Annotated in this window: 49 protein-coding genes and 1 other RNA gene (1 of these 50 running past the window's edge); 8 read left to right on the forward strand and 42 right to left on the reverse strand. The window is 66.4% G+C overall.

The genetic code is table 11. The features are described from left to right. Positions 1-256: 256 nt before the first annotated feature. Positions 257-1522 carry a multifunctional CCA addition/repair protein gene (locus ABQZ09_RS18265; protein ID WP_184552961.1) on the forward strand — a complete coding sequence of 422 codons (1266 nt, stop codon included), beginning with the start codon at positions 257-259 and terminating at the stop codon, positions 1520-1522. Between the two features lie 229 nt (positions 1523-1751). On the opposite strand, the gene ABQZ09_RS18270 is transcribed toward ABQZ09_RS18265, so the two are convergent. The 21 genes from ABQZ09_RS18270 to ABQZ09_RS18370 form a co-directional block, all read right to left on the reverse strand. After that, positions 1752-4358 carry a TonB-dependent receptor gene (locus ABQZ09_RS18270; protein WP_456362139.1) on the reverse strand — a complete coding sequence of 869 codons (2607 nt, stop codon included), beginning with the start codon at positions 4356-4358 and terminating at the stop codon, positions 1752-1754. 862 nt (positions 4359-5220) lie between these two features. Continuing rightward, positions 5221-6537, reverse strand: coding sequence for a S41 family peptidase (locus tag ABQZ09_RS18275; RefSeq protein ID WP_349777576.1), 1317 nt, complete (start codon positions 6535-6537; stop codon positions 5221-5223). A 372-nt stretch (positions 6538-6909) separates the two neighbouring features. Then, positions 6910-8064, reverse strand: a complete 1155-nt coding sequence (gene nagA / locus ABQZ09_RS18280; protein WP_349777577.1) for an N-acetylglucosamine-6-phosphate deacetylase — start codon at positions 8062-8064, stop codon at positions 6910-6912. Positions 8065-8066: 2 nt separating this feature from the next. After that, entirely contained in the window at positions 8067-9095 is a 1029-nt protein-coding gene (locus ABQZ09_RS18285; protein ID WP_228315382.1) for an SIS domain-containing protein, read from the reverse strand. 6 nt (positions 9096-9101) lie between these two features. After that, the gene (locus ABQZ09_RS18290; protein ID WP_228315381.1) at positions 9102-10169 is read right to left on the reverse strand and encodes a LacI family DNA-binding transcriptional regulator; all 1068 of its coding nucleotides are present in this window, start codon (positions 10167-10169) and stop codon (positions 9102-9104) included. A gap of 40 nt (positions 10170-10209) precedes the next feature. Further along, positions 10210-11487, reverse strand: coding sequence for a sugar MFS transporter (locus ABQZ09_RS18295; RefSeq protein WP_349777578.1), 1278 nt, complete (start codon positions 11485-11487; stop codon positions 10210-10212). 43 nt (positions 11488-11530) lie between these two features. Beyond that, a complete protein-coding gene (locus ABQZ09_RS18300; protein ID WP_184390039.1) occupies positions 11531-12253 on the reverse strand; it encodes a GntR family transcriptional regulator in 723 nt (240 codons plus the stop codon). 388 nt (positions 12254-12641) lie between these two features. After that, the gene (gspN, locus tag ABQZ09_RS18305; RefSeq protein ID WP_349777617.1) at positions 12642-13349 is read right to left on the reverse strand and encodes a type II secretion system protein N; all 708 of its coding nucleotides are present in this window, start codon (positions 13347-13349) and stop codon (positions 12642-12644) included. Between the two features lie 5 nt (positions 13350-13354). After that, positions 13355-13813, reverse strand: coding sequence for a type II secretion system protein M (locus ABQZ09_RS18310; RefSeq protein WP_349777579.1), 459 nt, complete (start codon positions 13811-13813; stop codon positions 13355-13357). Continuing rightward, on the reverse strand, positions 13810-14901 hold the full coding sequence (gspL, locus tag ABQZ09_RS18315; RefSeq protein ID WP_349777580.1) for a type II secretion system protein GspL: 1092 nt from the start codon (positions 14899-14901) through the stop codon (positions 13810-13812). The genes ABQZ09_RS18310 and gspL overlap by 4 nt, the downstream gene beginning before the upstream one ends. Then, the gene (gene gspK / locus ABQZ09_RS18320) at positions 14898-15890 is read right to left on the reverse strand and encodes a type II secretion system minor pseudopilin GspK (protein WP_349777581.1); all 993 of its coding nucleotides are present in this window, start codon (positions 15888-15890) and stop codon (positions 14898-14900) included. The genes gspL and gspK overlap by 4 nt, the downstream gene beginning before the upstream one ends. Then, entirely contained in the window at positions 15887-16489 is a 603-nt protein-coding gene (gspJ, locus tag ABQZ09_RS18325; RefSeq protein ID WP_349777582.1) for a type II secretion system minor pseudopilin GspJ, read from the reverse strand. Before gspJ ends, gspK begins: the two co-directional genes overlap by 4 nt. Then, on the reverse strand, positions 16486-16866 hold the full coding sequence (gene gspI / locus ABQZ09_RS18330; RefSeq protein ID WP_039414056.1) for a type II secretion system minor pseudopilin GspI: 381 nt from the start codon (positions 16864-16866) through the stop codon (positions 16486-16488). The genes gspJ and gspI overlap by 4 nt, the downstream gene beginning before the upstream one ends. Further along, entirely contained in the window at positions 16850-17326 is a 477-nt protein-coding gene (locus ABQZ09_RS18335; protein WP_503019434.1) for a GspH/FimT family pseudopilin, read from the reverse strand. The genes gspI and ABQZ09_RS18335 overlap by 17 nt, the downstream gene beginning before the upstream one ends. A gap of 36 nt (positions 17327-17362) precedes the next feature. Continuing rightward, positions 17363-17827: a type II secretion system major pseudopilin GspG gene (gene gspG, locus ABQZ09_RS18340; protein WP_349777583.1), complete on the reverse strand. Its 465-nt coding sequence runs from the start codon at positions 17825-17827 to the stop codon at positions 17363-17365. 27 nt (positions 17828-17854) lie between these two features. After that, positions 17855-19057, reverse strand: coding sequence for a type II secretion system inner membrane protein GspF (gspF, locus tag ABQZ09_RS18345; protein WP_349777584.1), 1203 nt, complete (start codon positions 19055-19057; stop codon positions 17855-17857). Next, positions 19044-20531, reverse strand: coding sequence for a type II secretion system ATPase GspE (gspE, locus tag ABQZ09_RS18350; RefSeq protein WP_349777585.1), 1488 nt, complete (start codon positions 20529-20531; stop codon positions 19044-19046). Before gspE ends, gspF begins: the two co-directional genes overlap by 14 nt. A gap of 4 nt (positions 20532-20535) precedes the next feature. Next, positions 20536-22623, reverse strand: coding sequence for a type II secretion system secretin GspD (gene gspD / locus ABQZ09_RS18355; protein ID WP_349777586.1), 2088 nt, complete (start codon positions 22621-22623; stop codon positions 20536-20538). Further along, a complete protein-coding gene (locus ABQZ09_RS18360) occupies positions 22620-23435 on the reverse strand; it encodes a type II secretion system protein N (RefSeq protein ID WP_349777587.1) in 816 nt (271 codons plus the stop codon). Before ABQZ09_RS18360 ends, gspD begins: the two co-directional genes overlap by 4 nt. A 158-nt stretch (positions 23436-23593) precedes the next feature. Then, complete coding sequence (locus tag ABQZ09_RS18365; protein ID WP_349777588.1) at positions 23594-26242, reverse strand: TonB-dependent receptor domain-containing protein; 2649 nt, start codon at positions 26240-26242, stop codon at positions 23594-23596. Positions 26243-26319: 77 nt separating this feature from the next. After that, the gene (locus tag ABQZ09_RS18370) at positions 26320-27792 is read right to left on the reverse strand and encodes a beta-helix domain-containing protein (protein WP_166743848.1); all 1473 of its coding nucleotides are present in this window, start codon (positions 27790-27792) and stop codon (positions 26320-26322) included. Between the two features lie 187 nt (positions 27793-27979). On the opposite strand from ABQZ09_RS18370, the gene ABQZ09_RS18375 reads away from it, so the two are divergent. Further along, complete coding sequence (locus ABQZ09_RS18375) at positions 27980-28840, forward strand: 2OG-Fe(II) oxygenase (RefSeq protein ID WP_349777589.1); 861 nt, start codon at positions 27980-27982, stop codon at positions 28838-28840. 870 nt (positions 28841-29710) lie between these two features. Here the strand turns inward: ABQZ09_RS18375 and ABQZ09_RS18380 are convergent. Next, on the reverse strand, positions 29711-30124 hold the full coding sequence (locus ABQZ09_RS18380) for a VanZ family protein (protein WP_047697142.1): 414 nt from the start codon (positions 30122-30124) through the stop codon (positions 29711-29713). After that, positions 30112-31365, reverse strand: coding sequence for a class I SAM-dependent methyltransferase (locus ABQZ09_RS18385; protein WP_184389875.1), 1254 nt, complete (start codon positions 31363-31365; stop codon positions 30112-30114). The genes ABQZ09_RS18380 and ABQZ09_RS18385 overlap by 13 nt, the downstream gene beginning before the upstream one ends. On the opposite strand from ABQZ09_RS18385, the gene ABQZ09_RS18390 reads away from it, so the two are divergent. Further along, a complete protein-coding gene (locus tag ABQZ09_RS18390; protein WP_349777590.1) occupies positions 31364-32101 on the forward strand; it encodes a pteridine reductase in 738 nt (245 codons plus the stop codon). The two genes, ABQZ09_RS18385 and ABQZ09_RS18390, sit on opposite strands and share 2 nt — an antisense overlap. 60 nt (positions 32102-32161) lie before the next feature. Continuing rightward, a non-coding RNA gene (locus ABQZ09_RS18395) (sX9 sRNA) lies at positions 32162-32233 on the forward strand. 133 nt (positions 32234-32366) lie between these two features. Here ABQZ09_RS18395 and folK read toward each other — a convergent pair. The 5 genes from folK to ABQZ09_RS18420 all read right to left on the reverse strand — a co-directional run bounded on the left by folK (position 32367) and on the right by ABQZ09_RS18420 (position 37402). Beyond that, a complete protein-coding gene (folK, locus tag ABQZ09_RS18400) occupies positions 32367-32882 on the reverse strand; it encodes a 2-amino-4-hydroxy-6-hydroxymethyldihydropteridine diphosphokinase (protein WP_349777591.1) in 516 nt (171 codons plus the stop codon). 89 nt (positions 32883-32971) lie between these two features. Then, entirely contained in the window at positions 32972-34474 is a 1503-nt protein-coding gene (locus ABQZ09_RS18405; RefSeq protein WP_039404378.1) for an ATP-binding response regulator, read from the reverse strand. 3 nt (positions 34475-34477) lie between these two features. Further along, on the reverse strand, positions 34478-34918 hold the full coding sequence (locus ABQZ09_RS18410) for a response regulator (protein ID WP_039404375.1): 441 nt from the start codon (positions 34916-34918) through the stop codon (positions 34478-34480). Continuing rightward, complete coding sequence (locus ABQZ09_RS18415) at positions 34915-36726, reverse strand: sensor histidine kinase (protein ID WP_039404373.1); 1812 nt, start codon at positions 36724-36726, stop codon at positions 34915-34917. Before ABQZ09_RS18415 ends, ABQZ09_RS18410 begins: the two co-directional genes overlap by 4 nt. A 286-nt stretch (positions 36727-37012) precedes the next feature. Continuing rightward, positions 37013-37402 (reverse strand): BON domain-containing protein, encoded by a 390-nt coding sequence (locus tag ABQZ09_RS18420; RefSeq protein ID WP_047697150.1) that lies wholly within the window; start codon positions 37400-37402, stop codon positions 37013-37015. 149 nt (positions 37403-37551) lie between these two features. Here ABQZ09_RS18420 and ABQZ09_RS18425 point away from each other — a divergent pair, with 149 nt between their 5' ends. Continuing rightward, a complete protein-coding gene (locus ABQZ09_RS18425; protein WP_228315329.1) occupies positions 37552-38610 on the forward strand; it encodes an oxidoreductase in 1059 nt (352 codons plus the stop codon). A gap of 398 nt (positions 38611-39008) precedes the next feature. On the opposite strand, the gene gnd is transcribed toward ABQZ09_RS18425, so the two are convergent. From gnd to ABQZ09_RS18465, 8 genes are all read right to left on the reverse strand, one after another. Then, entirely contained in the window at positions 39009-39950 is a 942-nt protein-coding gene (gene gnd / locus ABQZ09_RS18430; protein ID WP_039404367.1) for a phosphogluconate dehydrogenase (NAD(+)-dependent, decarboxylating), read from the reverse strand. A 20-nt stretch (positions 39951-39970) separates the two neighbouring features. Continuing rightward, entirely contained in the window at positions 39971-41314 is a 1344-nt protein-coding gene (locus ABQZ09_RS18435; protein WP_349777619.1) for a hypothetical protein, read from the reverse strand. Positions 41315-41438: 124 nt separating this feature from the next. After that, positions 41439-41819, reverse strand: a complete 381-nt coding sequence (locus tag ABQZ09_RS18440) for a glycine zipper 2TM domain-containing protein (RefSeq protein ID WP_047697156.1) — start codon at positions 41817-41819, stop codon at positions 41439-41441. A gap of 125 nt (positions 41820-41944) precedes the next feature. Beyond that, positions 41945-42724: a DUF2242 domain-containing protein gene (locus tag ABQZ09_RS18445; protein WP_184553009.1), complete on the reverse strand. Its 780-nt coding sequence runs from the start codon at positions 42722-42724 to the stop codon at positions 41945-41947. Positions 42725-42797: 73 nt separating this feature from the next. Continuing rightward, positions 42798-43871, reverse strand: a complete 1074-nt coding sequence (locus ABQZ09_RS18450) for a DNA methyltransferase (protein ID WP_349777592.1) — start codon at positions 43869-43871, stop codon at positions 42798-42800. Beyond that, entirely contained in the window at positions 43864-44979 is a 1116-nt protein-coding gene (locus tag ABQZ09_RS18455; RefSeq protein ID WP_349777620.1) for a radical SAM family protein, read from the reverse strand. Before ABQZ09_RS18455 ends, ABQZ09_RS18450 begins: the two co-directional genes overlap by 8 nt. Positions 44980-45001: 22 nt before the next feature. Continuing rightward, the gene (locus ABQZ09_RS18460) at positions 45002-46405 is read right to left on the reverse strand and encodes a nicotinate phosphoribosyltransferase (protein WP_228315326.1); all 1404 of its coding nucleotides are present in this window, start codon (positions 46403-46405) and stop codon (positions 45002-45004) included. Between the two features lie 125 nt (positions 46406-46530). Then, the gene (locus ABQZ09_RS18465) at positions 46531-47586 is read right to left on the reverse strand and encodes a bifunctional nicotinamide-nucleotide adenylyltransferase/Nudix hydroxylase (protein WP_047697165.1); all 1056 of its coding nucleotides are present in this window, start codon (positions 47584-47586) and stop codon (positions 46531-46533) included. Positions 47587-47768: 182 nt separating this feature from the next. On the opposite strand from ABQZ09_RS18465, the gene ABQZ09_RS18470 reads away from it, so the two are divergent. Further along, positions 47769-48632, forward strand: coding sequence for an endonuclease/exonuclease/phosphatase family protein (locus tag ABQZ09_RS18470; protein WP_349777593.1), 864 nt, complete (start codon positions 47769-47771; stop codon positions 48630-48632). Between the two features lie 161 nt (positions 48633-48793). Here the strand turns inward: ABQZ09_RS18470 and ABQZ09_RS18475 are convergent, their stop codons facing one another. Further along, positions 48794-49699 (reverse strand): LysR family transcriptional regulator, encoded by a 906-nt coding sequence (locus tag ABQZ09_RS18475; RefSeq protein ID WP_349777594.1) that lies wholly within the window; start codon positions 49697-49699, stop codon positions 48794-48796. An 88-nt stretch (positions 49700-49787) separates the two neighbouring features. Between ABQZ09_RS18475 and ABQZ09_RS18480 the strand changes: the two genes are divergently transcribed. Then, complete coding sequence (locus ABQZ09_RS18480; protein ID WP_349777595.1) at positions 49788-50531, forward strand: sulfite exporter TauE/SafE family protein; 744 nt, start codon at positions 49788-49790, stop codon at positions 50529-50531. 104 nt (positions 50532-50635) lie between these two features. On the opposite strand, the gene ABQZ09_RS18485 is transcribed toward ABQZ09_RS18480, so the two are convergent. From ABQZ09_RS18485 to ABQZ09_RS18505, 5 genes are all read right to left on the reverse strand, one after another. Continuing rightward, the gene (locus ABQZ09_RS18485; protein WP_349777621.1) at positions 50636-52795 is read right to left on the reverse strand and encodes a carboxy terminal-processing peptidase; all 2160 of its coding nucleotides are present in this window, start codon (positions 52793-52795) and stop codon (positions 50636-50638) included. Between the two features lie 349 nt (positions 52796-53144). Continuing rightward, on the reverse strand, positions 53145-54158 hold the full coding sequence (gene lipA / locus ABQZ09_RS18490) for a lipoyl synthase (RefSeq protein WP_039564120.1): 1014 nt from the start codon (positions 54156-54158) through the stop codon (positions 53145-53147). Between the two features lie 14 nt (positions 54159-54172). Beyond that, on the reverse strand, positions 54173-54871 hold the full coding sequence (gene lipB / locus ABQZ09_RS18495; protein WP_039404346.1) for a lipoyl(octanoyl) transferase LipB: 699 nt from the start codon (positions 54869-54871) through the stop codon (positions 54173-54175). Further along, positions 54859-55137 (reverse strand): YbeD family protein, encoded by a 279-nt coding sequence (locus ABQZ09_RS18500; RefSeq protein ID WP_039404344.1) that lies wholly within the window; start codon positions 55135-55137, stop codon positions 54859-54861. The genes lipB and ABQZ09_RS18500 overlap by 13 nt, the downstream gene beginning before the upstream one ends. A 289-nt stretch (positions 55138-55426) precedes the next feature. Then, positions 55427-56410: a CsgG/HfaB family protein gene (locus ABQZ09_RS18505; RefSeq protein WP_184553024.1), complete on the reverse strand. Its 984-nt coding sequence runs from the start codon at positions 56408-56410 to the stop codon at positions 55427-55429. A 301-nt stretch (positions 56411-56711) separates the two neighbouring features. On the opposite strand from ABQZ09_RS18505, the gene ABQZ09_RS18510 reads away from it, so the two are divergent. Beyond that, positions 56712-57671: the 5' portion of a lipid A deacylase LpxR family protein gene (locus ABQZ09_RS18510; RefSeq protein WP_039404339.1), read on the forward strand. 102 nt of this gene lie beyond the right edge of the window; 960 of the gene's 1062 nt are visible here — the first part of the coding sequence; the start codon lies at positions 56712-56714; the stop codon falls past the right edge of the window.

Here is a 57671-nt window from a genome sequence, read left to right on the forward strand (position 1 = left end):
GAGCTCGCGGATCGAGATCCTGATCAACACAGTTGCTCCAGGGACGGATTCACGGCGTGTCCCGCGACGGTGGGCGGCCAAGGGCCCTGCAGCCAAGTCGCAGACCAGACGCCTGGCGCATCATCCATCCGCAGCAATCGCTTGCAGACACCGATATCTACGCGATGCTCCCGCCGGGCACCACACCCAAGCAAAACCCGACAGCGCTGGCCGCGCCTTGTTTCGACGCAAGCACCGCATCGGGCATCATGTGGCGATGAAGATCTATCTCGTTGGCGGCGCCGTCCGCGATGCATTGCTTGGCCAGCCGCCCGGCGACCGCGACTGGGTGGTGGTGGGCGCCGATCAGGCGCACATGCAGGCACAGGGCTTCAAGCCGGTGGGCAAGGACTTCCCGGTCTTCCTGCATCCGCGCAGCGGCGAGGAATATGCCCTTGCGCGCACCGAGCGCAAGTCCGGCCGCGGCTACCGCGGCTTCGTGGTGGATGCCGATCCATCGGTGACGCTGGAAGAAGATCTGCTGCGGCGCGACTTCACCATCAACGCCATCGCACGCGACGAAGATAGCGGCGAGCTGGTGGACCCGTACGGCGGTACGCGCGACCTGCAGGCACGGGTGCTGCGGCATGTGGGCCCGGCCTTTATCGAAGACCCGGTGCGGGTATTGCGTGCCGCGCGCTTCATGGCGCGACTGGCGCCGCTGGGTTTCAGCCTTGCCCCGGAAACCGCGGCGCTGATGCGCGAGATGGCGGCCAGCGGCGAGCTGGACGCCCTGGTGCCCGAGCGCGTATGGCAGGAACTGCGCCGTACACTGACCTGCGCCCGGCCCTCGGCGTTTCTGCGCACGCTGCATGAAACGCATGCGCTACGCGTGATCCTGCCGGAGATCGACGCACTGTACGGTGTGCCGCAACGCGCCGAGTTTCATCCGGAAGTGGACACCGGCGTGCATCAGGAAATGGTCAGCGACATGGCCGCGCTGCTGGTGCCAGGCGATGCGCTGATCGGCTTTGCCGCGTTGACGCACGACCTGGGCAAGGCGCTGACACCGCCGGACCAATGGCCGCGCCACATCATGCACGAACAGCGCGGGGTCGCGCCGCTGCAGGCGCTGTGCGAACGCCTCAAGGTGCCGCAGGACTATCGTCAGCTTGCGATCACCGCCTGCCGCGAGCATCTCAACGTGCATCGTCTGGCGGAATTGCGCGATCGCACGGTGCACGAGTTGCTGGTGCGCTGCGATGGATTCCGGCGGCCCGAACGCATCGCGCAGCTGGCGCTGGTGTGCGAGGCCGACAAGCGGGGCAGGCTGGGCAGCGCCGACATGCCGTACCCGCAAGGAGCCGAACTCACACGGCTGCACGCTGCTGCCCTGGCGGTCAATGCACGCGACCTGGCAGCCGAAGGCCTGCAAGGCCCGCAGATCGGCGAAGCACTGGCCAGAGCACGCATCGCCGCGATTGCTGCTGCGCGCGGCGGCGACAGACGCGGCGGCGGCACGGAGTCTGTTGCCGCACCTTGATCGGGCGGTGCGGTGCATCAGGGGTCTGACTGCACTCGGCGGCACGGGCCGTGCAGAGCCAGCCGACTGCGCAACGTGACTATGTGGTTGCAGTAGCGCAGCGGCCTTGCCGGGCTGCGTCATCGCTGGTGTGTCACTGGCTTTTCATCACGCGATGAGCCGGCCGTGACCTGCGCTCTGTGCGGCACCGACGCTGGAGCGACTGCTTCGTGCAGCCGCTCCGTCTCCATCACATCTTGAAATTCAGGCTCAGCATGAACGAGCGGCCGTTCTTGTAGATGTAGTACGGCTGGTTCTTGTTGCCGATATAGCTGTAGTAGGTTTCATCCAGCAGGTTGGTGGCCTCCAGCGCCACGCGCAGCCGCTCGGTGGCCTGGTAACCGAACGAGGCATCCACCTGGGTAAACGCATCGGTCATCTGCTGGCCGTTGAGCCGGCCAATCTGGGTGAAGTATTCCGAACGCCAGCCCAGGTTGACCCGCGCGCTCCATTTGCCCTGCTCGTAGTACGGGCTGATGTTGTAGGCGTTGCGCGAGTTGTACGGCAGGCTGTAATCGCCATCGGTGCTGGAATCGGAGTACGTGTAGTTGGCCACCACGCCGAAGCCGTTGCCGAAGTTGTGCTGCAGGTTGAGCGCCACGCCCTGCACCTTGGCATCGCCTGCATTGGTCGGCACCGAGGTCTGGTACGTGCTCGACCCACCGGTGGCGTTATTGAAGAACACCCGGTCCTGCACCGTGGTCAGGATGTAGTTGGAGATATCGCGCGAGAAGAATTCACCACTGAGCAGGCTGCTGTCGGAGAAGTACCACTCGACCGAAGCGCCCAGATTGGTCGATTCGTACGGGCTCAGGCCGGGATTGCCGGTGGACGCCGTCAGCGTGGTGTCGTCGGTGGCCACATACGGGGTCATGTTGGTGTAGCGCGGCCGTGCAATGACCTTGGAGGCGGCAAAGCGCAGCAGCAGATCGTCGCGCAGGTCATAGGCGATGTTGAAGGACGGCAACCATTTGCCATAGCTGCTGAGAAAGTTGACCGGTGTGTAGCTGCCGCCCGGTGCGTAGCTGAAACCATCGGTGGAGTCGCGCGTATGCACGTAGCGCACGCCGATATTGCCGCGATAGCGCGCGCCGGAGAAGTTGCCCTGCAGGAACCAGGCGCGGTTCTGTTCTTCGATGCTGTAGTTGCCGGCATAGCTGATCGGCAAGCCGTCATCGCCTTCCAGGCCGCTGATGTACTGGCTGATGGCGCCGCGATTGATGGTGGACCAGCGCTGCATGTCGGCGCTAGTGGACAGGCCGTCCAGGTAGCTCGATGGCGTGATGCCCGGCGAGAAATCGGCCAGCGTGCTGCCATCGTTCGGTGCCCAGGTGCGGCTGTAGGACGATTGCCCGGTGGCGTGGTTGGTGAGCTTGATGCCGGTGAGGATCTGGGTGAACGGACCCCACTCCACCGCATGGTCGAAGTCCAGCTGCAGGTAACGCTCCTTGTCGTACTGCGGGCTATGGCTGGCCGAGGCGTTGTTGAGCTGCATCGCCGCTGCATTGGTGGGGTCGATGCTGTAGTCCATCGCGGTGCGGCGCCCGTCGATGTTGTAGCTGTAGCCGGCCAGGTTACGGAACTGGATGCCGTAGATGCGCTCGGCACCGCCTTGTGAGCTGGTGTAACCGACCTGGCTCGATGCATTCCAGCCATCGCCATGCCAGTCTGCACGCAGGTGGATGCTGCCGGTGGTGACATCGCTGTTGCGCAGGTAGCCATCCAGGAATGTGGTGGATTGATCGCCGAACGCCCCGGAGGTGGCCACGCCATTTTCGAAGCCCAGTGCCTGCGCATCGCCAGGGTTGGAGCCCCAGTAGCCATAGCGACTCTGGTTGTAGTTGTCGAAGCTTTCCTTGACGTACAAACCGGTCAGATTGAGCTCGAAGTCGGCATCGGGCTTCCATTGCAGCGCCGCACTGACGCCGTCGCGCTTGCGGGTCTGCTGGAACAGCGCGGTATTGATCGAGGTGGGAAACACGCCGGTGTTGTTGCCGACCACACCCGGCGGAAAGCCGGCACCTGCGACGTCGTCATAGCCGAAGATCTCCACGCCGTCGCGGCGCAGGACACGCTGCGAATGCATCACCGAGGTGAGCACGCCAAGTGTCTCGTCCTGGTTCTTCCAGCTGTACAGCGCCGATGCGTTGGGTTTGCCCTCCTCGGAACGGTCGTTGTAGCCGTAGCTCACCGTGCCGGTCAGCGTATTGCGCTCCAGGTCCAGCGGCTTGCGCGTGTGTACGATCACCGTGCCGCCGATGGAGCCTTCGTCGATGCGCGCTTCCGGCGTCTTGTAGACCTCCATCAGCCCCACCACCTCCGGCGCCAGCGTGCTGTAGTTGAACGAGCGGCTATCCGGGTCGTTGGGGTCGCCGCCCCAGCTGGTCGATGCAATGGTCTGGCCATTGAGCAGCACACGGTTGAGCGCCGGATCGGTCCCCAGGATGCTGACTTTTTCGCCTTCGCCGAACTGGCGATCCACGGTGATGCCGGACAGGCGCGACAACGATTCGGCCACGTTGGTATCAGGGAACTTGCCGATGTCCTCGGCGCTGATCGCATCCACGATCGCATCGGCATTGCGCTTGACGTTGAGCGCCTTGCCCAGGCTGGCCTGGTAGCCCACCACCTTGATTTCGTCCAGGGTGGAGACCGAAGGATTGGCGGGCGGCTGTTGTTGTCCAGCAGCCGTTGCGGGCTGCGATGGTGCGGGCTGCTGCTGCGCAGATGCAGGGAGCGCCAGCGCGCCACTCAGTGCGGCGCCCCCGATCAACAGTGCGCGGACCGCAACGCCCAATGGCGCGCGTTGCGGCGATTGCCTGCGCACCGCAGTGCGCGCAGGCGTGCCTGCGCCCTGCATCGGGCCGGCGATCGCAGTGATTGTTGGTACACGATTAGCGGGGACAGTAGACAGCGCCGAAGCGCAACGAACATGCGCGGGGATCGGCTGCGCGGCAGTGGTGCAGATCGAATCGACAGACAACGACAACAAACGGGGAAACAGCATTGCATTGACCTCGTGGCGGAGACGTCAGGCCGCAACCGATGGGTTGCACTGGAGCGCGGCGCGCGCGGTGCTGCACTCCGTCCCCTGCGCCGGAATGCAAGCAATGACCCACACGCGCAATCCGCGTGCAGATCGGACTACCAGACCGCAGCATGGGCGGCTGGCAATGAAGTGACCGAATGAAACAGGCTCCTGTTCGCTGACAACGTTATCAGCGAAGGTGCCTTCCGACAGCGGCACTGTCAACCAATGCTCAGAGATGCCTGGATTTGTGCGAGATACGCTGTGGTCGCCGTCGATAATGGAATAGCAGCGTGACCTGTATCGCAGTCCGGACGGCTGCACATGTAGACCATTGCGCCAGACAGCGTGACGTTGAAATGCTGCGCGGTGAAATGTTGCGATGCAAGACACGGTGGTTGCGTGGTGAGGTACGCGCGTTGATGTCTCACTCACTAGTTTCGGCTCGCCACGCCTAAAGCTATGCAAGCGTGGAATGCTCGCCATGGCACCGATATCCACCTGTTGCGCTCATGACAAGCGATTCGCATCGATTCCTTCGAGCAAGCTTCCGCGGAACGTCGCCTCTCCGCACGCACCATGCACTCATCACACAGATGCTGCTGCGATCACCTGTTGACGGGTATTGGCATCAATGCGTTTGCACGCATCGCTGCGTCCGCAGCCACTGCGCCGCCGCAGCGACGGCATCGACCTGCGGGTCCAGCACCACGTCCGGTTGCAATGCGCCATCCAGACGCTGTGCATTGCGGTCCTGCGTCGCGGTGCTGGCAATTGCAAGAACACCACCACCGGGCAGATCGACCGAGCGATTGCCGGTGGTCTGCCCCGCACTCGGCTGGCCGAAACTGCGCGTTGCCGGACGGCCACGGAACGCGATGGCGACCATTTCGCCTGCGCTGGCCGTGTGTGGCCCGATCAGCAGGGCTACCGGACGCTTGGTTTGCGATGCGTGCGCGCCGGCAGTCGGCCTCGCATGCCAGGGCGTCTGCCGCCCTGCTGAGTCGACGAAGTACCCGAGTGACTGATCACCCAGCAACGATTGCAACCCGTTGACCATCGGCCACATCGTGCCGCCGGTGTTCTGTCGCAGATCGATGACCCATCCGCAGCGCGCTTGCGATGCCATGCTATCCAGCGCGGCGGCTAGCGCGCGTTGATAGGCACCCCTCACGTCACTGGAAGAGGTCATCAAGCCAGCCACCTCGACATAGCCCACATCCGGCGGCAGCAAGCGTGCCTGCACTGCGGGTCGCGCGGCAGCGCGCGCCTCCGCCTGGCGCCGCGCCGTGGGGCGTGTCAGGAAGCTGTGGCCGTCATCGAGCTCGGCGATCAGTGCGTCGATGGCGACATACGCGTCAGCTTCGCGCATGTCTGCGGCCTGCGCGCGCAGCTGTGGCTCGCGGGTGGCCCAGTCGATGCGCGTGCGCCGCAATGCGTGGTCACGGATGGCCGGGATGGCGACGTCGAGGATCGCAGCCGCCGATGCAGCGTCAACGCTGGCTTGCGGCGTCAGCCGCAAGCCGGTCACCTCAACCGCACCATCCCCTCGCAGCACCACGCCGACGGCCAATCGATTTGCTTGCGAGGGAATCTGCATCGCAATGCGACGCTGTGCCTGAGCACTGCCACTCACCCGATCAGCCTGCGAGGTTTCGAATGCCAAGACCTTGCCCTGCGCATCAACTGCCCGCATCCACAGGTTTGCACCCTGCATCGCTTGAGATGCGTGCAAAAGGCCGTCCAGCGCCAACGACTGACCACGCAGCGGCAGGGCATCGAGATGTACGGCCACCGCACCAAACGCCGCCGTGCGCTTGGCACCGGCGGTCAGACGCAGCCGGGCGCCCTCGGGCGTCTGCACATCCCCCTGCGCTACCTCCAATTGGTAGTCCGTGCCGCCGGCAACCAGCCGCCAGGGGGCCGCTGCTGCAGCGGTCGCGTGCATGCAGAACAGCAAACACCCTGCCAGCCACCAGCGCATCCGTGCGTTGCTCATCGGAACTGCCTTGTCCTTGCGTTGATCGCGACTCTAGCAGCAGCGGCGTGCCCAGGGTGGATGGCAACGCCAGCCAGGCGCAGCGACTATGATTCAGGCGCTGGTCCGCACGCAACCAGGGCACCGCAACCCGTCTGGACGGATGCCCGGCAGGCGGATCGGCGTTGCTGTCATGACAGCAGTGCCTGGACGAACAGGCCGGCGAGCAAAGACGCGCCGGCGTCAGCACTATGCCCGGAAAGGCCAGACCTCATTGCCACCGGCAGACACAGCCAATGGGATGCACCTGCCCGAAAGCAGAGGCAACCATCATGCGTAGCGTCAGTCGCGCCGCCCGGCGACCCAGGTGCCGAGCACCTGCACCTCTGCGTCCACCAGCACCAGATCGGCCTGGTAGCCGGGTGCGATGCGTCCCAGGCGGTCGCCCAGGCCGATGCATTGCGCGGGATATGTGGATGCCATGCGTGCGGCTTCGGCCAGATCCACGCCCAACCAGCGCACGCTGTTGCGCACGGCGGCGGCCATGTCCAGCGCCGAGCCAGCAAGAGCGCCGTCGGCATTGCGTACCACCCCATCCACCGCAGTGATGGTTTCGCCGTACAGGTCGAAGCTGGGGCTGTCGCTGCCGACCATCGGCATGGCGTCGGTCACCAGCAGCAGCTTACCGCGTGGCTTGGCCGCCAGCGCCACGCGCAGGCTGGCCGGATGCACGTGCACGCCATCGACGATGACGCCGCACCACACATTGGGATCTTCCAGCGCCGCGCCGACTGCGTTGGGCTCGCGTCCGGCCAGTTGCGACATCGCGTTGTAGACGTGGGTAAAACCACTGACGCCGGCCGCAATCCCGTCGCGTGCCTGCTCATAGGTCGCCGCGGTGTGGCCGGCGAACACGATCGCGCCGCCGGCAACGAAGGCACGGATATCGTCCAGCGGCACGCGCTCGGGCGCGAGCGTGATCAGGGTGACGCCGTTGTCCAGCGAGGTGTCGACCGCAATCTCGTGCGCATCCGGCACACGGAACTTGTGCGCGTCGTGCGTGCCCTTGCGCGCGGGGCTGAGGTACGGGCCTTCCAGATGGATGCCGAGCACGCCGGGCACGCCTTGAGCGATGGCTTGACGCGTTGCATCGATCGCTTCGGCCATCACCTCGGCAGTGTCGCTGATCAGCGTGGGCAGCATGCCGGTGGTGCCGAAGCGGCGATGCGCCGCGGCGATCGTGGCCAATGCCTGCGGGTCGCGTGCATTGTTGAACAACACCCCGCCGCCGCCATTGACCTGGATGTCGATGAAGCCAGGCAACAAGGTGGCGCCGCCCAGATCCACGCGCGTGTGCGCCTGCGCCACGCGTGCATCATCGGCCGGCACGATCGCCTGGATCTGCGCACCGTCCAGCAATACGGCCAGGCCATCCTGCAGGCCGTCGTCGGTGAGTACGCGTGCGTTGCATAATGCCTGAGTGCGGGAAGCATCCATGTTCAAACGGTTTCCGTAACCTTGTTCAAGTGCGGCGGCAGGTCGGGATTATGGCCGCGCTGCAGCGCCAGCGCATTGATCGCGCGGTAGAAGCTCTGCACGGTGAGCAGCGGTGCGCAGGCAGGATGCGCGGCGTCGGCCAGCGGCAGATCGCCATCGGGCGCCGCCAGCCACACCTGCGCACCGCGTGCGCGGAATTCTTCGGCCAGCGCGCGGGTGCCGGCGCCGGTTTCATCCGGCTGCGCGAACACCAGCACCGGAAAGCCCGGGCCGACCAATGCCATCGGCCCGTGCTTGACCTCGGCCGAGCTGTAGGCCTCGGCATGCAGGCCGCAGGTTTCCTTGAACTTCAAGGCCGCTTCCTGCGCCGCGCCCAGGCCCAGGCCGCGGCCCAGCACGAACAGGTTATGCGCGGGCGTCAAACCGGTGGTCAGTGCCGACCAATCGGCCTGCCAGGCACTGCGCAGTTGCTGCGGCAACGCATCCACCGCCGCGAGCAGGGCCGGGCCGTTCTTCCACACCGCACCCAGGTGCAGCACGGCGGCCAGCGAGGCGAGATAACTCTTGGTGGCGGCGACGCTTTTTTCCGGGCCGGCGCCGAGCGGAATCACCACCTCGGCCAGTTGCGCCAGCGGCGAATCCTCCACATTGACCAGGGCGACCACGCGCGCGCCGGCCGCCTTGGCGGCTTCGGCATTGCGCAGCAGGTCCGGACTCTTGCCCGATTGCGAAATCACGATGTACAGCGCGCCGCGCAACTGCAGCGGCGCTGCATAGACCGAGCCCACCGACGGCGATGCAGAGGCCGTCACGATGCCGAGCTGGGTTTCGAACAGATACTTGGCGTAGGTTGCGGCGTGATCGGAACTGCCGCGCGCGCAGGTCACCACGAACGGTGGGGGGTTGTCGCGCAGCGACTGCGCAAGCGCGGCGATGGTGTTGGCGTTGCGCGCGAACTGTGCGGCGACCACGTCGGCAGTCTGCGCCGCCTCGCGGAACATCAAGGTGTCGGTTTCGGTGGGAAGGCTCATCGTGGCTCAGGCGGATTCGGGGGGAAGGGATTTGCCGGTGGATGCAGACGCCGGCGCGGTGGAGCCGCGCACCACCAGCTGCGGCACGAAGCCGCGGTTCTGCAATTGCGCGGGCTGGTCGTCGTAGGCATCGCTGCGCAACTGGCTGATCAGCAAGCGTGCGGCATGCCGCGCGATGTCTTCGGTGGCCTGCTTGGCGGTGGTCAATGCCGGCCACGACTGGCGCGAGAACGGGCTGTCTTCGAAGCCGGCGATGGACAGCTGGTACGGCACGTTCATGCCGGTGGACTTGGCCGCCGCCAGCACGCCGGCGGCGATTTCGTCGTTGCTGCCGAAGATGGCCGTGGGCGGTTCGCGCAGCGACAACAGCCGACGCGCACCACGGAAGCCATCGTCGAAGGTGTAGTCGCCGGGAATCACCAGGTGCTTGTCCAGGTTAATGCCGTAGTCCTTCAACGCCGCTTCGTAGCCGGCATAGCGCTCGCCGCTGGAGCGGTGCTGCGGGCCGCCCCACAGAAAGCCGATGCGTTGATGGCCGAGCTGGATCAGATGCTCGGTGATTTCATACGCGGCATCGCGGTCGTCGATGTAGACGCACGGGCCATCGCCCGGGTCTTCGGTGGAGGCGATGATGCGCACGCTCTTGATGCCGCGCGCGGCCAGGCCGGCGAGCAGTTCCGGGCGCTCGGACATCGGCGCGGTCAACACCACGCCGGCCAGGCGCGAACGCTGTACCCATTCGGCCAGTTCTTCGGCCAGCAGCGGCGACGTGGAATCGCAGGGATGGATCTGCAGGCCGAAGCCGGTTTCGCGGCAGGCGGCCAGCACGCCGTTCTGGATGCCGATGATGTGGTACGGATTGGGGTTGTCGTAGACCAGGCCGATCACGAACGGCGTGCCGCTGCGCAGGTTGCGCGCCGACGGGTCGGGTTCGTAGTCGAGGTCGGCAATGGCACGCAGTACGCGTGCACGCGTGGCCTGCATTACCGAGGGCTCGTTGTTGATCACCCGCGACACGGTCTTCAACGAGACCTTGGCGCGCTCGGCGACGTCTTTGATGGTGGGCCTGCGCATGGGTGTGCCTTGTTCGTCGGAACGCATCATGCCGGCGGGTTCACTTGGCCTGGGCCGGCAGGCCCACGCGGTGACCGCGCAGCGAATAAAACAGGATGTACAGATAGCACGGCACCATCAGCGCAGCGAACACGACCTGGAAGTCGTAGTGCTGCTTGAGAATGGCGAACAGCTGCGGAATGATCGCGCCGCCGGCAATACCCATCACCAGCAGTGCCGAGCCGATTTCGGTGAAGCGGCCCAGCCCGCGAATGGCCAGCGGAAAGATCGCCGGCCACATCATGGCGTTGGCAAACCCAAGCGCAGCCACGAAGCCCACCGACACGTAGCCGTGGGTGAGCAAGGCGCCGAGAGAGAACAGCACACCCAGCACCGCCGACACGCTCAGGTAACGCGCCTGCGAAATGACGTTGGGGATCAGCACCAGGCCGGCGATGTAGCCCAGCAACATCGCGCCCAGCGTGTAGGAGGTGAATAGCTTGGTGCTGTCCAATGGCAGATCGAAGCCGTGGCCGTAGGTGCCGATGGCATCGCCGGCCATCACTTCCACACCCACGTAGACGAACAGGCACAGCACGCCCAGCCACAGGTGCGGGAACTGGAAGATGCTGGATTTCTGCACGCCGGCCGCGCTACCGGGCGTGGCATTGGCTTCGGAAGCCTTGAGCTCGGGCAACGGCGAGAACAGCACGCCGATGGCCAGCACCAGCAACACCCCGGACATCACCAGATACGGCGCGTGGATCTTGGCCGCGAATGCGGTGAGCAACTGTTCCTTGGCGGCGGGCGTGGCGCTGGCCACCTGCGCGGACAGATCACCAATGCCATGCAGCACCAGCGAGCCGATCAGGATCGGCGCCAGGATGCCGGCGATCTTGTTGCAGATGCCCATCAGCGCGATGCGGCGCGCGGCGCTTTCGATCGGCCCGAGAATGCTGATGTAGGGGTTGATCGCGGTCTGCAGCAAGGCCAGGCCGCTACCGATCACGAACAGCCCTGCCAACGCGCCGGGATACCAGCGCTGCGTGGCGAACTGGCCGAAGCCGGCCGCACCCACCGCCATCACCACCAGGCTGAGCGCCAGGCCCTTCTTCATGCCGGTGCGCTTGAGAATCCACGACGCCGGCAAGGCTAGAAAGAAGTACGACAGGTAGAACACCATCAGCACCAGAAACGCGTTGACCTCGTTGAGATCGAACGCCAGCCGCACGAAGGTGATCAGCGGCCCGTTGATCCAGGTGAAAAAGCCGATGATGAAAAACAGCACGCCGACGATGGCGATCGAGACAACGGGATTTGCGGGCCTGGCGGTAGTCATGGATCGGCGGGCTCTGAGGTTGTCGTGGGGGATGCCGTCGGCGTCAGCGGCGCAGTTCGGCGACGAAATCGTAGAAGTCGTTGTGGCAATAGGTGTCGGTCAATTCAATCGCGCTGCCATCGCGGGCATAGCCCACGCGCACCACGTGCAGGATCGCCTCGCCGGTCTTCATGCGCAGGTGTTCGGCCAGCCGCGCCGGCAGATTGATCGCGCGGAAATACTGCAGCGCGCGCACCACCGGCGTGCCCTGTGCGTCCAGGTAGCTATACAGCGAATCGCCGATCTGCTGCGGGTCGGCAACGATGCGTTGCGGCAGCACCGCGTGCTCGTAGGCCATGACGCGGTCGTCGGCGCTGCGCAAGCGCGTGAGCGAGGCCACCGCCGCATCCGGGGACAACCCCAGCCGCAGGATTTCTTCGCCGTGTGCCGGGCGCAACCGCCGCTCCAGCCAGCGCGTGCCGGGCTCGTAGCCCTTGATGCGCAGCGTTTCGCTGAAGCTGGTGAGGCCACTGAGCTGATGCTGGATCTGGGTGGTGACGAAGGTGCCGGCGCCCTGCCGGCGCGAGACCAGGCCTTGTTCGACCAGCACATCCACCGCCTGGCGCAGGGTCACCCGCGAGATCTGCAGGCGCTCGCACAGCTGGCGCTCGGCCGGCAGCGCCTCGCCGGCCTTCCATTGCCCGCCACGGATGGCGTCAGTGAGCTTCCCTGCCAACTGCAGGTACAGCGGGGTCGGCGCGGATGCGTCCAGCTGCAGGTCGTCCAGTCGCTTGTCGGCATCCGCCTTGGCCTTGGCCATTGTTGAATCCTGCCCGCCCAATTCGATAGGTCCAATATAGTACCAATCGCCGCCAGCGCACCAGCCCTGTCCCTGGCTGGTCGGGTAGAGTGGTTTCGGGCCGGCAGCGGACAGGCACCGCCGCAACTGGGGCAATGAACTGCTGATTACGGCGCGGTGGGTCCGTGGTCTGCCTTTTCGGTGCCTGTTTCGGGATCGGCGAGCGGGACGAAGGGCGACGCGCGGCCGTACATCACCGCATTCGGATCAGACCAATTTCAGATCGCCAGGGGCGCCCTGCCCTGCAGGTGCTGACCATGCGATCCAAAGCGTAGTGCATGGTCAGGCAGCGGGATGACCCAAGCCTGCGCGTGATCTACAACTGCCCCTGATCCAGCCGGACCAGCGAGCGTTCCGGGGTCCGGGTAAAGCCGAGCAGTTGCAACCCCAGTTGCAGGGCGCTGTCGCTGCCGGGGTCGACCTGGGTCCGCCACTGCCATTGGCCATCGCGCTGCAGGCGGAGCTCTGCGCCGAGCTGGACGCCTGCCGGCAGGCCATCGTCGGGCCTCAGCGTCAACACCACGGCATCGTCCACGCAGCGCGGGGTGCCACGCAGCCGCAGGGACAGCACGCCGGCGGCCGCGCCGCCGTCGTTGGGGATCACCTGCACGGCGACGTCGCCACCGGCCTGCAGGCAGCGGCTGGCATCGAAGACCGCACGCACGGCGCGCAGGTCGATCGCCAGGTCCAGCAGCTGCACGCCGCCCGGCGTACGCAGCAACAGGCGCCCGCTGGCCTGCTCCACGCCGTGCCGTGCCCCCTGCACGGCAACCAGCTGCGCAGTGGACGAGCGCAGCTGCACCTGGCGCTCGCCGCGCAGCAGGGGCAGCGGGCGCAGGTGCACGTCCACATCGCCCACCTCCAGCGTATTCCAGGTCACCCCACGCAAGCTGCCGTTCCAGATCGAGCCTTGCGCTTCGAGTGCGGCAAACGGCAGCGTGTCGACAGGCAGCACCAGGCGCAGCGGCAGGGTGGCGATCACGCCCGCCACCAGCAGCACACCGCTCAGCAGCATCCAGCGCACCACCCTCACGGTGCGATGCCCGTCAGGCGGCAACGCACCTGCAGCTGGCCGTCGTGCCGCCGGATGCCCAGCCCGGCTGGCGTCACGCCGTCGCGCTGGCGCAGCTGCTCCAGCCAGGCGAACAAGGTGGGGCCGGCAACGGCATCGATCTGCAATTCAAGCGCACCTGTAGGACCGCGACGTTGCTGGGTGATGAGGATGCCGGCCTCCTGCGCACGTTGCACGATACGTGCAAGCGGGACTGCGGCCACTGTAGCGCTGGGCTGTGAGGCACGCGCAATGAGCAGCGCCGCTGCGGCCTGGTCGTAACGCGCTTGCGCGCTGAGGCGCCAGTGGCGCAACGGCACCAGCAGCGCATACCACGCGATGAACGCCGCGATCGCAAGCAGCATGACCGTCAGCATGATGCGCTCGCGTGGCGCACGCGCCTGCCACCACGGGTGCATGCGTTGCAGTGCGCTCATCGTGGCGGCTCCAGTTCAAGAGGGGTCTGCATGCGGTCGTCCTGGGTCTGGCTGGTGCCGGGCCGCAGTTGCCAGCCGGCACGGCTGAGCTGAGCGGTGATGTGTTCAAGTTGCACGGCATCGCTGTGCAACACCGTGACGCGCAAGGGCCTGCCATCTTGATAGACAAGCGCATCCAACGCTGTGCCAGGCACGGCATCGACTGCGGCGAACAGCGCTGCGAGCTGCGCGGCGAATGCATCCGGCTGGTCCGCACCTCGTGCCGCGGTCGAGGCACCGCGCCTGCCGCTTTCGGCGGTGACGCCGTGCAGCTGCGCGACGGCTCGCTGCAGCCGCTGCGCGCCGATCTCGTAACGCAGGTTCTGGGCAAGCATGAGCAGCACGGGCGAGACCAGCAGTAGCCCAGTCAGCCAGGCCAGCATGCGCCGGCTACCGCGTGCGCGTTGTGGCGTTGGCACGGCAAAGCCCTGCTGACGCAGATTGATCGGCACGCTTGCGGCGTGTCGGGCGAAGTGCGCGATGGCGTGCTGCGGGTCTTCCTGCGGTGCCTGCGGTGCCTGCGGCAGTGCTGCAAGCAGCACGGCCGCCAGCGATGGTTCCAGGCTGCAGGCCAGGCGCCTGCCGCGCATCAACCAACGGCCGTCCCAGCCCACCAGCGTGGGCGGCTGACCGAGCGCTGCCTCCGGCAGCAGCAGGCAGTCCGGTACCACGCAATCGGGCACGATGCCCAAGGCGGCAGCACGCTCCAGCCAGTGCCGCATGATGCCTGCATCCACGGCCGCCACCAGGCGTTCGCCATCGCTGTCTGCCTGGTCGGCAATGACCACGTGCAACGCCTGCCCGTCGACCGCCAAGTGCTCGGCCAGTTGCAGGCGTGCCGCAGCCACCGATTGCGCAATGCTGCGCCCGGGCACACGCATCCAGCGCAGATGCACAGCCGCGCCGGGCACCACCAGCACCGTCTGCGTGGCAGCGGCGGGCTGCTCGCTCCCTACCGCGTGCAACCTCGCGTGCCCGTGCGCATCCACGTGCAGCCGTGTGAGCGGCGCAGCTGCATCGGCTGACAGCAATGCCAGGGTGATCCTCATTGGTCGGAACTCCATTGACGCGCCACCAACCGCACGCGGCCGGCAGGATCCTGCTGCAACAAGGCCTCCAGCATGACCTGCGCCCCGGCGTGGTCGACCTGGCTGAAGAGCGAAAAGTACGCAGTGCGCAGTTCGATCTGCTGGTACACCGCATCCGGCAGCGACACCTGCAGCAATGCCGGTGCGCTCCAGAACACCGCCGCATCGCGCCAACCACCAGCCGGCCGCGCCGCAATTACGCGACGTGCGGCCGGCAGGCCCAGTGCGCCTTCGGTCAGCGCCACCAGCACCGGCGCATCCTGCAGGCGCAGCGTGTTGACGTTGATCGGCGACAGGCGTCCTTCCGGCAGCGCACACACGTATGGCTGCAGTTGCGCCACCAGCTGCGGCGTATAGCCGACGATGGCACGCAGTTCGCTGACGCCTGCCAGCAAGGTCGCACCCGTACGCAGCGGCACGGCGGCCTGCAGGTAGCGGTCGTCTTCGGCCCCTTGTGCGCCGGGCTGCGCGTCGCTGTCGATCCAGTCCACCAGCGCATCGGTCAGCGCCTGCGCCTGTTGCGGCGCGATGCCCAGCACTTCGAGCAAGGCGCGATATTGACGTGCACCTTCGTCGCTGCGCTGCCATTGCTCGGGCGCACCGATGACGACGCTGTTGAGATTGAAGCAGCCTCCGCGGTCGCGCAGGCGCACGCTCACGGCACCGTCGTCCAACGGAAAGCGGACCGGCTGGTCGTTCCAGCCGCCGTCCAGGGTGGTGCGCAGCGGATCGCGCTTTGCCATGGCCTGCAACCGTTGCCGCGCGACGGTCTCGCTCCCCAGTGCGTACCACTGCGCCTGCGTCATCGCCGTGCCATTGCCGCTACGACGCAAGCCGAAGCGCAGATCGTCCAGCACGGCGGCCATCAGCAAGGTCATCACTGCAACCAGCAGCAACACCGTGAGCAAGGCCGCGCCCCGTTGCCTGGCAGGGACGTGCAGCGCACTCATGTGCGCCCCTCCGGCAGCAGGAACAGCTGGCGCACCCGCCCCCAATGTTCCAGCTCCAGCTCCAGCGCGACCGCATCCGGCACCGCTTCCAGCCCGCCGCTCCAGCCATCGCTCCACTGCGCGCGGTAATGGAACGCCACCACTGCCGAGCGCACACCGCGCAACAGCACTTGCGGCTTGCCGGCGGTTGCGCCGTCGAGCGCAGGGCGTGCGCTGCGCTCTAGCCGCCCATCCACCACGCGGTATTCCACGTATTGCAGCGACGCACGCGGCGCCTGATCCGGGTTGCTCCAGCCACGCCGCACGAAGCCGAACAACGGCCCCTGCGTCCCCGGCGCGCTTGCGACAAATGCGCTGCGGGCGGCACCGCCCTCGCTGTTGCGGGTGCGGCGCACCGCCGCCTGTTGCAGGTCGCTGCGCAGCAGGCCATGCATGAGTTGGAAATCGCGAATCTGCTGCAGCCGCGTGCGCACGGCATCGCGCTGATCGATGCTCTGCCGCATCACCACCACCGCCGCTGCGGCCACCAGCGCGAATACCGCCAGAGCCACCAGCAGTTCGATCAAGGTGAAGCCGCGCGTGCGCTGCCTGCGGATCATTCGACACTCCGCAGCACACTCAAGCTGGCGACTTCCTGCGCCTGGCCTGCGGCGCGCACGCGCACTTCGATCCGCAACAGGCCTGCGGCGCCGGCCGGCATCGACTGGCGTTGCCACTCCCAGCGGCGATCGCCGAGCACTGCCTGCCCGTTCGCCGGCGCGCGTACGGCAGCAGCGGGCGCCAGCATCGCTTCGATCGCCTGATTTTCCGCCACCACCGCAGCCAGTGCACGCTCTTCCAGCACCACCGCCGTGCGGGTGCTCTCGCCGGACAGATTCAACAGACCGACCACCGCCATGCCGAAGATCGCCAGCGCAACCATCAGTTCGAGCAGCGAAAATCCGCCCGATGCGCGTGGCTCAGCGAGGGGGCGCATCGACCTGCACCACACCGGCGGCATCCACCACCACCTGCATCTGCTGCCGCCCATCCGCCAACGCGATGCGTTGCGGCGTGGCCGCACCGGTGGGGTCGAAACGCACGCTCAGTCGCTCGCTGCCGGCAGGCAACTGCGCCTGGATGCCGTCCGGCCAGCGCATGGCTGCGAACGGCGTTTCATCCAGCGCGATCCAGCGCTGCTGCGCCTGGCGACGGAACACGTAGCCGCCGGCATCGATACTGACCTCTACCATGCGCAAACTCATGATCGCCTCATCGCGTGCCTGCATCAGCGCGCTGGCCAGGGTATCGGCGTAATCGTGCAGATTGCGCTGCGTATCGGGCAAGGTCATCACTATCAGCGTGCTGGCAAGCGCGGTGATCACCAGTACCGCGAGCACTTCGAGCAGGGTAAAGCCGCGTGCGTGCGTTGGCGCCGCGTGCATTTGCGTGCACATGGATGCTCGCTGTGCAGTGGCAGGCACTGTCGGCACTCAGCGCCAGTTGCCGATATCGGCGTTGTCGGCGTCGCCGCCCTCTGCACCATCGGCGCCAAACGAGTAGACGTCGAAGCCGCCGTTGCGGCCCAGGCGGCGGTATTGATAAGCGTGGCCCCACGGGTCTTCCGGCAGCCGGCGGATATAGCCGCCCTGCCGATAACGCTCCGGCCGGGTCAGGCCGCTCGGCGCGGTGAGCAAGGCCTGCAGGCCCTGTTCGGTGCTCGGGTAGCTGAGGTTGTCCAGCCGATAGGTTTCCAGTGCCTGTTCCAGCACCGCCACGTCGGCGCGCGCCTTTTCCACCATCGCGCGGTCCTGGCTGGGCATCACGTTGATCATCACCACGGTGGCGAGCAGGCCGATGATGACGATGACCACCATCAGCTCGACCAGGGTGAAGCCACGCGCACGCTTGCGTGAGGTAAGCGCGTCGATGCGTTCACGGCATTGAATGGGCTGCATGAGGATCTCCGTAAGAAGCGGCCGCGCTCAACCAAGCGCGAGGGTGTTGAATTGCAGGATGGGCAACAGGATCGACAGCACGATGACCGCCACCACCCCGCCCAGCAGCACGATGATGGCCGGCTCCAGCAGGCTCATCGTGGCGGTGGTGAACGACTCGAATTCGCGTTCCAGATAATCGGCGGCGCGCTCCAGCATCGGCGCCAGGCGCCCGCTGTTCTCACCGCTGGAGGCCATGTACAGCAACGTCGGTGGAAACACCCCCGCGCGCTTCATCGCCGCGGCCAGGCTGCCGCCTTCGCGGATCGCGGTGACCATGCTGTCGGTAGCCAGCCGCAACGCACGGTTGTCCACGGTGCGCGCGGCAATCATCAGGCCCTCCATCAACGGCAGGCCGCTGTTGACCATGATCGCCAGCGTGCGTGCCATGCGCGCGGCGTGCAGATCGCGGATCAGCCGGCCCAGCAGGGGCGCACGCAAGAGCGCGCGGTCCGCTGCCAGGCGCAGCGCCGGGCGTTTGAGCATGTGCAACGCGGCCATCGCCGCAACCACCAGCGCAAGGAGTAACGGGATACCTGCATGCAGCAGAAACTGCGACACGCCGATCACCGCACGCGTCAGCCAGGGCAAGGCGCGGCCCATCGAATCGAACTGGTCCACCACCTTGGGCACCACAAAGGTCATCAGCACGATCACCACCGCACCGGCCGTCAATGCAAGTGCGGCGGGATAGACCAGTGCAGACTGCAACTTGCTGCGGACCTGCGCCTGGCGTTCGAGCAGGTCGGCCAGGCGTTCCAGTACCTGCGGCAAGGCGCCCGCGCTTTCGCCGGCGGCCACCATCGCGCGATACAACGCGGGAAACGCCTTGCCCTGGCGTGCCATCGCATCGGACAGGCGAAACCCTTCGACCACCAGGCCATGCGTCTGGCTGGTGACCCGGCGCACGCCGCGGCGTTCGGACTGGGTGCCGATGGTGCGCAGGGCTTCTTCCAGTGGCGCGGTTTCCACCAGGGTGGAGAGCTGGCGGGTGAACAACACCAGGTCCTTGCCGCTGAAGCGTGCTGCGCGCACGGCCGTGCCGGCGGTCGCTGCGGCCGCTTCCACGCGCACGGGCACCCATTGCCGCTGCTCCAGCTGCGCACGCGCACTGTGCACGCTGTCGGCGCTGATCACGCCGTGCCGGTTGCGCCCCTGCAGATCGAGCACGGTGTAATCAAACTGCGGCATGCGCGTCGTCCTGCTGACGGGTCACACGCAGCGCTTCTTCCAGCGTGGTCATGCCTTGCAACACGGCGGCGCGTGCGGCATCGCCCAGCCGCGGCGCACGCGCAAAGGCCACCGCCGCCAGCGCGTCTTCGTCGGCGTTGTCGCCGATCAGGCGACGCATCGCATCGTCCACCGCGATGGCTTCGTAGATGCCTACGCGCCCGGCGTAGCCGCTGTGGTGGCAGACGCTGCAGCCCACGGCTGTGTAGATCAATGCGTCGGCAGGCGCATCCAGTAGTTGGCGCGTACCCGCGTCGATCGTGCGCTCGCAGCGGCAGTGCGGGCACAAGCGCCGCACCAGCCGCTGCGCCAGGATCAGCCGCAGGCTCGATGCCAGCAGGAATGGTTCGATGCCCATGTCGCGCAGGCGCGTGACCGCCCCCACCGCGTCGTTGGTGTGCACGGTGGAGAGCACCAGATGGCCGGTGAGGCTGGCCTGCACCGCGATCTGTGCGGTCTCGGTGTCGCGGATCTCGCCGATCATCACCACGTCCGGGTCCTGGCGCAGGATGGCGCGCAGGCCGGCGGCGAAGGTCATGCCCACGCGTGCGTTGACCTGGGTCTGGCCGACGCCATCGATGGCGTATTCCACCGGGTCTTCGACAGTGAGGATGTTGCGCGAGCCATCGTTGAGCAGGCTCAGCGCTGCATACAGCGTGGTGGTCTTGCCCGAACCGGTAGGACCGGTGACCAGCACGATGCCGTTGGGCACCTGCAAGGCGCGCTGCACGGTGTGCATTACCGCCGGCGGCATGCCCAGCTGCGCCAGCGACAGCGTGCCCTGTTCCTTGTCCAGAATACGCAGCACCACCCGCTCGCTACCGCGCGTGGGCAAGGTGGAGACGCGCACGTCCAGTGCCTTGGCGCCCATCACCAGCGACACGCGGCCATCCTGCGGGACGCGTTTTTCGGCGATGTCCAGCCGCGCCATCACCTTGACCCGCGACACCAGCAGCGGCGCGATGCGCCCGGGCAAGGTGGCCGCTTCGCGCATCACCCCATCCACGCGCAGGCGCACCCGCAGGCGCGATTCGTAGGATTCCAGATGCACGTCGGAGGCGCCCAGGCGCGCGGCCTCGGCGATGATGCCGTTGATCAGGCGGATGATCGGCGCATCGTCCTGGCTGTCGAGCAAATCGGCGGTGGGGATGTCGTCGATCAACGAATCCAGGCTGCCGTGCAGGTCCAGCGCCTCGACCTGCACGCCCTGCTCCAGCCCGGCATCGGCGTAGATCTCCGACACGTGCCGGTCGAACACCGATGGCGCCAGCGTGCGCACCTGCAATGGCATGCCCAGCGCACGCCGCAATTCGACCAAGGCCTGCACATCGCCGCCTTCGCGCAGGCCGATCTGCGCGGCAGTGTCGCTGCCAAGCAACACCACGCCGTGGCGCTTGGCGAACGCGTACGAAATGCTGGCGCGTGCAGTGGTCATGGCATCAGCGCTGCGCGGGACGTGCAGCGGGCACAGGCGTGGGTGCCGGTGTCCGCTTCGGCACGACCGACGATGGGCCGGCCGGCAACTGCGGCGGCTGTGCCCGCAAGTAGTCGCGCACCAACGCATCGAGCGCCGCCTCGGGATCGCCATCGGCCAGCTGCCGATCGCGCAGGTAGTTGTAACGCGGTGCGGTCATGCGCTGCGCATCGGCGGCATCGCGGATGATGGTGGGGCGTATGAACACCATCAGGTTGGTCTTGTCGCGGTTGCGCGACCTGTGCCGGAACAACGCACCCAGGCCGGGCACGTCGCCCAGCAAGGGCACCTTCTCCACGGTCTGGCGGTCGTTCTGGTCCAGCAGGCCGCCGAGCGCGACGATGGCGCCGTTCTCCACCACCACGCGCGTTTCGATCTGGCGCTTGTTGAACACCAGCTCCGAGGACTGCGCGCTGACCGGCCCAGCGATGGCCGAGACTTCCTGCTTGATCGCCAGGGTGATGCCACCGGCGGTGTTGATCTGCGGGCGCACTTCCAGCTCCACGCCCACGTCCTGGCGCTGGATGGTGCGGAACGGGTTGTCGTTGGCCGCACCCAGCACTTCACCGGTGGTGATCGGCACTTCCTGGCCGACCAGGATGCGTGCCTGTTCGTTGTCCAGGGTCATGATCGACGGGGTGGACAACAGGTTGGAGCCGGTGTCGCTCTTGACCGCATCGATGATCATGCCGAACACCGCATCGTTGCTTTGCCCGGCCAGCCCGATCAAACCGCCGCTCAGGCCCAGCAGCGATTGCGCGGCCACATTGCGCGCCTGTTCCAGCACCGAATCGTCATCGGCATTGCCGCTGCGGGTACCGGCGGCCGCAGCGGCCAGCGGCACGATGCCCGGCGACGCGCCGCTGTACTGCGTGGCGATCAACGGCACGGTGCCGTTGCGGCCGGCCAGCAGCAGCTGCACGCCCAGGCGCTTGGCAGCGGTGTCGGAGATCTCCACCACGATCGCCTCGACCAGCACCTGCTCGCGATGCACGTCCAATTGGCGGATCACGTCCATCAAGGCGCGCTGCGTTTCCGGGTCGGCATTGATGATCAGCGCATTGGAACCGGGGTAGCGCACGATCACCGGGCGCTTGCCAGCGGCCGGGGTGATCACCTGCGTCTGCGCGGCGCCGGTGGCGGCGGCAGCCACATCCACCGCAGTGGGGCGCGTGTCCTGCCCCGGCTGCGCCTCATTACCCGGGGTCTGCCCGACCAGTTGCTGCAACACCGGCAGCAATTGCTCGGCGCTGGCGTGCTGCAGCCGCACCACACTGACATCGCCACGACGTTCCGCGCGTCCGTCCAGGTCCACTGCGGTGCGCACCACCCGCTGCACCAGTGCGGGATCACCACGCACGATCAACGAGTTGCTGCTGTCCACCGGCAGCACCGACAGCACATTGCTGCGCTCGCCGCCTTGCCCGAACAGCGTGGTCAGGGTGCGCGCCAGTTCCTGCGCCGAGCTGTTGCGCAACGTCACCGTATCGATGGCCGCGCGGTCGGTATCGATCTGCGCCACCAGGGTGCGGATGCGGCGCAGGTTATCGGCGTAGTCGGCAATCAACAGGCTGTTGCCTTGCGGCATCGCCATGATGACCCCGCCGCGCCCGATCAGCGGCTTGAGGATTTCCGCGGCACTGCGCGCATCCACGCGCTGCAGGGTGAACACCTGCGTCGCGAACCCCAGATTGCCATCGGCCGCACTGCCGGGCTGTTGCGCGGCGGTGTCGTCGGGAATGATGCGGTAGGTCGCCGGCCCGCTGGACACCGCAATCAAGCCATTGGCACGCAGCACCGCCAGCAGCATGCCCAGCAGATCGGCCTCGGACATCGCCTGCGCACGCGCCACGTTCACCGTGCCCTGCACGCGCGTGTCCACGATGAAGGTGATGCCGGTGGCACGCGACACATCCTGGATGAAGGCACGCAGGTCCACATCCTGCAGGCGCACGGCCGGCGCATCGGCAGCGCGCAGCGATACGACCGGCATGGCGGGAAGCGCGAGCAACAAGGTGGCCGTCATCAGCCAGAGGGGACGAACGGCACTCATTGCGGGCGCTTCAGGGTCATGGTGTGGGTCTGGCCGTTGCGGCGGTAGGTCAGCGTGGCCGCCTGACCATCGCGTAGTTCGTCCTGCAGCTCGCGCAGGTGTTCGGCATCGAGGGTGCGGCCGTTGATCTGGGTCAGGACGTCGCCGGCGGCCAGGCCGGCCTGTCGCAGCAATGCCCCATCACCGCGCGGCATGAGCGTGTAGCCGCTGCCGTCCTCGCTTGCGCGTAAGCCGGCGGAGCTCAGCAACTGCTGCGGGTCCACGGCGGCGGCGGCGGATGCGTGGGTGGCGTTGCCCACGTTCGACATCACCGCAGCGGCCGTGCCTGCTGTCGTCGTGCCCGCTACCGGTGTCGTCGAGGCGGGCACCTGCGGCGCAGCGTCGATCAACCCCAGCCGGCGCACGCCGCTGCCGGTGCGCAGCAGCACATGGTCGGCAGCGATCGCCTGCACCACCACACCGGGCACCACCGCATCGCCGACCCGGTAGGCGCCCTGTCTGCCGTCGCCGCGACTGAGATAGGCGGCCGCGTGCGTGTCGCCGGCGCGCACGCCATGCAGCACGATCCCATCGCTGCTGGCGTCGCCGACGTTGCGATAGAACACGTCGCGGCCAAGCGCAGACAGATCCAATGTCGCCTCGATGGCGGGCGCTCGCGTGCCCAACGGGCCGATCGGCGTGACCACCAGCCACACCAGGCGCAGCGCCTGTACCGCCAGCAGGAGGGCCAGCGCGCAGACCACGGCGGTGCGTACACCACGCAGCGACATGACGGCATTCAAGGGGGGTAATACGCGCTGCAAAGCAGACATCCGTCTCAGGATTGCGAACGGATGACAGAATGCGGCAGCAATGTGTCAGTTCGAAGAAAGCGATGACACAGGCCGGCACAGGCCGACGTGCGGCAGAACGCCAACGCCCGCCGTGCGTGGCACGACGGGCGTTTGCGGTGACGGACGCGTGCGACGGCTCAGAAGCGCGCGGTCACACTGATGTCATAACTGATGCCGGGCTGATAGGTGTACAGGTCCACCCGGTTGCTGCCCAGCTTTTGATACTCCTGGTACTTGGTCTTGAGCAGATTGCGTGCGGCAATGTTCACCGACAACGTATCGCCCGACCACACCAGGCCTTTCTTGATCACCAGATCCAGCGATGTGCCGGGCTTGTCGATGTAATCCGGCTGGCCGGGGCGGCCACGCGCCGATACCCGCTCGCCCACGTAATTGGCGATCAACGTGGCCTGGCTGTGCGTGCTCTCGCTTTCCACGCCGATCTGCAGATTGGCGATGTCATCCGATTGCCCCTGCAGTGCGGAGCCATCACGAATGAACAGGTTGGCCTGCACCGGTGCGCTGAAGCCGAACGGCTGCACCGTGTCGCCGGCGCTGGCGCTTACCTCCGAGGTGGTACGCGTGTAATTGCCGGACACGAACACGCGCTTGTCGCCCCACCAGTCCGCGGCGATCGGCAGGTCCAGGTACTTCTTGGCCTCCAGCTCCACACCGTATAGCGTGGCCTTGGGCGCATTGATGAAGCTCTGCACGATGCCGCCGCCGGGCGCGTCGTTGACGATGGCTTCGATCGGCTTGTCGATGTCCTTGTAGAAGGCGCCGATGGTGACGTACTGGCCCGGCTCGAAGAACCACTCGTAGCGCGCATCCAGATTGACCAGCTCGCTGTCCACCAGGAACGGGTTGCCGAAGAACTGGCGGTCGATATCCGGGTCCAGATACTGCTGCGGCGCCATTTCGCGGAACTGCGGCCGCGCAATGGTCTTGGATGCACCGAAGCGCAGCTGCTGGTTCTCGGCAAGATTCCAGGTCACCGTCACCGAGGGCAGCGCGTAGCTGTTCTGCAGCGGCGCCACGCTGTCCTGCCGCGTGCCGGTGAAGATGTCGTACGGATGCACCGCCTGGGTGGCGTCCTCGTAACGCACGCCCACGGTGGCCCGCAGGGTCGGCACGATCTCGCCTTCGGCCTGCAGGTACGCCGCCTTCACCTTCAAGGTGGCGTCGTAGGCGGCCGCACCGAAACTGCCGGTGGTCTCGCGCAGCCGCAGTAGGTCGTTGCTGAGGTTGTAGTCGGAGAGCAGATAGTCCACGCGCTGATACTGGTTCAGGAACGGCAGCGGGCCATCCAGCGCCAGGAAACGGAATTCGCGGCTCCACGCGCTGCGGTCGTTGTCCAGATACGCCAGGCCGCCCTTGATGGTGAGGTCGTGCTCGATCGGCAGGCGCCAGGTGATATCCACACCACCGCTGGCCACGGTGTCATCGACCTTGCTGAAGCGCGTGTAGTTCTGCACGCGCGACGCATCGTGCGCCCAGTAGCCATCCAGCAACTCGTAGCGGATGCCGGTCTCGTAGGGCACATCGCGGCTTGCATTGGCCACTGCGGCGCGCCATTCGATCTCGAGGTCATCGTATTCGCCGAACGCATGCGAGCCGAGCAGCTGGTTGTTGATCAGCTGGCGCTCGTACCACTCGGTGTTGTCGTCGCGCACATCGAAACCTGCCAGCTCATCGCGGCCGGCACGGCTGCGCGCCACCTTCAGTGCGTCGTGCACATACAAGGTGGTCCAGCCGATCTTGTGGCGCCCGTATTCCCAGCCCAGCCCCAGCATGCCGTTGCTGCGCACGTTGTTGCGGGTGGTGGCGAAATCGTAGTTGGAATTGAACTCCACGCTGTCGCCGACAAAGATGCCGTCCTGCTGCTTGCCGGTCCGCGTGCGCCATTCGTTGTCGTAGCTGGCAACGGCGACGATGCCCAGCTTGGCCTCGCCCACGTCCATGCTGTAGCCGGCGCTGCCGCCCACGTTGACGTCCGGGGCGATGCTGTCCTTTTCCTGCAGCACATACAGGTTGGCGTCGTTCATGCTGCGCCCGATGCGGCGGATGTCCTCGCGCGAGAAATTCCCCAGGTCCACGCGGCGCCCACTGCCGATCGCATCGCGCAACGCGCCCGGCTGCTTGCGCGTGCCATCATCAAAGCCCCACTCGTCGTCGCCGGAGCCGTAATACGTCAGGCCCTTCTCGCCGGTACTGACGCTATTGGCGCCGCCGCCCACGGTGAGCGACAGGAACGGCTTGTCCGGGACCGTCATCGACTGCAGATCGATCACGCCACCGCCGAATTCACCGGGGTAATCGGCCGAATAGGTCTTCTGCACGGTCACGCTTTGCAGCACGTCGCTGGGGAACAGGTCCAGCGGCACCACGCGCTGCATTGGCTCGGGGCTGGGCAACGGCGAGCCGTTGAACAGCGCCGACGAATAGCGCTCGCCCAGGCCGCGCACATACACATACTTGCCGCGCGACAGGCTCAGCCCGGTGACGCGCGTCAACGCCACCGCCGCGCTGCTGTCGCCGGTGCGCTCCATGTCCTCGCGGGTGACGAACGAGGCCACTTCGGAGGTCTGCAGCATCGGTTCGGGAATGTACTCGCCGCGCACCACGACCTGGTCGAGTTGCTTGGGCGCAATGGCGGCACTGGAACTGCTGCCGCCGGCAGCATCGCTGGTGGTCGACTGCGCCAGTGCGGCGCCGGACATCAGCAAGGTGGAAATGGAAAGAGACAGGCCCGTCCGCGAGAGACGGGCAACAGTGGAGGTTCGCATCGTGGGAGCCCTGGCAACAGAAAGATGAAGCGGGACGCATCGCGCGGCGGCGTCGGGCCGCCGCGCAAGGCCGTGCCTCAGCAGGGACGATCGGCGGTCAGGCCGCAGGTCCAGCCTTGCCACCAGGTGTCGTTGGCATCGCGCACGCCGCCGATGTAGTTCACCTGCTGGAAGAAGCTGCTCACCCCGTTCAAGCCCTGGAACGCCGGTACCGCGGTTTCGTTGGCGCCATTGATGAAGGTGTTCTGCAGCGTGGACACGCCGTTGGCAACGTTGTTGGTGCCGGCTGCAAACTGGCTGGCTGCACGTGCATCGCTGCCGAATGCGGTCGGGCAGGCGAAGAACACCGAGTGGAAGGTGCCGGCGGTGTCGGCGTCAGCCATGTTCAGGCACACCAGGCCATCGCCGGTGCCGCCGGCCGGACGGGTGAACACCGAGTTGTAGAACGCTGCCTGGGTGCCCTGGTTGAGCATGATCGCCGCACCGGCGCGCGCATTGCCCACATAGGTGAAGTTGGCCACCTTCGGGCGCGAATACGGCTGGCGGCGCAGGCTGCTCCACTCGTTCATGCGGTCGCCGCCACCGGCGCGCTGCACCACGATGCCGTACTGCAGGGCGCCGCTCCAGCCGGCATCGGTATCCAGCGAATCGTCGTCGGCGCCGGTGATCACGATGTGGCTGCCGTTGACGGTGCCACCGAACCATTCGATGCCGTCGTCGGAGCTGTTGTGGATCTGCACGTAATCCAGGCGCGTGCCGCTGCCCACGCCGGCCAGGGTGATGCCCTGCAGCTCGTTGTTGGGCGAGATTTCAAAGCCCGAATACATCACGCGCAGGTAGCGTAGCGACCCGCTGTTGTCGGTGGCGCTGTTACCGCCGTAGAACGCGTTGGTGCCCTCGACCTGCGCCTGGCACTCCGGAGTGCCCGACACGGTGGTGCCCGGGCAGTTGTTGATCGCCGCACGCCCCAGCACCACGATGCCGCCCCACAGGCCGATGGTGTTGGCGCTCACCGTGCCATCCAGCGCCTGGCGCGCAGTGAACACGATCGGTGCGGTGGCGCTGCCTTCGGCAAAGATCTGCGAGCCGCGGTTGACCACGATGTAGTCGCTACCGGCAGAACCGTACAGGGTCACGCCCGGTTCGATGGTCAGGATGCCCTGCGTGCTGCCGGCCGCTGGCGCGGTGGCGTTGCCGCCGCGATCGGTGCCGACGTTGACACGCCCGCTGATCGAATACGCCGTGCCTGCACGGGCCGGCACCACCAGATTGCCGGTGATGGTCTCCGGCAACTGGCACGAGCGCAGCGTGTTGTTGGCGATGGTGCCCACGTTGGAAAAGCCGGTCGGGCAATCCGCGGCCGGGCCGGTCGGTGTGGGTGCAGGCGTCGGTGCAGGCGTGGGCGCCGGCGTCGGTGCGGGCGCCGGTGCGGGCGGAAACGCGCCTTCGCCCGGCGACGCGACACGGTCGGCACCGCCACCGCAGGCAGACAATGCCAGCGCGGTCCCGAACGTCATGAGAAGTGTCTTGCTGCTATTGCGAACGGACATGCGGCTGATCTCCAGGTCAAAAGGTCCGGTATGAAGAGGAGTCGTCAAGAATTGGTTGCGTTCCGCTCACTGCAGTGGCGAGCACGTTCAAGATCCCCGTCACCGTTATAGGGGGCGTCTGTTGCATTTGTCTTACCACGACACATTTGACACACCACTGACACAGCTCGGCATGCACTGTGGCGGGATGACATCCCTCCCGATTGCTCCAGCATTGGCCGACTGGATCGTTGCGCAGGCCGTGGCCGGCCACCCACCCGAGCAAGCGCTACAGCCATTGCTCGATCAGGGCTGGAACGAGCAGGACGCCGTCGATGCAGTCGAGACGCTGGTGCGCGCCCATATCCAGCAACACGCACAGGCAAACGGTCTGCCCTTGCCGGTGCGCGTACCCGCACTGCTGCAACACGACGATGCATCGCTACTGGATCTGGGCGACCGTCAGGTGCGCGTACTGATCAGCCTGCTGCTGCCGCGCGTGGTGGTGCTGGAGAAGTTCCTGTCCGATGCCGAATGCGATGCACTGATCGCACTCGCACAACCGCACCTGGTGCGCTCACGTACGGTAGACAACCGCAACGGCGCGCAGATCGTGCATGCCGCACGCACCAGCCACAGCATGTGCCTGCAGCTGGGCCAGGATGCACTTTGCCGAAGCATCGAAGCGCGCATCTCGCGCCTGCTCGATTGGCCAGTGGACCACGGCGAAGGCCTGCAGGTGTTGCGCTACGTCACCGGTGCGGAATATCAGCCGCACTACGATTACTTCGACCCCGACGCCGCGGGCACGCCGGTGTTGCTGCAGGCCGGCGGTCAACGCGTCGCGTCGTTGGTGATGTACCTCAACACACCCGAACGCGGTGGTGCCACCCGCTTCCCCGATGTGCATCTGGACGTTGCGGCAGTGAAAGGTAACGCAGTGTTTTTCAGCTACGACCGCCCGCACCCGATGACGCGTAGCCTGCATGCCGGCGCCCCCGTATTGGCCGGCGAAAAGTGGGTGGCAACGAAGTGGTTGCGCGAGCGCCCGGTACGCATGCCCGTCTGACAACGACAAGCACTCCGTATGCGGTCGCCATGGGACTGCTGCGGTGCCGACGACTTGTCCAGAGGATGAGATCAGCTCCCCGGCGAAGGCACCGCGTCACGCCACTTGTCGATTGCTTGTCGAAACGCTGCGTACCGACTATCGCTACTGGTCCTTGCCCGCCCACCATCGCGGGACCCTTGGCGGCATGGACGCCGCCACGGAGCTACATGGACGTACTTGCAGCGTGTCACGCGATGGTGGGCGGGCAAGGGCCCTGCAGCGACGGCCCGAATGATCAGCTCTCCGCCTGATCTGGCCGTAGTGAACAATCAGGTTGAGACCCATGCGCTGTGCGCATCGTGATCGCTTGGCCTGTCTTCAAGTCTGGTCGAGGGCGCGGTGCCCTCACCGCTCGCGGGACACGCCGCAAGTACGTCCCTGTAGGCTCGGTGGCGGCATCCATGCCGCCACACGGTCCCGCAATCGGCGAGGACACCACGCCAGACAGTTGGTTGGTGGTTTTATTGAAAGCAAAGGCCACCGCATCGCCAGCCTGATCGTCGCTGGTTTATATCCATGCGGACCGACCAACTCGACTGGTCCTTGCCCGCCCACCGTCGCGGGACCCGTGGCGGCATGGATGCCGCCACGGAGCTACATGGATGTACTTGCAGCGTGTCCTGCGATGGTGGGCGGGCAAGGGCCCTGCAGCGACGGCGCGGACGATCAGCTCTCCGCCTGCTCTGTCCGTAGTGAACAATCAGGTTGAGACATGCGCTGTGCGCATCGTGATCCCCCGGCTCTTAAAGCATGGTCGAACGCGCCGCACCCTCACTGCCAGCAGGACACCCCATGAATCTGCGGCCCTGCCCATACCGTCTTGCAGAATCAGCGTGCACCAAACAGACGCTGATCCATTCGCAGCATCACCAAGCGCAGCGGCGTCCATGTCAGGCACAACCCGGCCAGGATGCCCAAGGTGTCGGCCAGCGCGTCATAGGGATCGGCACTGCGATTGGTGGTCAGTGCCCCCTGCGCAATCTCGATCCCGATCCCCAACAGCACCAACCCGAACGCCGCCAGCAACAGCGCCCGTCGCGTTGCGAACAACTGCACCGCCCCCCAGCACAACAGCGCAAAACTCAGGAAGTGTTCCGCTTTGTCGCTGTTGGACGGCAGCTCCGGAAATTCTGGCGGCGGCCCCAGGCACACCGCGATGAGAACGCCGATGGCCGCGACCCACAATCCTACCCACACGCGCGGCCGATGGAACGGCCGTAGCGCCGGGGTCACAGCCGCCACGTAAGATCGCCGGCCAGGAATGCAGGAGCGAAATCCACATCGCGCGAGAACCCCATCACCTGGAAGCGCTCGCCCATCTCGCTGGGCAAGGTCAGCCGCTTGATCTGCTCGCGCAGGCGCATGCGCCCCACGTCATCGGTGCGCGTCTCGGCCTGGGCCAGCAAGGCATCCAGCCCATTGCCCAGCAGGAAACTCGCCTGCGTGCAGTAGCCGGCCAACTCGAAACCGGCACCGGTGCCGGCCTCGGCCAATGCGGTGAAGTCCACCGACGCCGTCAGGTCCTGCAGACCTGGCCAGCGATACAGGTCTTCATGCATGCGATGGCGATAGAACGCCCGCAAGGTGCCGTCCTCGCGCTGCGCACGATAGAACTCGCCGCGCGGATAACCGTAATCGACAAACAGCATTGCACCGCGTTTCAGACCGCCGGCCACCGCCTGGATCCAGTACGGCAGCTGTGGCAGCAACTCGGAGCGGTACCCGTCGGCAAACGGCTGTTGCAGGTAGCGCTCGAGGTGGCGCACCGCCGCGCTCAACAACGCATCGGCCGGCTGCTCGCCACGTGCAAACTGCTGCTGCGCGTCCAGGACCACGGTTTCCTCGTAGACCTCGCCATCGCGCAACGCGAACCGCGGCGTCGGCAATGCATCGATCACCTCGTTGGCGAACAGCACGCCATCCCAATCGTCGGGGAATGGCGCATCCAGCCACTCGACCAGATCGAACACCGGCGGAATCAGGCTGCGGCCCAGGCGCTCGCGCTGCCGCTCGCGCAGGTCGGCGCTGGGCTCCAGGATCGCGTAGCGCTCGGGTAGCGCATCCAGCTCCAGCAACCGCTTGAGGGTGACTTCGGCAAACGCGCCGCTGCCGCCACCCACTTCCAGCACCCGCGCCTGCGGTCCGAGCTGCTGCAGCACCGGGGCCAGCGCACCGGAGACGGTGGCCGCGAACAACGGCCCAAGCTCGGGTGCGGTGACGAAATCACCAGCCTCGCCGAACTTGCTTGCGCCGGCGCTGTAATAGCCCAGGCCCGGCGCATACAGCGCCAGCTCCATGAAGCGCGAGAACGGAATCGCACCCCCAGCGGCCTGGATTTCGGCGCGCAGGTGCGCGGCCAACTGGTCGCTGTGCGCCAGCGCGTCCGAATCGGGAGTGGGAAGGTCGGCGTGCATGCGGGCACCGGTTGCGGGGACAATGCACAGGATAGCCGAGCCCTCTGCAACGCCGAGCGAGTACGCCATGACAGACAGTTCCAAGGTGGTGTTGATCACCGGTGCAGCCCGCCGCATCGGCGCGCAGATCGCCACCACGCTGCACGCAGCCGGCTACCGCGTGGCCTTGCATGCGCACCACTCCGGCCAGGCGCTGGACGCACGCGTGACCGAACTGTGCGCACAACGCGCCGACAGTGCGCACGCCCTATCTGCGGATCTGCGCCTGCCACAGGCCCCTGCCCAGTTGGTGGCCGAGTGCATCGATGCGTTCGGTCGCCTGGATGCGGTGGTCAACAACGCCTCGGCGTTTTTCCCCACCGTCCTGGGCGAGGCCACGCCGGAGCAGTGGGACGCGCTGTTCGCGGTCAATGCGCGTGCGCCGTTCTTCATTGCCCAGGCCGCCGCGGCGCAGCTGCGCCGGCACCATGGCGCCATCGTCAACCTCACCGACCTGCACGCGCAGCAGCCGATGCGCAACCACCCCCTGTATGGCGCCTCCAAGAGCGCACTGGAGATGCTCACCCGCTCGCTGGCGCTGGAGCTGGCGCCCCAGGTGCGCGTCAATGCGGTGGCGCCCGGCGCGATCCTGTGGCCGGAAGAAGGCAAGCCCTCCGATGCCAAGCAGGCGCTGCTGGCCCGCACCCCGCTGGCGCGCATCGGCACGCCGGAAGAAGTTGCCGAGGCCGTACGCTGGCTGCTGGACGACGCCGGTTTCATCACCGGCCACACCTTGCATGTGGATGGCGGCCGTCAGCTCAGTTAGAGCGGCCAGCACCACGACTGCACAGCTGCCAGGCGCGCGCGGCCGCTGCCCGGGATCGGCATGTGCCGCTCGCGCCGGTTCATGCGCGCCGACCGCGCCCACACCCGACACTGCTCGCTACGGTTGTCGGCCGCTCTTGGGGGGCTTGCGTGCCTGCACGCGCGGCTGCGACGCCGGCCACCTTCGCCAGTCACAGGGCATCCACGCGATCGCCCTGCGCTGCACGCAACTGCCGTGGCGCAGTGACGCCGGTCGGGCGGCGGCGCTACTGCGCGATATCGGCCGTCGCCGCTGCGGGCTCCAGGTCCACCGTGATGAAGGCAGCGCCGTACTGCGCATGCGCCTGCCAGAGCGCGGCCAGCGTCCGCCCGCTCAATGGATCGACGAAGTCCGGCGCGATGTCGGCCAGCGGCTTCAGCACGAACGCGTGCTTGAGCTCGGGGCGCGGGATGCGCAGCTGGCCCGGGCCTTCGATGATGCAATCGCCGAAGAACACCACGTCCACATCCAGGGTACGGTCGCTGAAGCGTGGCCCGCTGCGATCGCGGCCGTGCGCGTCTTCCAGCGCATGCAACCAGTGATCGAGCGCATGCAGCTCCAGATCGGTCTGCAGCGCCACGGCGTTGTTGACGAAATCCGGCCCGTCGAAGCCCACGGCCGGCGTGCGATATGCCGGGGATACCGCGAGCGGGCCAAAGCGCGCGCGCAAGGCCGCCACGGCCAAGCGCAGGTAATGAGTCGGCTGGACATTGCTGCCGAGGCTGAGAAGCACGGTGGTCATGCGGTATTCGCGCATGCGGCCGGCGTCAGCGTCAACTGTTGCGGCATGCCGGCGGTGATCCGGCACGCACGCAGCGGACCGATGCGGCCTCAGGCCACTTCGAGCGCGTGCGCCACGGCACGGAACACGCGGCGCATCTCCAGCGGTTTGCGCAATACATGCACCGGGATATCCGGCGGAAAGTGCCCGCGCTGCAACGGCGCGCCCATGTCTTCCAGCACGATCGCCGGGCCCTGATACCCCAGCTCCTGCATGCTCAGCAGCACGCCCACCGCAGACAGCAGGATGATGTCGCTGTCGATGATCACCAGATCCGGCATTGCGTGCTGCTGCACCAGCTGCAGCGCGGCAGCGCCATCGGTGGCCAGCTGCGGCTGATAGCCCTGACTGGACAGGGCGTTGCCCAGCAGCGACAGGCGCGTGGCCTCGCCATCCACCAGCAGGATGCGCTGCCCGTGGCCCAGCGCGAGCGGCGGGTCAGCCTCGGCCGCCACGACTGCCGCCGCACGCATCGGCACGATCATGTCAAAGCGCGTGCCCTCGCCCAGGCGGCTGTCGACCTGAATGCTGCCGCCGTAGCTTTCCACGATGCGCTTGCACGAGATCAGGCCAAGCCCGGTGCCATCGGCCTTGGTGGTAAAGAACGGGCTGAACAGGCGAGCGCGGGTTTCGTCGCTCATGCCCACGCCGGTATCGGCCACGCTCATGCGGACGCGCGTGGCATCGTGCTGATCGGCCGCCAGAATCAAGGTGCCGCCGCCGGGCATCGCCTGGATCGCATTCAGGCCCAGATTGAGCAGGCACTGCTGCAACTCGGTGTAGTTGGCTTCGATGGTCAGGTCCGAGGCGATGCTGTCCATCTGCAGGCGCACCCCGTCGGGCAGGCTGCTCTTGAGCAGCATCTGCACGGCCTGGAACAGATTGGCGATGGACACCTGCTCGCGCGGCTTGTTGGAACCGCGCACGAACGAGAGCATCGACTCGGCCATCTCGTGGCCGCGCCGGCCGCACTCGGCCACCACATTGGCCAGCTGCCGCAACTGCGGGTCGTCGGTGCGCCCGGCCAGCAGGTCGGGCACGATCAGCAACGGCTGCAGGATGTTGCGCAGATCGTGGCTCAGGCCGGCCGCCAGCATCGCCAGGCTTTCCAGACGCTGCGCGCGCATCAACTCGCTCTCCACGCGCTGGCGTTCCAGATCGGCGCGCGCCTCGCGGATCGCGCGCACCACCGCACTCGGCAATCGCGTTGGGTTGTGCTTGATGATGTAGTCGTTGGCGCCATCCTGCAGCGCCTTGACCGCGGTCTCCTCGCCCATGGTGCCGGAGACGAAGATGAAGGGCGTGGCACCGTTCTGGCGCACCAACCGCAGCGCCTGGTGACCGGAAAACCCGGGCATGCTCAGGTCCGACAGCACGATGTCCGGCTGGAACGTATCCAGCGCGCTACGCAGCGAGGGCTCGCTGTCCACGCGCTCGAACGCCGCATCGATGCCGGCATCGAGCAACTGATCGGACAACAGCTCGGCATCTTCCGGTGAATCTTCCACCAGAAGGATCTTCAGCTGCTCCAGATTGCCACCCTCATGCGGCATGGCTCAGTCCAGCTCCGGTGCCTGGTTGATCACCGCCCAGAAGGTCCCGAGCGTCTTGACCGCGTTGAAGAACTGGTCGACATCCACCGGCTTGACCACATAGGCATTGACACCCAGGTCCCAGCTGCGCGCCAGGTCGCTCTCTTCGCGCGAAGACGACAGGATCACCACCGGCAGGCGCTTGAGTGTCTCGTCGCTGCGCACCTGCTTGAGCACTTCCAGCCCGTCCAGGCGCGGCATCTTGATGTCCAGCAGCAACACCGCCGGCAGGCCTTCCTCGCGATCGGCGAAGGCGCCACGGCGCAGCAGGTAATCCATCGCTTCCACGCCGTCCTCGACGTGCACGATGGGGTTGGCCAGACGGGCTTCGCGCAAGGCGTCGACCGCCATTTCCGCATCGGCCGGGCTGTCTTCTGCCAGAAGAATGGTACGAATGGCGGTCATTCGGTGAACTCTTGGTTGGGCGCTTCGAGCGCAGGGGGAAGCACGAAATAAAACGTGGCACCTTCATCGACGATGCCTTCGGCCCAGATGCGGCCGCCATGGCGCGTCAGCACGCGCCGCACGCTGGCCAGACCGATGCCGGTGCCGGCGTACTCGCTGGCCTTGTGCAACCGCTGGAACACGCCGAACAGCTTGGCGCTGTACTCCATGTCGAAGCCGGCACCGTTGTCGCGCACGCTGAACTGATGGCCACCATCGGCCATCGGCGTATAGGTGACCTCGATCTTGGCCACCTCGCGCTTGGCGCTGTATTTGACGGCGTTGCCCAGCAGGTTCATCCATAGCTGACGCATCATGTTTTCGTCGGCCACCAGCACCGGCAGCGGCGCAATCTGCCAGTCCACACGGTGGCCGGTATTCTCGCTCTGCAGGTTGGAATCCAGGATCGCGCGGGTTTCGGCGACCAGCGATTGCATGTCCACCGCCTGCAGCCGCAACGCACTGCGGCCCAGGCGCGAATACACCAGCAGGTCGTCGATCAGCGAGGCCATGCGCCGCGCCGAGGAGCTGATCACTTCCATGTAATGGCGCGATTTTTCGTCGGCTGCATCGCCCAGGTGGCGCGCCAGCTTGTCCGAGAAACCGGCCACGTGCCGCAACGGCGCGCGCAGGTCGTGCGAGACCGAATAGCTGAAGGCTTCCAGCTCGCGGTTGACCTCCGAGACCTGCTCCACCTTGCCTTCCATCTGCCGGTTGAGCTCCTGGATGCGCAGCTGCGACGCCTTCTGCAGGCTGATATCGCTGACCGTCATCAGCACCACGTCCTCTTCGGCGGTGTCGGGCAACGGCATGCGCCGCGCGTTGATCAGCATGGTGCGCAACACGCCATCGGCGCCGCGCTGCTCATGCTCGAAATCCCACAGCTCGCGGCCGCGCAGCAACACATCGGCCAGCCGCTGGTGGATCTGCGGATCGCGCCACGCGCCCTCGCCCACCTCGTCCAATGCCATCAATTCGTTGCCGCGATCCTCCAGGCCATACAGCTCGGCGAAGGCCGGATTGTGCAGCACGATGCGCTGGCTGGCATCCAGCAACACGATCGGCTCGCGCACGGTCTGCAGCACCGAACTGGCACGGCCGTTGGCGCGCAGGTATTCCTGCTCGGCCGCCAGGCGGCGACGGATCTGCCGCTGCAGCAGCCAGATCACCGTGGCCAGCAACAGCAGCTGCACCGCCAGCGCGGCCCAGCTCAACACTGCGTAATGCAGGCGCTCGGTCTCGGCGCGCGCATTGCGCAAGGTCAGCAAGCGTCCCTCGGCGACCTGCACCTCGTCGATCAGCACGCGGATCGGGTTGCTCAGCGTCATCTCGTTGATCAGCGCGCGGATCTGCTCCGGCGAGGTGGTCACCGCGATGCGCTCGGCCAGCACCATCCGCCGCTCGATCGTGCTCTGGATCCGTCCGAGGCGCACCTGCTGCGCAGGATTGTCTTTGGTCAGTTCGATCAGACGCTGCACTGCAGCGAAGGCTTCGCTGCGCCCACGGCGCATGCGCTCCAGCAGCGCCGGGCGCTCGACGCCGTGCGACCGCATCAGTGCAGCCGACTCGGCGTTGCGCATCGCCGCCTCCAGGCGCTGCGCGTTTTCCTGCACATCCTGGCTATGCGATACCCACACCGCCGCCTGATTGGCGTTGTGCGCCATCTGCTGCAACAGCAGCGACGGCACCACGACGATCAGGCACACGGCGACCGCCAATGAAGGCAGGCGCCAGCGATCCCATCTGTCTGCTTGGACCGTTGTCTGCATTGCCAGGTCTGTCTTCGCTCGCTGCGTGTGCCCGGGACCAGCCGGCATTGTCTCCGATTGCGCCCCGAATGAGATTAACGATTCAGCAAATCAGCTACCGTCGTGACATAGCTGAATGGGCATATCATACGTGCAGTAAATGTGAAAACTGCGAGAGTGTCCGGTAGCGCTGCAGCTTCCCCGACGCCGGCAGCAAGGCAACAAAAAGGCGCACTCCTGGGGAGTGCGCCTGGTGCTCGGTCCCGCCGCCTCGCCTCGGCCGGCCCGGCATTTGCAGCGGCGGCGCTTACTTCTTCGCAGCGGTGACCTTCAGGCCGGTCGACTTGACGCTCTTGACGCCTTCGATGCCCTTGGCCACGGCCACGGCCTTGTCGTGCTCGGCCTGGGTGGCCACCGTGCCGGTCAGGGTCACGATGCCGTTCTTGGTCTCGACCTTGACGTCGGTGCCCGACACATTGTCGGTAGCGAGCAGGTCGGCCTTGACCTTGGTGGTGATCCAGGTGTCGGTCACCGGCTTCTTGGACTCGTTGATGTTGTCGGCAGCATGGTCCTTGGTGGCGTGATCCTTATGCGCACCCATGTCCTGCGGTGCGGCGAACGCCTGCGAGGCGCCCAGGGTCAGGCCGAGCGACAGCGCCACTGCCAGCAGCTTGCGTGCATGCATCATGTTCTTCATCCGAGACGCTCCTGTTGAATGTGCATGGAGCTTGCGGTGGCGCTCGTCGAGCAGACGTGACCGCAACATGCAGAGGTTGTGAACCCGGCGCACACAGGCGTGTGCAATACCATGCCGGCTTCCTCCGTCGTTGCGATGAACCGTTTTCAATGCCTAAACCGTTCAATCTGGCCGTGGTCGGCTACGGCTATGTGGGCCACACCTTCCACGCCCCGCTGATCGCCAGCACGCCTGGCCTGCGGTTGCACAGCGTGGTGTCGTCCAAGCCGCAACAGGCGCAAGCCGACTACCCCGACGTCACCGTGGTTGCCGACCTCGACAGCGCACTGGCCGACCCTGCGCTCGACGCGGTCGTCCTTGCCACGCCCAACCAGACCCACGCGCCGTTCGCGCTGCAGGCCCTGGCCGCAGGCAAGCATGTGCTGGTGGACAAGCCATTCGCACTCGACGCCACGCAGGCACGCGCCATGGTCGATGCGGCCGCCAACGCCGGGCGCGTCATCAGCGTGTTCCAGAACCGCCGCTGGGACGCGGACTTTCTCACCGTGCGCCGCCTAATCGAAGAAGGCCAGGTGGGTGAGGTGGTGGAATTCCATTCGCACTTCGATCGCTACCGCCCGCAGGTACGCGACCGCTGGCGCGAAAGCGATGCTCCCGGTGCAGGCCTGTGGTACGACCTGGGCCCGCATCTGCTGGACCAGGCCCTGCAATTGTTCGGCACGCCGCAGGCCATTGCTGCGGACCTGCAGCGCCAGCGCAGCCAGGCGCGCAGCGATGATTATTTCCACGTCACCCTGCATTACCCGCGGCTGCGCGTGATCCTGCATGCCGGCTCGCTGGTGGCCGACAACGGCCTGCGCTTTGCCGTGCATGGCACGCGTGGCAGCTATCTCAAGCATGGTTTGGACACGCAGGAAGACCAGCTACGTGCCGGACGCCGTCCGGGCACGGTGGGCTGGGGGGTGGACCCGTTGCCTGGCACGCTCACCCGCATCGACGACGAAGGGCGTGTGCACAGCCATCAACCCGAAAACCTGCCGGGCGATTACCGCCAGTGCTATGCCGCCTTCCGCGATGCGCTGGCCGGCACTGGCCCGGCACCGGTGGGCGGCGCCGACGCGGTGCTGCTCATCCACTTGCTGGAGCTGGCACAGCGCGGTGCCGCCAGCGGCCAGGTGCAGTGGCTGGATGGCGCGCGCGGCCTGTAACGCCACGATCAACTACACGGTGCGCGCGGCCACATAGCACGCGCATCAACATGCGAGCGTGCGCTGTCGGTCCGCAAAAGCATCCGGCGATGATGCGCCTGTGCTGCGCACGCCGCGCGGGTGACGACGATGCAGCGCCATCGATCGTGATCGAACAGCACCTGCGTTGTCAGCGGGTGCACGGCTGCCCGGAAAGCGCATGACGTCGGATTACGCGATCCGTCGGTGCAGCCAATACGCCTGAGCGCTGCGCTGTTCGAACCTGCGGCGAACCGCATGCTCGCCACAGACGGCTTGGCGTGAGCTTTCGCGCAACACGCATGACCCTGACAGCACACCGCCCCAACCCGACGGCCCCGCCTGCCGCAAGGCACGCGTGGCCGTCTGACGGATCGCGCTTATGCGTCCTTGCTGCCGATCGTCGGCGCGGCGGGGGTGGTGGTCATCACCGCGTGCCCGCCAAACTGGTTGCGCATCGCCGCCAGCAACTTGTCGGTGAACGAATCCTTGTCGCGCGAACGCAGCCGCTCCATCAACGACAGGGTGATGATCGGTGCAGAGACTTCCAGATCGATCGCCTCGGCCACCGTCCAGCGGCCTTCGCCCGAATCGGCCACGAACGGCGCGATACCGGCCATGGTGGGGTTGTGGCGTAACGCGTCGGCGGTCAGATCCAGCAGCCACGAGCGCACCACGCTCCCGTCGCGCCAGATCTCCGACACCTGGTGCAGGTCCAGCGCAAAATCGCTCTTGTGCTGCATCAACGCAAAGCCTTCGGCATAGGCCTGCATCATTCCGTACTCGATGCCGTTGTGGACCATCTTGGTGAAATGACCGGCGCCGCTCGGGCCCACCCGGCCCCAGCCCTTGTCGGGCGCAGGCGCCAACGTGGCCAGGATCGGGTGCAGCGTGGTCACCGCCGCTTCCTCGCCACCCACCATCAGGCTGTAGCCTTCCTGCAGGCCCCAGATGCCGCCGCTGGTGCCGCAATCGACAAACGCGATGCCACTGGCCTGCAACTGCGCCGCACGCCGCTGCGAATCCTTGTAATACGAATTGCCACCATCGATGACGATGTCACCGGCCTGCAGCAACGGCAGCAGCTGCGCCAAGGTGTCGTCGACGATCTTGCCGGCCGGCACCATCAACCACACCACGCGCGGGCTGGGCAGCGCTGCCACCAGCGATGCCAGTGCATCGGCGGTCACGATTCCCTTGGCCTGCGCACTGCTGCGTGCGGCCGCGCCCGGATCGTACCCATGCACAACGTGTCCGCCGTGCACCAGACGCTCGGCCATGTTGGCACCCATGCGGCCCAAACCCACCATACCCAGTTCCATAACGACTCCTCGTGATCTGATCAGTGCAGGGTGCCACGGCCGGCGTACGCCGGCGTCGCGGAATCCTCAATGGATTGTTCCGTGGCAATGTGCCCAGCGCACTGTTGCAGCTGCCAGTCGATCCATCGCCAGTACAAGGTGGTGCGCAGATTGTGCAGGGTCAGGTCGATCGCATACGGCGTGCGCGGGTTGCGGTCGAGAAGGCGCGCCACGTGGTAACCGATCGGCTTGACGCCCTTGGGATGCACATAAACCAGAAACCCCTGATAGAACGGGTCGTCCAGCAGCGTCTGCAGCTGGTGCAGCCGTGCCTGCTGCTGCGCATCCAGGGTGGCGCGCAGCTGCGCATCGCGCTCGTACAGCAGGCGCTCGAAACGCCGCTTGCCGGGTCCACGCAACGGCTGAGCCAGCTCCCAGATCTGGCGGTTGAGCGCGTCGTAATGCGCAAAGCCCCCGTGCTGCGCCAGGGCTTGCGCGGCGGCATCGCTGACATCCACCACCACGAAGTTTTCGGCCTGATTGTGAATATCGTCCAGAAACGCCTTGTCGAACACATGCGCGATGAAACCCGGCGCACCGACGAAGGCCTGCCGCCCGAGTTGCGAGGTCTTTACCGCCTTGCCGTCGGCGAAAAATTCGCCGGCATGTGCGCCGAGCAGAATGCTGTCGGTGTCATGCAAGGTCAGGAAGGTGCCGATCGACAACTCGCCAGGCGTAAACACCTGGTCGAAACCCGCGTCGCCGTACAACTCGCGCTGGGTGGCGAGCTGGGCAACCTGCCGCCCCACGCCGCATTCAGAGCGCACCCGCCCGCGGTAGAACGCATCCAGTGCCTGTGCGTTGCTGCCTCGCGGCTGATAGCCACGGCCAAGACTGCGAAAGCCGCTCCACCCTTGCGCGGCCGCACCGCGCCAACCGAAGCCAATCCAGCCCAGCTGCAGCGCTGAAAACCGATACCCCGGATTGTCCTGCAACTGGCTTACGGCGTGGCGCGTTGCCGCACCGACCTCGAACGCGTACGCACACTGGGTGGCGCTGTCATCCAGCAACGCCGTCAGCGACGCGCGGCGCTGTTGCGCATCCCAGGCGGCCGGCACGGTCAACTTCAGGTCGCCGGCAGCACGCGCCTGCGCAAGCGAGCCGCGCGTGCACGGCGCACCACGCTCGATGACCGGTGCGGATACGGCGGCGCGCTCGATCCTCCAGCCCAGCCGGCGGAGCAGCCCTTCCACGCAGTCGGCGCTGGCCGCGGTTGCGGCCGCACTGGGCGCCGCGCCAGCGACCTGCTGCACCTGCGCAACTAACACGGCAACGGCGCACACCACCGCAGCAACGCGGTGTCGCGTTGCATGTCGCATCAGCAGGTGTTGCAGTGTGCGGATCCGGAAGGCGCGCATCGGTCAGCGGTCGACTCGGCAGCACGCAGCCGCCTTGGCAATAAAGAAAGCCCCGGCAGGGCCGGGGCTTATGACCGTCACCACATCAGGCTTAACGACGTTCGCAGACGCGCTCGACCTGGCGGTTGCCATTGGCCTGCTGGCGATTGCCCTGGATGGTGCGGCCTGCCGCGCCACCGGCCACTGCACCGGCCACCGTGGCCAGCTTCTTGCCGTTGCCGCCGCCGACCTGGTTGCCGAGCAGGCCGCCGATCGCGGCGCCGGCAACGGTGCCGCCGATGCGATTGGGGTCGGTCGAGTTCTTCTGCACTTCCACGTTACGGCAGCGCACGCGCGTGCCGTCGGAGAATTTGCGGCCTTCGTCTGCCTCGGAATACCGCTGCTGATGCGAGTAGTTCTGCGCCTGTGCAAACGTACTCGTCGCCATCAGGCCGATCAGGGACATACCCAGCAAGGAATTACGCATCTTCATCGTCGGTCTCCATCGTTCTCGCCCATTCGGCGAGTCATGGCTGCACTCTGTTCGCTGCGTCGAGAACACGACGTGAAGCGCACGCGCCTCTATTCAGGCTTTGGAGCGGTGCGTGAACCGCACCATCACGGCTGCTTGGCGGGCTCGCTCTGTGGCACATCGACCGGCGCCGGCGGCGGGTCCTGCGCCTCCACCGGCAACGGTGCAACCGGCGGCTGCGCCACGGTGCCGGATGCGGCCGGCGGCGTGGCTGCGGCAGCTGGCGTGCCGACCGCCGGCGCAGTGGTGGATGCCGCTGCAGGCACCGGCGCGGGCGGGTGCGGAGCCACAGGTGTCGGTGCCGGCGCAGCGCTCGCTGCGGCGGGCGCCACGTCGGTCACCTTGGGCAGATACGAGTTCAGGCGTTCGAAGAAGCGCTTGTAGAAGGCCGCATCCTGCACCGTAGTGCTGGAGACGCGCACCAGCGAGTCGCCACTACTGCCCACCGGCAACGACAACGAGCCGAGCACGCCAACGCCCACGCTGGCCGAGGTCGAGCTCTTCTTCAGCGCGTAGCGGTCCTGCAGCGCGCTGACGAACACCTGCGCCTTGCCGCCATCCTGGGTTGCGCAGGAAATGCGCAGGTTGAGCTGCTCGCTCTGCTCGGCTTCCTTCAGCTGGAAATTCTTGCTGCCCTCCACTGCCGCGGCGTCGGCGCGCGTGACCGCGTAGCCCTGGCTCAGCAACACGCGGCGTGCGGCTTCGCAGGCCTGTGGCGAACTGGCCGCCACACTGCGCGAATAGGTGTCATCGGAATTGAACGACTCGCGCATCAGCATCGTGTCGCCCTTGCTGCCACCGCAGCCGGCCAGGGTTGCCAGCGCGCCGAGCAGCGCGCCACGCGCGATCAGGGAAGTGCAAGACATTGGGAGATTCCATCATCCAAAACCGCTCAAAGCATAGCCCCAAGCCATGTGCGCGCGGTGTCGCGTTGCCGGCTCAGGGCACCGGCGGTTCATCCGCTGGCAGTTGCAGGTCCAACTGCAGGCGACTGCCGTCGGCACCGATGCGCTCGGCGCGCAGGTAGTGATGGGCGCGCACCGCCGCCAACGGCACAGGTGCGCGGCACGGCTCACCCCACAGGCTCAGGCTGAAGCCCTGCGCCTGCAGCCAGCTGGTCAGGCGGTCCCAGAGCGGCTGCTCGGCAGCCAGCATCAGATCCAGGTCCGCCGGGCCGTCCGGCACCAGCGTCGGCGACTGCAACCAGCGCGCGTAACTGCCGTGCACCACCACCGGCAGGCCCAGCGCCTGCACCGCCTGCACCGCCTGCAGCAGTTGTGCCGCTTGCTGCAGGTCCATCCGGGCATGGCAGCGCTGGAAGATCAGTGCGTACTCGTGGCTGCGGTTGCTGTCGGTGCACGCGTGGGACAGCGCATCGGCCGGGCGCTGGTAGCACAGCACGCGCTCCTCGTGCAGCGTGAACAGGCTGCCCACCAGCCGCCCCAAGTCCCACGCCTGCGGCAGCACCCCCCCGCCAACGCGCACGTTCTGGACCATGGCCACGCCGAATGCACCTGGCCGCATTCGCCGCCGTAGCGCGTGGAATATGGCGCGCATTCCCGCGAGATAGCTGGCGTAGTCGGCACTGGCATACAGCTGGCCCGGCACTGTCTGCCCGCGCCACTGACAACCGAAGTACGGCACGTTGGTCAGGCATAGATCAACCGCTGCCGCCGGCGCAGCATGCACCAGGCTGCCGACCACGATCGGCGCCGTCACCCCGTGCCGTTGCAGGCGCGTGCGGGCCAGCTGGGCGCGCCCGGCATCGATCTCCATGCCGTGGGTAGCGCGACCTTCGAAGGCCGCCGCCAGCAAGGTGCTGCCAAACCCGCAGAACGGGTCGAACACCTGCTCGTCCGGCTGACTGAAATGGCGCACGAACGGCCGCATCTGGTTGACCCAGCCGCAATCGCGCCCGTTGAGTGGATCGGCGGCCCGTAGATCATCGGGCAAGGCCCAGGCCGCATCGTCCGCCGCCGGCGTCCACCAGCTGCGCTGATCGAACTCATCCATCGCGCGCTTCCGCCCCGGCGGCGTCCCACAACACATCTGCGTCCGGGTCCCAACCTGCGCACAGGCGCCCATTGGCAAAGAACACCAGCTTGTACACATCCCCGGTGGCGTGACGCGCATGCATCGCGGCATAGTCGGCGCTTTCGAATACCACCTGCATGCCGTCCGCGCTGCGCAGGCGCACATTCCAGAAGTAATACCCTTCGGTCATGCTGTCCAGCTGCCAACGCGACCACCACGGCTGTTGCATGCACTCGGCCAGCAATGGCTCCACCCCGACGCGATGCTGTGCGATGTAGCGCCAGGTGCCATTGCTGCGATACGCATCGTCCAGCCGCGACAGCTCACGGAAGATCACCTGCTGCGCACCACAGCTGCGTGCCCAGTCGATGTACTGCGCAACATCATCGGCACTGCACACACCGCCGCGTTGCACGATGCAGACCAGGCGTACCGGCAGACGCGCAGCCAAGCGGCGGGCGGTCTGCAGGAAGACGTCCGCATTGGCAATTGGCTCGCCGGGGCGGAAACGCATGATCGCATCGTTGCGCGCCTGCACCGGGTGGTGGCGCGACAGCTCGATCCACGACAGGCCGAACTGCAGCAGTGCCTCGAGCAGACGGCCGCCATGCGCACGCGCCAGACCGGCGCCGTTGCTGTACAGCACGCGCTGCTCGACCTGCGGACCCTCGGCGGTGGTTGACAAGGTCTGCAGCAAGGTCTGCAGCCAGTCCGGATCGTCGGTCATTTCTAGACCGGACAACGAATACGACAACGGCACTGCGTGCAGCAGCTGCAATACCTCACGCAGCTGCCTGAAATAGGCGGGCCCCGGGCGCAGCATCGAGGCCGCCGGACCACTGCCGTGCTGGCGCAGGTTTTCCGAACAGAACCCGCAGCGTGCCGAACAGGGCCGCACCGACGCATACGGGGTGAATGTGATCGGCAATGCTGCGCGCAAGCGCCGTGCGCCGATCTGCAGCCGGTGCCAGCGGCCGGCGTCGTCTTGCAGCGGCACGCGCTGCTGCAGGCTCGGCGCTGCGGCGCGCAGCTGCGCCAGCAGTGCCGAGGGGGGCAATGCAGACCCCGCATCGCTGCAGGCGGGCATGCTCATTCCCGCCTGCAGGCCATCAACGGCGTGCAGCGTCGGCACGCGCGCGCACCTGTTCCAGCGCCCACTCCTGCTGCATCGCGCCGTTTTCCCACACCGTCACCAAGGCGTCCTCACTCTCGGCATGGGCAGCCACTTCATCGAGCAACGCACTGCGATAGCTGCCGTCGCGACGGTCGCGTAGCAAGGTCAGCCGGCCACGCTTGCTCTGCTTGCCCTGGTCGGTGATCGGGTCCTTGTAGACATCGATCCACTGCCCGTCCACACGCACCGCCGAGCACTTCAACGCAAACTTTTGCGTGTCGCGGTCCACCTTCTGCAGCAGCGCCCCGCCCATGCCGAAGGCGACATTGTCGGCGGCATAGCCGGCGGCAGTGATGCGCTCCAGAATCGCACGCAGCGAGCTCGGGTTGATGCCATCGCCCTGGATCACCCGCACATGGTTGAGCACCTTGTAGCCCTTGCCATTGACCTGATGGCCGAACGCCTCGTCCAGCAGCACCAGGCACTGCTCGACCACGTCCACCGGGTCGCCGGAGTCCGGACGGATCACCACCGTTGCGCCCGATGCGATGATTTCCTCGCGCAGGGTCGTGCCCCAATGTTCGCGAATGGCGCGGTAGATGTCGTAGCTGTCCGACACCACCGCCACGATCGATCCTGGACGTGCGAACTGCGTCAGCATGTTGCGATACGCGTCCACCTCGCGCTCGCGGCCCCAGCTGGTGATGGTGCTGTGCTCGGCTGCGGGGATCGAATAGCCGGCCACCGGCGTGTGGTAATGCGCACGTGCCAGCAGCAACGCCGACAAGGTGTCGGTGCCGAGAAAATTCACCAGGTGTGCGGCCCCGCCCAATGCAGCCGAGCCCAGGCTGGACACGCCACGCGCACCGAAATCATGCAGCTTGAATGGCAGCTGCCCTTCCGGATCGTCGCTGGTACGCTCCAGGTAATCGCGCACGATCTGCTTGACCTGCCAGCTCACCGTGGCCACCGTCACCGGGTACCACACGCGCAACAACAGGGTTTCCAGATACGAGGGCACCCAGAACGCCTTGGCATCGGTGGACTCGATGGTCATCAACACGTTGTGGGTGGGCACCACCGCGCCCTCGGGCACCGCGCGGATGCGGATCGGCAGTTGTCCGCCCAGCCGCTCGACGATGTCGCGCCAGCCGGCTTCGTTGAACGGTTCGCCGTGCGCGGCCAGCAATGCTTTCGCATCGTCGATATCGGCATGCGTCACCGGTCGGTTGATCGCTTCTTTCAGGATCGACTGCAACCCGAAGAACACCGTCTGGTCGTACACGCCACCGCGCGATTCGACATAGAAAAACGAGGCATCGGTGCCGGGCGGATATTGCAGCCAGTGGCTGGCCTTGTAGCTGTCGGTGTTGAGCAGCAGGTTATCGAGGTAATGCATGACGGAAGCTCCTTCGCGTCGGGTAAACCAGCGGTCTGTCCGCCGGTGGGAGGTCGTGGATCAGGCAAGCCCATCGCACCGTGCCGACGTCGGTCGGCGGCAGCACGCAGGCGATGGCAGCGCCCTCAGCCACGGCCCAGGAAAAATTCAAGAATATGCAGGTGGTCTTCGTACAGGCGCGGCCCCATCGCCATCACTTCGGCGATCGGAATCCAGCGCGCCTTGTCGGCATCGTCGCCGCCACGCACCGCAGGCAACTCCCCCGCAGGAAATTCGAAGTGGAACGCGTGGGTGATGGTGCGCCCGCGCAGACTGCGCTCGGGATGGTCGAATACCTGGCGGCCGCGCAGGGAGCCCTTCAGCACCGGCACCGGCACCTTGAGCCGGGTCTCTTCGCGCAGCTCGCGCAAGCAGCTTTCCAGCAGGCCTTCGTCCTGAGCGATGAAACCGCCCGGCAGCGCCCACAGGCCCTTGCCCGGTTCGGCACGACGCCGCACCAGCAGCACATGCCCCGAATGCACGACCACCGCATCGGTGGTCACGAAGGTCGGCGCATACGGCGCATCCTTCCACGCGGCACGGTACTGCTCGATGAAGCGGTATTCGGCTACCAGCTGCGCATAACTGGGCGAGTTGCGCCGGAACGCTTCCAGCATGTCGTACACCGGCGCGGGCACGTTGCCACGCAGCATCAACAGCCCGCCATGAAATCCGATGTCGCCGGCCTCGAACAGATAACGGCGTAGCTCGGTGGCCGAGAGGGTGGCGGTGTGCTGCACATCTTCCAGCGGCCACTGCGGAAACTCACGCAGGTAATAGCTGCTGGCATCCTTGTCCATGCCGATCAACCCGATACGCGCATCCGGCGTGCCGCCATCGGCTTGCACGGCCTCGGCAACCTGACGCTGCACCTCGGCAATCCACAGGCTTTCGTTGTACAGATGGTCGCGCAGCGGCCGCAGGATCAACCGCTCGCTTTCACCCGGCAACGCAGACTCGATCATCACCGCACGTTCGGCGACGGTCCATGGATTGCGGATGGTGCGAGGGGTGTCGGCCGAGCCGATCAACACGATGAGCTTGCGCGCCTTGCCCAGCGCGTGGCGGGCGACGGCGGCATGGCCGTTATGAAAGGGCTCGAAACGCCCGATAAACACGAGATAGTCGTACGGTGCTGCCATGAGAATCCCTCACGGTTGAGTGGTGAGGCCAGCGGTCTATCCGCAGGCCTGCGACAAATGCTACGCCGTTGCGCAGGGACGTCAAGCGTGCAGTGGCAGCGACGGACCCCACCGCCGCGCTGTCACGGCCGTCATCGTTGCTGGCTAGACTTGGCGTCTTGTTTCTTCGGGAATCTGCCTGCATGCCACGTCCGATCACACGCGCACTGACGCGCTGCTTCCTTGCCATCGCCCTGCTGTGCATCGCCTTGCCGGCACTGGCCGCACCGGCCATCGCACCGTTGCGCGTGATGTCGTTCAACGTGCGGGTTCCTGCCGACACCGAGGGCGACAAGCGCTGGCAGGTGCGTCGCAGCGCAATGGTCGCCTTGATCAGGCAGACGCATCCGGATGTGTTCGGGACGCAGGAACTGGTGAGCGAGCAGGCCAGCTACCTGGCTGCACAGCTGCCCAACTATCGCTGGTTCGGCCAGGGGCGACGCGGCGATGACAGCGACGAACACATGGGCGTGTTCTACGACACGCGCGCGCTCGATGTCGTGGAATCCGGCAATTTCTGGCTCTCCGACACGCCAGAGGTCCCCGCCAGCATCACCTGGGGCAACGTGCTGCCGCGCATGGTGACCTGGGCATTGTTCGAACGGCGCAGCGACAAGCGGCGCTTCTACCTGTTCAACACGCACTTCCCCTATCGAGACGAAGACGAACCCGCGCGCGAACGCAGCGCGCAGCTGATCCTGTCGCGCATTGCGCAGCTTCCGAGCGAGATCCCGGTGGTGCTGACCGGCGACTTCAACAGCGACCCCGACAAGATCACCTACCCCACGCTGACTGCCGTGCTGGGCGATGCACGCGCAAAGGCATCAAAACGCAGCGGACCGGAAAAGACCTTCCAGGATTTCACCACTCACCCGACCCGGCGCATCGACTGGATCCTGTTCCGCGGGCTGACGCCAACGCACTTCGTCACGCTGGATGACCGCCCCGGCGGCGTGTTGCCGTCAGACCACTATCCCGTGCTCGCCGAGTTCGCCTGGCCGCGCTGAGCGCACGCACGCGGGATTGGTCGGTTGATTAGTTGATTAGTTGATTGGCTGATTGGCTGATTGATTGATTGATTGATTGATTGGTTGGTTGGTTGATGGTTGATGGTTGATGGTTGATGGTTGATGGTTGATGGTTGATGGTTGATGGTCAGCACGCTCGCTTACGGAGGCTGAATCCATGACTGCGCCGCGCTTGCCTGCAACCATTCCAGCAAGGCCTGCAGGATCACCGAGGGCGTGTCGCGCCACACGATGGACAGCTCGCGCCGCGCCCAGGGTTCGTCCAGCGGCACGGCCACCAGCTGCTGGCTGACGCTGGAGCACGCCAGCGCGGCGCGCGGCACGATGGCCACGCCGATGCCGCGCGCCAACATGCGGCACAGCGTTTCGATCCCCGGAACACGCGCGCGGATACGAAGGTGCACGCCCGCCCGTGCCAGATGGGTGCGCAAATGGCGCTGCAGGGCGTTGTCCACCGATAACGCCAGCAACTGCATGTCGGTGAGATCGGCCAGACGCAGCGCGGTCGCGCCGGCAAGCGAGTGGCCGGCCGCAACCGCCACGACCAGGCGATCATGGCGCAATGGTCGCCGCTGCAGGCCAGTGAAATCCGCATGCCCGGCGACGACCGCCAGATCCGCGCGCTCCTCGCGCACTGCATCGGCGGCCTCCTCGCTGCCCCATTCGGCCAGGGTCAGGTCCACCCGTGGATGCGCCAGCAGGAAGTCGGCCACGCATTCGGGCAGCCATTCCGACAGCGCCGCCGTATTGGCGGCCAGCCGCAGGCTGACCTGCCCGCCCGCGCCGTAATCGCCCAGTTCGGTACGCATCGCCTGCGCTTGCCGGGCCAGCGTGCGGGCGTGGCGCAGCAAGACCTGGCCGGCAGCGGTAAGGGTGACGCCACGCCGGCCACGCTCGAACAGCGCCGCGCCGACCTGCAGCTCCAGTGCGCGGATACGGGCGCTGGCGGCGGCCAGCGACAGCGCCACGCGGTCGGCACCGGCGGTGATGCTGCCGGTCTCGGCCACCGCCACGAAGATCCGCAGATCGACGAACTCCACTTGCATTGCGCACCCACAGCCTTCGGCGTGGACGAAGTCTGCCTCAAACAAAGACAGCTTGCCGTGTCGCCACCGCCGCCGGATCCTGCCCGGCATGACTGATGATCGATTGCACTGGGTCCTGATTGCGGGCGTGTTCCTGCTGGCTGGCGGGGTGAAGGGTGTCGCGGGGATGGGGCTGCCCACCGTGGCGATGGGCCTGCTGGGGTTGTGGCTACCGCCGAGCCGGGCAGCTGCGCTGTTGGTGCTGCCTTCGTTGGTGACGAATCTGCAGCAGGCCTGGGGACCGGCACCGGGGGCGCTGTTGCGGCGCATCTGGCCGTTGCTGACGCTGATGAGCGTGGGCACCTGGCTGAGCGTGGGTGTCATGATCGGCGGCGACCCACGCAGCCTGCGCGCCGGGCTCGGCGCCCTGCTGGTGGCCTACGCGTTGCTCGGGCTGGCGCGCTGGCAGTGGACGCTGCCACCCCGCCATGAACGCTGGGCCAGTCCGTTGACCGGCCTGGCCAGCGGCCTGCTCAACGGCGCCACCGGTGTCGTGGTGCTGCCGGTGGCGCCGTATTTCGCCGCGCTGGGGCTGCCTCGCGAGATGCTGATCCGCGCATTGGCAGCCTGCTTCGGCACCGCAACGCTCGCGTTGGCCATCGCGTTGATCTGGCACGGTGGCGTGCCGTTGTCGGCGGGGGTGCCGTCGCTGCTGGCCTTGCTGCCGACGGCGCTGGGGGTCTGGGCCGGCACCCGGGTCCGGCGGCGCATTTCCGCCGAGACGTTCCGGCGCGTGTTCTTCTGCACCCTGCTGCTTCTGGGCCTGCAGGCCTGCTGGCAGGCGCTGAACTGAGACGCGGCAGGCCGTTGCCACTGTACGGCCGGCGCGGTGCATTGGCCCAAAACAAACGCCACCGACAAATGGTGGCGTTGGTCAGTGCTCGGTCGTGCTGGCTGTCAGTCCGCCCAGCGCCCCGGCGCTGTGGACTGCGGCAGTACCTGCGCCGACAGCGGCCGATCCTGCGCAAGCAGGCCCAGCGCGTCGGCCAGGATGGCCGCCGACTCATGCAACAACGGATCCGGGCGCTTTTCTGCGGCCTTTTCGCGTGCCGTGTCCTTGACGATGTCGCGTTCGTTGCCGGTCAGCCCGTCGTCGCTGTCATCGGCCAGCGGATCCAGCGGCAAGCCCAGCTGCTTGCGGACCTGCTGACGATCCTTGCGCTGCTGGTCCTGCTTCTGCCGTTCGGCGACACGTTCGGCCTCGTTCAAGGAGATGTACTTCTTGGCCTTCTCATCGCGGAACTGCTTGACGTCTTCCTCCCACCACTGGAATTCCTTGTCGGCAGCGATACGCGCGGTGTGCAGGGATTGCAGCTTGGGCAGCAGCGGCGCGAAGTTGCCGTACTGGGTGTGCGGCGCAGCGGCAATGCGCGTCCACGGCAGCGCGTTGTCGTAGGTGCTTTCGCCGAATTCGGTGGCATCCACACTGGCCGGGAAGGCGATATCCGGCACCACGCCCTTGTGCTGTGTGCTGGAGCCGCTCACCCGGAAGAACTGCGCGATCGTTAGCTTGACCTGGCCATAGCGCTGCCCTTCCGCGGCCGGCCAACGGTCCAGGTCGACGATGTTCTGCACCGTACCCTTGCCGAAGCTGGTTTCGCCGATCACCAGGCCGCGGCCGTAGTCCTGGATGGCGCCGGCAAAGATCTCCGAGGCAGAGGCCGAACCACGGTTGATCAGCACGCCCAGCGGGCCGTCCCAGGCCACCTTCGGATTGCTGTCGCCATTGACGGTGACCCGGCCCCCGGATTCGCGCACCTGCACCACCGGACCCTGTTCAATGAACAGCCCGGTCAGCTCGATCGCCTCGTCCAGCGAACCACCACCGTTGTTGCGCAGATCCAGCACCACGCCGTCGACCTTGTCGGTCTTGAAACCGGCCAGCAGCTTGGCCACGTCGCGGGTCGCCGAGGCATAGTCGGTCGCATTGCGGCGGCGGCCTTCGAAGTCCTGATAGAAGCCCGGCAGCTTGATGATGCCGATGCGACGTTCCGGTTCGCTGCCCTTGGCCGGCAAGGTGATGGTTTCGCCCTTGGCGGCCTGCTCGGCCAGACGCACCTTCTGCCGGGTCAGCGTCACCGTGCGGTGCTTGCCGTCGATACCGGATTCGGCCGGGATGTACTCCAGGCGCACCTGGGTGTCCTTGCTGCCGCGGATCTTGGCCACCACGTCGTCGATGCGCCAGCCGATCACGTCTTCGATCGCGCCATTCTTGGCCTGGCCCACGCCGACGATGCGGTCGCCCGGCTTGAGCGTGCCATCCACCGCCGCCGGACCACCCGGGATCACCTCGCGGATCACCACCATGTCGTCCTGTTTCTGCAGCTGTGCGCCGATGCCTTCCAGCGACAACGACATCTGCTGATTGAACGTCTCGGCAGTGCGCGGGGTGAAGTAATCGGTGTGCGGGTCGACAGCGTTGGTGTAGGCGTTGACGAAGAACTGGAACACGTCCTCGCCCTTGAGCTGCTTCACCGAATCGGCGAGCGCGGCATAGCGCTTGTCCAGCGTCTTGCGGATGTCATCGGGCTTCTTGCCGGCCAGCTTGAGGCGCAGCCAGTCGTTCATGACCGACTGGCGCCACAACATATCCAGCTGCTTGTCGTCGCTGGCCCACGGCACGTCCTTGCGGTCGTACTCGAACTTATCGCTGCCGGTGAAATCGAAGTCCTGCTTGAGCAGGTCGCGCGCGTACTTGACGCGCTGGTCCACACGCTTCTTGTAGACCGCAAACACCTGGAACGCCGGTTCCAGGTTGCCGCCGCGCAGTGCGTCGCCCACACCGGCCTGCAACGGCGCAAAGCCGTCGATGTCGGTCTGGGTGAAGAACTGTTTACCGCCGTCCAACGTTTCCAGGTAGCGCTTGAACACGTCCTTGGACATCGCCTCGTCCAGGGTGCGCGGACGATATGCATAGCGGCTGTCGGACAGCAGGCCGTAGACGAGCTTGGTGGCCGTTGCCTGTTCGGGCGTGGCGGCCGCCGGCAGCGCGGTATCGGCGCGCGCCAGCAATGCCATCGGAGTGGTCAACACCAGCGCCAGCAGGCCGGCCTTCATGGACGCAGAAACGTTGTAGGTCATCGAATGGCTCTCGGCACGGGGCCGACGAAAGAAAGGCGGTGAACGGATCAGACAGCATGACAGTGCCCAAAGTTGCTGGCGTTGTCATCCGCTGGCTGAATCAGCCTAGCGCCGGGCACGTAGCAGATTGTGAACGCGACCGTACCTTGCACCCGCGCGCTCCGGTGCCAAAAACGACACGGCCCCGTGCGATGCATGAGGCCGTGTGGAAGCGCGAACGGTCTATTGGCTGGTCAGCCAGCAGGTCACCAGCGGCGATAGGCATCGCCACCGCCAAGGTGGGCTGGATGATCGGCGCTAAGGCCCGGAGTACGCGCTGCGTCGCTCAGGCAGCGACGCCGGCGCCGGCCGCCTGGCGATCGGCGTGATACGACGAACGCACCATCGGCCCGGAGGCGACGTGGCTGAAGCCGAGCGCGTTGCCGTACTCCTCCAGCGCCTTGTATTCCTCCGGCGTCCAGTAACGCATCACCGGGTGGTGGTGCGGGGTCGGCTGCAGGTACTGGCCGATCGTGATCATGTCCACATCGTGCGCGCGCAGGTCGCGCAGGGTGGCCTGCACCTGCTCCATCGTCTCGCCCAGTCCCAGCATGATGCCGGACTTGGTGGCGATGGACGGGTGCTGCGCCTTGAAACGCTGCAGCAGGGTCAGCGACCACTGGTAATCGGCACCAGGACGCACGTTCGGGTACAGGTCCGGCACGGTTTCGATGTTGTGGTTGAACACATCCGGCGGACTCAGGGCCAGGATCTCCAGCGCGCGGTCCATGCGGCCCTTGCCGCGGAAATCCGGCGTCAGGATCTCGATGCGGGTCTTGGGCGAACTGACCCGGATGGCCGAAATGCAGTCGACGAAATGCTGAGCCCCGCCGTCGCGCAGATCGTCGCGGTCCACGCTGGTCACCACCACGTACTTCAGGCCCATGTCGGCCACGGTGGCGGCCAGGCTGGCCGGCTCGCCGGCGTCCGGCGGCTTGGGCCGGCCGTGCGCCACGTCGCAGAACGAGCAGCGCCGCGTGCACACCTCGCCCAGGATCATGAAGGTCGCGGTGCCGTGGCTGAAGCACTCGTGGATGTTCGGGCAGCTGGCTTCTTCGCACACCGTGACCAGGCGGTTTTCGCGCAGCTTGGCCTTGAGGTTCTGCACCGCATTGCCGGAGGGAATCCGCACCCGGATCCACGACGGCTTGCGCAGCACCGGCGCATCGACGAACTGCACCGGCGAGCGATTGATCTTGTCGCCACCGATCTGCTTGACGCCGGTCTGCAGCGGCGCAGGCGCGGCGGTGTCGCCGGAGACGACCTGCAAGGGAATGGAACGGGCGATAGGCTGGGTCATGACGGTACGGGCGCTCAGGCCGGAAGCGAAAGGTCGGGCAATGCGGAGACAGGCTGCAACACGAGACCGAACTGGCGCGCCAGCTGATCGAGCAGCACCGCCTTGACGGCGGCCATCCCGGAGGGGCCGCCCAAGTCTAGCACCGAGGTCACCCGCAGGCCCTGGTAGCCACACGGATTGATGCGGTGGAACGGCTCCAGGTCCATCGCCACGTTGAACGACAACCCGTGGAAGGTGCAGCCGCGCCGCACCCGGATGCCCAGCGCGGCGATCTTGGCATCGCCCACATAGACGCCGGGCGCGCCCTCGCGGCGCTCGGCCACGATATTCCACTCGTCCAGGGTGTCGATCAGCGCCTGCTCGATCTTGCACACGTAGTCGCGCACACCGATCTTGAGCCGGCGCAGGTCGAGCAGCGGATAGACCACCAGCTGGCCCGGGCCGTGATAGGTCACCTGCCCGCCGCGGTCCACCTGCAGCACCGGGATCTCGCCTGGCGCCAGCACGTGCTCCGGCTTGCCGGCCTGGCCCAGCGTGAACACAGGCGCATGTTCGACCATCCACACCTCATCGGCGGTGGATGCATCGCGCGCATCGGTGAAGCGCTGCATGGCGCGCCACACCGGCGCATAGTCTTGCCGGCCAAGGTCGCGCAGCGATGCGGGCGGCACCAACACAGCGGCCGGCGCCGCTTGGGTCGCTACAGCGTCCACTTCACTTCCGGGTGATCACGCAGCGCCTGATGCGCCGCGTCGAACTGCTCCCTGCTCTCGGCACGGAAGCCGATCTTGACCGAGACGTACTTGCCGCTGGACGAATGCTTCCAGCTGACGCTTTCCTCCAGCAGTTCCACGCCGGTGGCAGCAAGCAAACGCGGCAGCTCGGTTTCCAGACCGCGTTCGGCCGCGCCCATCGCGCTCAGTTCGAAGGTGCCGGGGAATTGAAAGCCGTGATCAGGGTTGTCGGTGCTGATATCCATCGCCCCATTATCGGGCCGGCAGGGGGTAAACCCAAGCCCACGCCGCCTGAAACGACGCGCGGAGCCATTGTGCCGGGCACTGGCTCCGCTGCCTTGCCAGGCATTGACGCCTGGCGGAACTGCCGGACCACGGTGGCCGGCACGCGCGGCGACCATGCCCGCATCGACCACGCCGCTGCTCAGACGGCGGTGGCACGTCACTCGACCATCTGTCTACCGGTCAGCGACCATTTTGCAAGCGTATCGAACCGCTGCGTCAACTAGGCAGCGCAGCGGCCGAGGACAGCACTTACTTGGACAGTTCGAGCATGGCCGAGGACACCCAGCCGCGGTTGCCCATCTCGTCTTCGACTTCCCACATCACGCCTTCCTTGGTGCCGGTGGGATACAGCATCATGCCGGGCTCCAGCGTACGCACTGCTGCGCCGGTGCCCTTGGCATTGGCCAGCAACCGACCTGCACGCGTCACGGTAACCGCCTGTTGCGCGTTGGATGCAGCCGCGTTGCCGGACAGGCCGCCGAGCTGGCCGACGATATCGGTATAGGCCTGCAGATAGGCCAGGGTGATCACCTGCCCGATTTCGGTATTGGCGTAACCACCCGCACCGGCCGCGCCATAGTCGCCGCCACTGAATACGTTGCCGCGCGCGCCCCAGCCCAGGTCGGTCTTCTTGGCGTTGCCTTCGGCCATGGCGACCTGTTCGGACGAGCGCACATCGGTGATGGTCAACACCACGTCTGCCGTCTTCTTGCTGAGATTCAGACCGCCTACCAGGTTGCCGGCATTGCCGCCCACCAGGCCACCCAGCATGCCGGCAATGGCGCTGCCGCCGGCATTGCGGTTCTGCGAAATGAGGTCCGGCGTCATCACATAGTCGGCCGCGCGAATCTGGCCCTTGCCGACATTGGAACGTGCACGCAGATCGCCATTGGCCGCCATCTCGCGCTCGCGCTGCGATGCCGCCATGCCGGCGCCACGGTCCACCAGGGTGAAACAGCGGGACTTGTTGACGAACACCTTGATCAACTTGGACGGCGCCGGCAGCTGCTGACCCGACCACCAGTTGACCGCGTCTTCCGGCTCGATCACCGACAGGCTGCCGAGCGGCTTGGCGCACACCGGAATCTGCGCGGCGGCCTCCTTGCGCTGGTCCTGTGCAGAGCCTTTGAAGGCATCCTTGAAGCCGGCCGATGCCGGCGCGCTGATGCCGCTCAACGCAACACCCAGCATGCCCGACAGCACTGCCGCGCTTACAGAAATAGTCTTGCTCATAAGTAGTCCCCTAACACCTGCGCTGCCGTCGGCGAACGCGATCCGTTGGTGATGAGATGGCCTGCGAAGGCCGCCGTTCCTTGGGGCGTGTCCCCCGGGGGCGGATCATATGCTATTCGCGCCGGCTTTTCATGGCTCGCGCGTGCGGTTCTGACCACCTCGCAAATGGAACGCACCGGTGCCAGCAGCTTTTGCTACAGCTCGGTCGTGCAGGCGCATGATGGCCCGCACTTCACGCGGCACAGCCGTGCGTCCAGGCACCTTTGCCGAACCAGGTCACTCCTTACTCCCCAGGTCCTCTATGCTCCGACCGCGCGCGTTGTCTGCTGCCTTGTTGCTTTCTCTCACCGGGCTGTCGCTGCCGGCCCTGGCGGCCGATCAATGCGATTCGAGCCGACTGGGACGTACGCCGCCGGCGGTGAATTTCCGGGTCGACAACGACCTGTTTGGCGGCGAGGACCAGGACCAGGGCTATTCCAACGGTGCCGTGCTGACCCTGGTCTCGCCCAACCTGGTCGATTACACCGACGACCCCTGCCTGCCGCGCACCGCGCGCTGGGTCAACAGCTATCTGGAACGCCTGCATCCGGGCGAGTTCGACCAGCAGAACATGGTGTTCTCGATTGGCCAGGCCATCTTTACCCCGACCGACTACACCCGCCGCGACGTGATCCCGGACGACCGCCCGTATGCGGGCATCCTGCTGGCAAGCTTCGGCTACAACGCCCGCAACGATGCCCACCTGCGGACCACCCAGCTGCAGATCGGCGTGGTCGGCCCGTGGGCCTTTGCGCAGGAGGCGCAGGATGCGATCCACGACGCGCTGGGCGACGAGAAATTCCAGGGCTGGGACAACCAGCTGCACAACGAGCCGCTGATCAATCTGGTGCACGAGCGCATGCATCGCTGGCCGGCCGACGCCAGCGGCAACGCCGGCGGCTTCGGCTGGGACTTCATTTCGCACTGGGGCGGTTCGCTCGGCAACATGGCCACACATGTGAACGCAGGCGGCGAAGCGCGCTTTGGCTGGAAGCTGCCGGACGACTTCGGCAGCACGCCCACCCGGCCGGCCGGCGAGAACACTGCACCAAGCCGCTTGGGACGCGCCAGCGGCTGGTCGGGGCATGTGTTCTTGACCACCGATGCGCGCTGGGTGATCCGCGACATCACCCTGGACGGCAATACCTTCCGCAACAGCCACAGCGTGGACAAGCGCCCGTTCGTGGGCGACGTCGGCTACGGCCTGGCGGTGATGTACGGC

Source organism: Xanthomonas sp. WHRI 6106, assembly GCF_040202405.1.
Classification (GTDB): Bacteria; Pseudomonadota; Gammaproteobacteria; order Xanthomonadales; family Xanthomonadaceae; genus Xanthomonas; species Xanthomonas cannabis.

What these genes read in the sequence shown, in the direction of transcription:
- ABQZ09_RS18310 (WP_349777579.1), bottom strand. Translation starts at nt 13,813, where the DNA reads ATGAGCGCACTGCAACGCATGCACCCGTGGTGGCAGGCGCGTGCGCCA.
- ABQZ09_RS18415 (WP_039404373.1), bottom strand. Translation starts at nt 36,726, where the DNA reads ATGCAGACAACGGTCCAAGCAGACAGATGGGATCGCTGGCGCCTGCCT.
- ABQZ09_RS18290 (WP_228315381.1), bottom strand. Translation starts at nt 10,169, where the DNA reads ATGCGCAGGCCCACCATCAAAGACGTCGCCGAGCGCGCCAAGGTCTCG.
- gspJ (WP_349777582.1), bottom strand. Translation starts at nt 16,489, where the DNA reads ATGATCCGCAGGCAGCGCACGCGCGGCTTCACCTTGATCGAACTGCTG.
- ABQZ09_RS18445 (WP_184553009.1), bottom strand. Translation starts at nt 42,724, where the DNA reads ATGTCTTGCACTTCCCTGATCGCGCGTGGCGCGCTGCTCGGCGCGCTG.
- ABQZ09_RS18410 (WP_039404375.1), bottom strand. Translation starts at nt 34,918, where the DNA reads ATGACCGCCATTCGTACCATTCTTCTGGCAGAAGACAGCCCGGCCGAT.
- ABQZ09_RS18500 (WP_039404344.1), bottom strand. Translation starts at nt 55,137, where the DNA reads ATGGATATCAGCACCGACAACCCTGATCACGGCTTTCAATTCCCCGGC.
- ABQZ09_RS18425 (WP_228315329.1), top strand. Translation starts at nt 37,552, where the DNA reads ATGCCTAAACCGTTCAATCTGGCCGTGGTCGGCTACGGCTATGTGGGC.
- gspF (WP_349777584.1), bottom strand. Translation starts at nt 19,057, where the DNA reads ATGCCGCAGTTTGATTACACCGTGCTCGATCTGCAGGGGCGCAACCGG.
- gspL (WP_349777580.1), bottom strand. Translation starts at nt 14,901, where the DNA reads ATGAGGATCACCCTGGCATTGCTGTCAGCCGATGCAGCTGCGCCGCTC.
- ABQZ09_RS18360 (WP_349777587.1), bottom strand. Translation starts at nt 23,435, where the DNA reads ATGTCTGCTTTGCAGCGCGTATTACCCCCCTTGAATGCCGTCATGTCG.
- folK (WP_349777591.1), bottom strand. Translation starts at nt 32,882, where the DNA reads ATGACCACCGTGCTTCTCAGCCTCGGCAGCAATGTCCAGCCGACTCAT.
- ABQZ09_RS18375 (WP_349777589.1), top strand. Translation starts at nt 27,980, where the DNA reads ATGACATCCCTCCCGATTGCTCCAGCATTGGCCGACTGGATCGTTGCG.
- ABQZ09_RS18475 (WP_349777594.1), bottom strand. Translation starts at nt 49,699, where the DNA reads ATGCAAGTGGAGTTCGTCGATCTGCGGATCTTCGTGGCGGTGGCCGAG.
- ABQZ09_RS18295 (WP_349777578.1), bottom strand. Translation starts at nt 11,487, where the DNA reads ATGACTACCGCCAGGCCCGCAAATCCCGTTGTCTCGATCGCCATCGTC.
- ABQZ09_RS18470 (WP_349777593.1), top strand. Translation starts at nt 47,769, where the DNA reads ATGCCACGTCCGATCACACGCGCACTGACGCGCTGCTTCCTTGCCATC.
- ABQZ09_RS18450 (WP_349777592.1), bottom strand. Translation starts at nt 43,871, where the DNA reads ATGGATGAGTTCGATCAGCGCAGCTGGTGGACGCCGGCGGCGGACGAT.
- ABQZ09_RS18465 (WP_047697165.1), bottom strand. Translation starts at nt 47,586, where the DNA reads ATGGCAGCACCGTACGACTATCTCGTGTTTATCGGGCGTTTCGAGCCC.
- ABQZ09_RS18385 (WP_184389875.1), bottom strand. Translation starts at nt 31,365, where the DNA reads ATGGCGTACTCGCTCGGCGTTGCAGAGGGCTCGGCTATCCTGTGCATT.
- gspE (WP_349777585.1), bottom strand. Translation starts at nt 20,531, where the DNA reads ATGACCACTGCACGCGCCAGCATTTCGTACGCGTTCGCCAAGCGCCAC.
- ABQZ09_RS18265 (WP_184552961.1), top strand. Translation starts at nt 257, where the DNA reads ATGAAGATCTATCTCGTTGGCGGCGCCGTCCGCGATGCATTGCTTGGC.
- ABQZ09_RS18335 (WP_503019434.1), bottom strand. Translation starts at nt 17,326, where the DNA reads ATGTGCACGCAAATGCACGCGGCGCCAACGCACGCACGCGGCTTTACC.
- ABQZ09_RS18480 (WP_349777595.1), top strand. Translation starts at nt 49,788, where the DNA reads ATGACTGATGATCGATTGCACTGGGTCCTGATTGCGGGCGTGTTCCTG.
- gspD (WP_349777586.1), bottom strand. Translation starts at nt 22,623, where the DNA reads ATGAGTGCCGTTCGTCCCCTCTGGCTGATGACGGCCACCTTGTTGCTC.
- ABQZ09_RS18390 (WP_349777590.1), top strand. Translation starts at nt 31,364, where the DNA reads ATGACAGACAGTTCCAAGGTGGTGTTGATCACCGGTGCAGCCCGCCGC.
- ABQZ09_RS18460 (WP_228315326.1), bottom strand. Translation starts at nt 46,405, where the DNA reads ATGCATTACCTCGATAACCTGCTGCTCAACACCGACAGCTACAAGGCC.
- lipA (WP_039564120.1), bottom strand. Translation starts at nt 54,158, where the DNA reads ATGACCCAGCCTATCGCCCGTTCCATTCCCTTGCAGGTCGTCTCCGGC.
- gspG (WP_349777583.1), bottom strand. Translation starts at nt 17,827, where the DNA reads ATGCAGCCCATTCAATGCCGTGAACGCATCGACGCGCTTACCTCACGC.
- ABQZ09_RS18505 (WP_184553024.1), bottom strand. Translation starts at nt 56,410, where the DNA reads ATGAGCAAGACTATTTCTGTAAGCGCGGCAGTGCTGTCGGGCATGCTG.
- ABQZ09_RS18285 (WP_228315382.1), bottom strand. Translation starts at nt 9,095, where the DNA reads ATGAGCCTTCCCACCGAAACCGACACCTTGATGTTCCGCGAGGCGGCG.
- nagA (WP_349777577.1), bottom strand. Translation starts at nt 8,064, where the DNA reads ATGGATGCTTCCCGCACTCAGGCATTATGCAACGCACGCGTACTCACC.
- gspK (WP_349777581.1), bottom strand. Translation starts at nt 15,890, where the DNA reads ATGAGTGCGCTGCACGTCCCTGCCAGGCAACGGGGCGCGGCCTTGCTC.
- ABQZ09_RS18420 (WP_047697150.1), bottom strand. Translation starts at nt 37,402, where the DNA reads ATGAAGAACATGATGCATGCACGCAAGCTGCTGGCAGTGGCGCTGTCG.
- ABQZ09_RS18455 (WP_349777620.1), bottom strand. Translation starts at nt 44,979, where the DNA reads ATGCCCGCCTGCAGCGATGCGGGGTCTGCATTGCCCCCCTCGGCACTG.
- ABQZ09_RS18275 (WP_349777576.1), bottom strand. Translation starts at nt 6,537, where the DNA reads ATGCACGCGACCGCTGCAGCAGCGGCCCCCTGGCGGCTGGTTGCCGGC.
- gspI (WP_039414056.1), bottom strand. Translation starts at nt 16,866, where the DNA reads ATGCGCCCCCTCGCTGAGCCACGCGCATCGGGCGGATTTTCGCTGCTC.
- ABQZ09_RS18365 (WP_349777588.1), bottom strand. Translation starts at nt 26,242, where the DNA reads ATGCGAACCTCCACTGTTGCCCGTCTCTCGCGGACGGGCCTGTCTCTT.
- ABQZ09_RS18440 (WP_047697156.1), bottom strand. Translation starts at nt 41,819, where the DNA reads ATGAAGATGCGTAATTCCTTGCTGGGTATGTCCCTGATCGGCCTGATG.
- ABQZ09_RS18405 (WP_039404378.1), bottom strand. Translation starts at nt 34,474, where the DNA reads ATGCCGCATGAGGGTGGCAATCTGGAGCAGCTGAAGATCCTTCTGGTG.
- gnd (WP_039404367.1), bottom strand. Translation starts at nt 39,950, where the DNA reads ATGGAACTGGGTATGGTGGGTTTGGGCCGCATGGGTGCCAACATGGCC.
- ABQZ09_RS18370 (WP_166743848.1), bottom strand. Translation starts at nt 27,792, where the DNA reads ATGTCCGTTCGCAATAGCAGCAAGACACTTCTCATGACGTTCGGGACC.
- ABQZ09_RS18485 (WP_349777621.1), bottom strand. Translation starts at nt 52,795, where the DNA reads ATGAAGGCCGGCCTGCTGGCGCTGGTGTTGACCACTCCGATGGCATTG.